General features: G+C 71.5%; 40 protein-coding genes (2 of these 40 only partly in view). 12 read left to right on the forward strand and 28 right to left on the reverse strand.

Features of this window, described 5'->3' with window-relative positions:
• From LTT61_RS15305 to mftF, 4 genes are all read right to left on the reverse strand, one after another.
• A protein-coding gene (locus LTT61_RS15305) for a non-ribosomal peptide synthase/polyketide synthase (protein ID WP_233020630.1) crosses the window boundary here: on the reverse strand, positions 1 to 15,619 show its 5' portion. 2,171 nt of this gene lie to the left of the window's left edge; 15,619 of the gene's 17,790 nt are visible here — the first part of the coding sequence; the start codon lies at positions 15,617 to 15,619; its stop codon lies beyond the left edge, outside the window.
• 440 nt (positions 15,620 to 16,059) lie between these two features.
• Positions 16,060 to 17,460: a GAF domain-containing protein gene (locus LTT61_RS15310; protein WP_233020631.1), complete on the reverse strand. Its 1,401-nt coding sequence runs from the start codon at positions 17,458 to 17,460 to the stop codon at positions 16,060 to 16,062.
• A gap of 124 nt (positions 17,461 to 17,584) precedes the next feature.
• Positions 17,585 to 19,021: a mycofactocin system GMC family oxidoreductase MftG gene (gene mftG / locus LTT61_RS15315; protein ID WP_233020632.1), complete on the reverse strand. Its 1,437-nt coding sequence runs from the start codon at positions 19,019 to 19,021 to the stop codon at positions 17,585 to 17,587.
• 3 nt (positions 19,022 to 19,024) lie between these two features.
• The gene (gene mftF / locus LTT61_RS15320) at positions 19,025 to 20,425 is read right to left on the reverse strand and encodes a mycofactocin biosynthesis glycosyltransferase MftF (protein ID WP_233020633.1); all 1,401 of its coding nucleotides are present in this window, start codon (positions 20,423 to 20,425) and stop codon (positions 19,025 to 19,027) included.
• A gap of 309 nt (positions 20,426 to 20,734) precedes the next feature.
• Here mftF and mftR2 point away from each other — a divergent pair, with 309 nt between their 5' ends.
• Both mftR2 and LTT61_RS15330 read left to right on the forward strand, forming a co-directional pair.
• Positions 20,735 to 21,373 (forward strand): mycofactocin system transcriptional regulator MftR2, encoded by a 639-nt coding sequence (mftR2, locus tag LTT61_RS15325; protein ID WP_233020634.1) that lies wholly within the window; start codon positions 20,735 to 20,737, stop codon positions 21,371 to 21,373.
• 61 nt (positions 21,374 to 21,434) lie between these two features.
• Entirely contained in the window at positions 21,435 to 22,490 is a 1,056-nt protein-coding gene (locus LTT61_RS15330) for a ferredoxin--NADP reductase (protein ID WP_233020635.1), read from the forward strand.
• An 18-nt stretch (positions 22,491 to 22,508) separates the two neighbouring features.
• Here the strand turns inward: LTT61_RS15330 and LTT61_RS15335 are convergent, their stop codons facing one another.
• The 10 genes from LTT61_RS15335 to hppD form a co-directional block, all read right to left on the reverse strand.
• Positions 22,509 to 23,222 (reverse strand): DNA alkylation repair protein, encoded by a 714-nt coding sequence (locus tag LTT61_RS15335; protein WP_233021026.1) that lies wholly within the window; start codon positions 23,220 to 23,222, stop codon positions 22,509 to 22,511.
• A 134-nt stretch (positions 23,223 to 23,356) separates the two neighbouring features.
• Positions 23,357 to 24,121 carry a glutamate racemase gene (locus tag LTT61_RS15340; protein ID WP_233020636.1) on the reverse strand — a complete coding sequence of 255 codons (765 nt, stop codon included), beginning with the start codon at positions 24,119 to 24,121 and terminating at the stop codon, positions 23,357 to 23,359.
• A 50-nt stretch (positions 24,122 to 24,171) separates the two neighbouring features.
• Positions 24,172 to 25,386, reverse strand: coding sequence for an NAD(P)/FAD-dependent oxidoreductase (locus LTT61_RS15345; protein WP_233020637.1), 1,215 nt, complete (start codon positions 25,384 to 25,386; stop codon positions 24,172 to 24,174).
• Positions 25,387 to 25,547: 161 nt separating this feature from the next.
• The gene (gene tuf, locus LTT61_RS15350) at positions 25,548 to 26,738 is read right to left on the reverse strand and encodes an elongation factor Tu (protein WP_233020638.1); all 1,191 of its coding nucleotides are present in this window, start codon (positions 26,736 to 26,738) and stop codon (positions 25,548 to 25,550) included.
• Between the two features lie 102 nt (positions 26,739 to 26,840).
• Positions 26,841 to 28,943, reverse strand: coding sequence for an elongation factor G (gene fusA / locus LTT61_RS15355; protein WP_233020639.1), 2,103 nt, complete (start codon positions 28,941 to 28,943; stop codon positions 26,841 to 26,843).
• A gap of 126 nt (positions 28,944 to 29,069) precedes the next feature.
• Positions 29,070 to 29,540 (reverse strand): 30S ribosomal protein S7, encoded by a 471-nt coding sequence (gene rpsG, locus LTT61_RS15360; RefSeq protein ID WP_233020640.1) that lies wholly within the window; start codon positions 29,538 to 29,540, stop codon positions 29,070 to 29,072.
• Position 29,541: 1 nt separating this feature from the next.
• Entirely contained in the window at positions 29,542 to 29,916 is a 375-nt protein-coding gene (rpsL, locus tag LTT61_RS15365; RefSeq protein ID WP_067653430.1) for a 30S ribosomal protein S12, read from the reverse strand.
• Between the two features lie 291 nt (positions 29,917 to 30,207).
• The gene (locus tag LTT61_RS15370; RefSeq protein WP_233020641.1) at positions 30,208 to 30,759 is read right to left on the reverse strand and encodes a DUF3558 domain-containing protein; all 552 of its coding nucleotides are present in this window, start codon (positions 30,757 to 30,759) and stop codon (positions 30,208 to 30,210) included.
• Positions 30,760 to 30,767: 8 nt separating this feature from the next.
• Positions 30,768 to 31,289 carry a DUF3558 domain-containing protein gene (locus LTT61_RS15375; RefSeq protein ID WP_233020642.1) on the reverse strand — a complete coding sequence of 174 codons (522 nt, stop codon included), beginning with the start codon at positions 31,287 to 31,289 and terminating at the stop codon, positions 30,768 to 30,770.
• 37 nt (positions 31,290 to 31,326) lie between these two features.
• The gene (gene hppD, locus LTT61_RS15380) at positions 31,327 to 32,490 is read right to left on the reverse strand and encodes a 4-hydroxyphenylpyruvate dioxygenase (RefSeq protein WP_233020643.1); all 1,164 of its coding nucleotides are present in this window, start codon (positions 32,488 to 32,490) and stop codon (positions 31,327 to 31,329) included.
• Between the two features lie 111 nt (positions 32,491 to 32,601).
• Between hppD and LTT61_RS15385 the strand changes: the two genes are divergently transcribed.
• Positions 32,602 to 33,120, forward strand: a complete 519-nt coding sequence (locus tag LTT61_RS15385; RefSeq protein ID WP_233020644.1) for an Lrp/AsnC family transcriptional regulator — start codon at positions 32,602 to 32,604, stop codon at positions 33,118 to 33,120.
• 65 nt (positions 33,121 to 33,185) lie between these two features.
• On the opposite strand, the gene LTT61_RS15390 is transcribed toward LTT61_RS15385, so the two are convergent.
• Both LTT61_RS15390 and LTT61_RS15395 read right to left on the reverse strand, forming a co-directional pair.
• Entirely contained in the window at positions 33,186 to 34,292 is a 1,107-nt protein-coding gene (locus LTT61_RS15390) for a winged helix DNA-binding domain-containing protein (RefSeq protein ID WP_233020645.1), read from the reverse strand.
• 34 nt (positions 34,293 to 34,326) lie between these two features.
• Complete coding sequence (locus LTT61_RS15395) at positions 34,327 to 35,301, reverse strand: NADPH:quinone oxidoreductase family protein (protein ID WP_233020646.1); 975 nt, start codon at positions 35,299 to 35,301, stop codon at positions 34,327 to 34,329.
• Between the two features lie 137 nt (positions 35,302 to 35,438).
• Here LTT61_RS15395 and LTT61_RS15400 point away from each other — a divergent pair, with 137 nt between their 5' ends.
• From LTT61_RS15400 to LTT61_RS15410, 3 genes are all read left to right on the forward strand, one after another.
• Positions 35,439 to 35,765 carry a type VII secretion target gene (locus LTT61_RS15400; RefSeq protein ID WP_233020647.1) on the forward strand — a complete coding sequence of 109 codons (327 nt, stop codon included), beginning with the start codon at positions 35,439 to 35,441 and terminating at the stop codon, positions 35,763 to 35,765.
• Entirely contained in the window at positions 35,762 to 36,877 is a 1,116-nt protein-coding gene (locus LTT61_RS15405; RefSeq protein WP_233020648.1) for a transglycosylase SLT domain-containing protein, read from the forward strand. Before LTT61_RS15400 ends, LTT61_RS15405 begins: the two co-directional genes overlap by 4 nt.
• Before the next feature lie 214 nt (positions 36,878 to 37,091).
• Positions 37,092 to 37,865, forward strand: a complete 774-nt coding sequence (locus tag LTT61_RS15410; protein ID WP_233020649.1) for an acyl-[acyl-carrier-protein] thioesterase — start codon at positions 37,092 to 37,094, stop codon at positions 37,863 to 37,865.
• A gap of 18 nt (positions 37,866 to 37,883) precedes the next feature.
• On the opposite strand, the gene LTT61_RS15415 is transcribed toward LTT61_RS15410, so the two are convergent.
• A complete protein-coding gene (locus tag LTT61_RS15415; protein ID WP_233020650.1) occupies positions 37,884 to 39,551 on the reverse strand; it encodes an FAD-dependent oxidoreductase in 1,668 nt (555 codons plus the stop codon).
• Positions 39,552 to 39,698: 147 nt separating this feature from the next.
• Here LTT61_RS15415 and LTT61_RS15420 point away from each other — a divergent pair, with 147 nt between their 5' ends.
• The gene (locus LTT61_RS15420) at positions 39,699 to 40,190 is read left to right on the forward strand and encodes a SixA phosphatase family protein (protein ID WP_233020651.1); all 492 of its coding nucleotides are present in this window, start codon (positions 39,699 to 39,701) and stop codon (positions 40,188 to 40,190) included.
• A gap of 3 nt (positions 40,191 to 40,193) precedes the next feature.
• Here LTT61_RS15420 and LTT61_RS15425 read toward each other — a convergent pair whose 3' ends face one another.
• Entirely contained in the window at positions 40,194 to 40,388 is a 195-nt protein-coding gene (locus LTT61_RS15425; RefSeq protein WP_233020652.1) for a hypothetical protein, read from the reverse strand.
• Positions 40,389 to 40,504: 116 nt separating this feature from the next.
• On the opposite strand from LTT61_RS15425, the gene LTT61_RS15430 reads away from it, so the two are divergent.
• The 4 genes from LTT61_RS15430 to LTT61_RS15445 all read left to right on the forward strand — a co-directional run bounded on the left by LTT61_RS15430 (position 40,505) and on the right by LTT61_RS15445 (position 43,285).
• The gene (locus tag LTT61_RS15430; protein ID WP_233020653.1) at positions 40,505 to 40,912 is read left to right on the forward strand and encodes a MerR family transcriptional regulator; all 408 of its coding nucleotides are present in this window, start codon (positions 40,505 to 40,507) and stop codon (positions 40,910 to 40,912) included.
• Positions 40,909 to 41,922, forward strand: a complete 1,014-nt coding sequence (locus tag LTT61_RS15435) for an aldo/keto reductase (RefSeq protein ID WP_233020654.1) — start codon at positions 40,909 to 40,911, stop codon at positions 41,920 to 41,922. The genes LTT61_RS15430 and LTT61_RS15435 overlap by 4 nt, the downstream gene beginning before the upstream one ends.
• A gap of 71 nt (positions 41,923 to 41,993) precedes the next feature.
• Positions 41,994 to 42,299 (forward strand): GNAT family N-acetyltransferase, encoded by a 306-nt coding sequence (locus tag LTT61_RS15440; RefSeq protein ID WP_233020655.1) that lies wholly within the window; start codon positions 41,994 to 41,996, stop codon positions 42,297 to 42,299.
• Positions 42,296 to 43,285, forward strand: coding sequence for a pirin family protein (locus LTT61_RS15445; protein ID WP_233020656.1), 990 nt, complete (start codon positions 42,296 to 42,298; stop codon positions 43,283 to 43,285). The genes LTT61_RS15440 and LTT61_RS15445 overlap by 4 nt, the downstream gene beginning before the upstream one ends.
• Positions 43,286 to 43,322: 37 nt before the next feature.
• Here LTT61_RS15445 and LTT61_RS15450 read toward each other — a convergent pair whose 3' ends face one another.
• On the reverse strand, positions 43,323 to 43,799 hold the full coding sequence (locus tag LTT61_RS15450; protein ID WP_233020657.1) for an SRPBCC family protein: 477 nt from the start codon (positions 43,797 to 43,799) through the stop codon (positions 43,323 to 43,325).
• Positions 43,796 to 44,131 (reverse strand): ArsR/SmtB family transcription factor, encoded by a 336-nt coding sequence (locus LTT61_RS15455; protein ID WP_233020658.1) that lies wholly within the window; start codon positions 44,129 to 44,131, stop codon positions 43,796 to 43,798. The genes LTT61_RS15450 and LTT61_RS15455 overlap by 4 nt, the downstream gene beginning before the upstream one ends.
• 57 nt (positions 44,132 to 44,188) lie before the next feature.
• Between LTT61_RS15455 and LTT61_RS15460 the strand changes: the two genes are divergently transcribed.
• The gene (locus LTT61_RS15460) at positions 44,189 to 44,656 is read left to right on the forward strand and encodes a MarR family winged helix-turn-helix transcriptional regulator (RefSeq protein ID WP_233020659.1); all 468 of its coding nucleotides are present in this window, start codon (positions 44,189 to 44,191) and stop codon (positions 44,654 to 44,656) included.
• A gap of 15 nt (positions 44,657 to 44,671) precedes the next feature.
• Here the strand turns inward: LTT61_RS15460 and LTT61_RS15465 are convergent, their stop codons facing one another.
• The 8 genes from LTT61_RS15465 to LTT61_RS15500 form a co-directional block, all read right to left on the reverse strand.
• Entirely contained in the window at positions 44,672 to 45,235 is a 564-nt protein-coding gene (locus tag LTT61_RS15465; RefSeq protein WP_233020660.1) for a hypothetical protein, read from the reverse strand.
• 5 nt (positions 45,236 to 45,240) lie between these two features.
• Positions 45,241 to 46,413, reverse strand: coding sequence for an AAA family ATPase (locus tag LTT61_RS15470; protein WP_233020661.1), 1,173 nt, complete (start codon positions 46,411 to 46,413; stop codon positions 45,241 to 45,243).
• Positions 46,414 to 46,516: 103 nt separating this feature from the next.
• Positions 46,517 to 50,470, reverse strand: a complete 3,954-nt coding sequence (locus tag LTT61_RS15475; protein ID WP_233020662.1) for a DNA-directed RNA polymerase subunit beta' — start codon at positions 50,468 to 50,470, stop codon at positions 46,517 to 46,519.
• A 102-nt stretch (positions 50,471 to 50,572) separates the two neighbouring features.
• Positions 50,573 to 54,082: a DNA-directed RNA polymerase subunit beta gene (locus tag LTT61_RS15480; RefSeq protein ID WP_233020663.1), complete on the reverse strand. Its 3,510-nt coding sequence runs from the start codon at positions 54,080 to 54,082 to the stop codon at positions 50,573 to 50,575.
• A 419-nt stretch (positions 54,083 to 54,501) separates the two neighbouring features.
• Positions 54,502 to 55,518, reverse strand: a complete 1,017-nt coding sequence (locus LTT61_RS15485) for a hypothetical protein (RefSeq protein WP_233020664.1) — start codon at positions 55,516 to 55,518, stop codon at positions 54,502 to 54,504.
• A 10-nt stretch (positions 55,519 to 55,528) separates the two neighbouring features.
• Positions 55,529 to 56,209 carry a hypothetical protein gene (locus tag LTT61_RS15490; protein WP_233020665.1) on the reverse strand — a complete coding sequence of 227 codons (681 nt, stop codon included), beginning with the start codon at positions 56,207 to 56,209 and terminating at the stop codon, positions 55,529 to 55,531.
• 31 nt (positions 56,210 to 56,240) lie between these two features.
• Complete coding sequence (locus LTT61_RS15495) at positions 56,241 to 57,482, reverse strand: MCE family protein (RefSeq protein ID WP_233020666.1); 1,242 nt, start codon at positions 57,480 to 57,482, stop codon at positions 56,241 to 56,243.
• On the reverse strand, positions 57,479 to 57,671 hold the 3' end of the coding sequence (locus tag LTT61_RS15500) for an MCE family protein (RefSeq protein ID WP_233020667.1). Its footprint extends 1,052 nt past the window's final position; the window shows 193 of its 1,245 coding nt (coding positions 1,053-1,245); its start codon lies off the right edge, out of view; it ends in the stop codon at positions 57,479 to 57,481. Before LTT61_RS15500 ends, LTT61_RS15495 begins: the two co-directional genes overlap by 4 nt.

Below are 57,671 nucleotides of genomic sequence, written 5' to 3' on the forward strand. Positions count from 1 at the left end.
TGAGCTCGGTCGCCAGTGCGGCGTCTTCCGAGGGCGCGGCAACGTAGGCGACGAGCCGGGTGCCGCCCGCGCTCTCGCGGGCGACGGCGACGGCGCCGGTCACGGCGGGGTGCCGGAGCAGGGCGCTCTCGACCTCGCCGAGTTCGATGCGGAAGCCGCCGATCTGCACCTGGAAGTCGGCCCGCTCCAGGTACTCGAGGGCGCCGTCGGCCCGGCGGCGGACGATGTCGCCGGTGCGGTACATGCGGGTGCCGGTGCTGTAGGGGTCGGCGACGAAGCGGTCCGCGGTGCGGGCGGGGTCGCGCTGGTAGCCGCGGGCCAGCTGGGCGCCGGTGAGGTACAGCTCGCCGGGGACGCCGGGTGGGACCGGGTGCAGCCGGGCGTCCAGGACGCGGACGCCGCTGTTCCAGCAGGGGGTTCCGATCGGGACCGTGTGGTCGGGGGCGTCGGTCACCTCGTGCGCGGTGATCGAGACCGCGGCCTCCGTTGGGCCGTACAGGTTCCACAGCGCCACGTCGGGGTTCGTGCGGCGGAGGGCTGATGCGGTCGCTGCCGGGAGTGCCTCGCCGATGGCGAGTACTCGGCGGAGGGTTCGGGGGAGGCCGGTTTCCAGGAGCATGCCGAGCAGGGAGGGGACGGCGTACAGGGTGGTGACGCCGGAGTTCTCCGCGAGGTCGCGCAGCTGCTCCGGGTCGCGTTCCGTGCCGGGTTCGGTGACCACCAGTGTGCCGCCGGTGGTGAGGTGGGACCAGAATTCCCAGACCGAGAGGTCGAAGGTCGCCGGGGTCTTCAGCAGGGTCGCGTCGTTCGCGCCGAGGTCGAATCGGTCTGCGAGCCAGCTGATCTGGTTGACCGCGGCGGCGTGCGGGATCGCCACGCCCTTGGGCACGCCGGTCGAGCCGGAGGTGAAGATGATGTAGGCGGGGTGCTCCGGGCGGAGGGGTTCCCGGCGTTCCGCGTCGGTGATCGGTGCGGTGCCGGTTCCGTCGGCGGCATCCGGCCGTACACCGTCGACCACCAGTACCGGGCGGTCGGTGGCGATCGAGGGGCTGTCGGTGGTGGTGAGGATGCAGCGGGGGGCGGCGGTGTCGAGGATGTGGGCGATTCGGTCGGCGGGGTGGTCGGGGTCGATGGGGACGTAGGCGCCGCCGGCCCGGGCTACCGCGTACATGGCGATGACCAGTTCGACGGAGCGGCGCATGGCGAGGGCGACGGTGCGTTCGGGGCCGACGCCGTTGGACAGCAGGATTCGGGCCAGGTGGGTGACCCTGGCGTCGAGCTCGCGGTAGCGGAGGGTGCTGCCGGTGGCGGCGTCGACCAGGGCGGGGGCGTCGGGGGTGCGGGCGACCTGGGCGGTGAAGAGGTCGTCCAGGGTGGCCGGGGCGAGGGTGGTGGGCGGGGTGGGGGCGAGCAGGGCGGCGCGCTCGGGTGCGGCGAGCAGGTCGAGGTCGCCGACCGGGTGGGACGGGTCGGCGGCCACGCGGTGCAGGACCCTGGCCAGGCGGGCGGCGATGGCGTCGGCGGTGGCGGGGTCGAAGAGGTCGGTGGCGTAGCCGAGCGTCAGCTCGAGCCCGGCCGGGGTGCCGTCGGCGGCGTAGTGGTCCTGCACGAAGAGGTGCAGGTCGAACTGGGCGACGCCGTCCTCGAACTCGACCGGCTCGACCGCGAGCCCGGGCAGCTCCAGCACCCCGCGCTCGTGGTTCTGGAACGAGTAGCCGACCTGGAAGAGCGGGTGCCGCGCGGTGGAGCGAGCCGGGTTCAGCACCTCGACCAGCCGCTCGAACGGGACGTCGGCATTGCTGAGCGCCGCGACGTCGGCCCGCCTGGCGCGGTCGAGCAGCCCGGTGAAGCTCTCCGCGCCGCGCACCTCGGTGCGCAGCACGATGGTGTTCACGAACATGCCGATGACGTCGTCGAGCTCGGCCGCACCGCGACCCGCGATCGGCGTGCCGACGGCGATGTCGGCGGTGCCGGAGAGCCGCGCCAGCAGCGCGGCGAAGGCGGCGTGCACGACCATGAACAGGGTGGCGCCGCGGCCGCGGCCGAGCGCGGTCAGCGCCGCGTGCGCCGCGGCGTCCAGGTCGACGGCGACGCGCGCGCCGCGCAGGCTCTGGCGGGGCGGGCGCGGGTGGTCGGTTGGCAGCGCGAGCTGGTCCGGCAGCCCGGCCAGGGCGCCGGTCCAGAACGAGAGTTGTTCGGCGGCGAGTGATTCCGGGTCGGCGTCGGCGCCGAGCAGCGCGTGCTGCCACAGCGCGTAGTCCGCGTACTGCACCGGGAGCGGCGCGAAGGCCGGTGCGGTGCCCGCGGTCCGCGCGGCGTAGGCGGTCATCAGGTCGCGGGCGAAGGGCACCAGCGAGGAGCCGTCGGCGGCGATGTGGTGCAGGGCGGCGGCGAGCACGTGCTCGCGCTCGCCGAGCCGGAAGAGGCGGAGCCGGAGCGGGACCTCGGCGGTGACGTCGAAGGTGGTGGCGGCCAGGGTGGCGATCCGGTCGGGTACCTCCTCCCGGGAACTCCGCACCGGGTGCAGCGATTTCCGAACGACGTCACCCACCGGGAGGATCTCCTGCACCGGCTCGCCGTCGACCACCGGGTAGCGGGTGCGCAGCGCCTCGTGCCTGGCGAGCACGTCGGTAATGGCCGCGGCCAGCGCCCCGGTGTCGAGTTCGCCGGTGAGCCGGAGCGCGAACGGGATGTTGTAGGCGGTCGCGGCGGTGCCGAAGCGGTTCAGGAACCACATGCGCTGCTGCGCGGGCGAGAGCGGAATCCGCGCGGGGCGCTCCCCCGCGACGAGCGCGGGGCGCCGCTCCTCGGCACCGGCCACGACGGCCCGCGCGAGGTCGGCGACGCGCGGCGCCTCGAAGAGCGTGCGCACCCCGACCGCCCGGTCCAGCGCGGCCCCGACCCTGGCCGCCACCTTGGCGGCCAGCAGTGAGCTGCCGCCGAGCGCGAAGAAGTCGTCGTCCGCGCCCGCCCGCTCCAGCCCCAGCACCTCGGCGTACACCGCGGCCACGATCTGCTCCGCGTGCCCGCTCGGCGCCCGGTACCCGGCCGCCTCGAACACCGGCGCGGGCAGCGCCGCCCGATCCAGCTTCCCGTTGACGGTCAACGGAATCCGCTCGACCTCGACCAGCGCCGCCGGAACCATGTGCTCCGGGAGCACCGAGGCCAGCCCCTGCCGCAGCGCACCCAGATCCAGCGCGACCTCCCGAGCGGCCTCCGGCACGACGTAACCGACAACGGCACCCTCGTCGGCCAGATCCTGCCGCACGATCACCGCGGCCTCGCGCACCCCGGGTGCGCGCACCAGCTGCGCCTCGATCTCCCCGAGCTCGATCCGGAATCCCCGCAGGTTGACCTGCTGATCCGCCCGCCCGAGGTACTCCAGGTCACCGGTGGCGGTCCACCGCGCCAGGTCACCGGAGCGGTACGCCCTTGTACCGTCACCCGCGTACGGGTCGGCGACGAAGCGGCTCGCCGTGAGCCCGCCCCGGTTCAGGTACCCGCGCGAGAGCTGCAGGCCGGAGACGTAGATCTCCCCCGGCACCCCGGCGGGCACCGGTCGCAGCCGCTCGTCCAGCAGCCGCACGGTCAACCCGGGCACGGCGCTGCCGATCACACCGGTCGCCCCCGGCTCCAGGACGCGGTGCGTGACGTGCACCGTCGTCTCGGTGATGCCGTACATGTTCACCAGCGCCGGCTGCTCCGGATACCGCCCCTGCCACTCGCGCAGCCGCGACGGCTCCAGCGCCTCGCCGCCGAAGATGACCGCGCGCAGCGCGTTCGGCGCGGGCGGTTCGGCCAGGTCGGCGGCGATCAGCTGGTAGAAGGCGGACGGGGTCTGGTTCAGCACCGTCACCCCTTCGGCGCGCAGCAGCTCGCGGAACTGCTGCGGGGAGCGGGCCACGAAGTGGTCGACCACCACGACGCGTCCGCCGTGCAGGAGCGCGCCCCAGATCTCCCAGACCGAGAAGTCGAAGGCGTACGAGTGGAACATCGTCCAGACGTCGGACGGCCCGAAGTCGAACAGCTCCCCGGTGTTGTCGAGGAGCCGCAGCACCGCCCGATGCGGAACCACGACGCCCTTGGGCCTGCCGGTCGACCCCGATGTGTAGATGACGTACGCCGGATGTTCCGGGCGCAGCGGCGCCCGCCGCTCCGCGTCGGTGATCGGACCGGTGCCGGTCCGGTCGGCGCCGGACAGCGGGGCGCCGGTGACCTCGATGACCGGCCCGGAGAACCAGTCCGCGGGCAGCCCCGCCTCCGGCGACGTGACCGCGCAGATGGGGGCGGCGTCGTCGAGGACATAGGCGATGCGATCGGCGGGGTACCCGGGATCGACCGGGAGATAGGCGGCACCGGCTTCGAGAACCGCGAGCAGCGCGACGATCAGCTCCGCCGAACGCGGAAGCGCGACCGCGACCAGCGTCTCCGGCCCCGCCCCTGCGGCGATCAACCGCCGGGCGAGCTGCCGCGCCCGCGCCGCCAGCTCCCCGAAACTCAATTCCGCCGACCCGTGCCGCACAGCCACCGCGTCGGCAGCCGGAGCCGCCCCCGCGAACCGGGAGACGAGGGTATCGCTCGCGACCTCGGCAACCGGCGCGGAAACAGCCCACGCGCGCAGCGCGAGCTCCTGCTCCTCGGCACTGAGCAACTGGATATCCCCGACCACAACGGTCGGATCCGCCGCCGCGGCCGCCAGCACCTGCGCGAACCGCCGCCCGAGCACCTGCACCGTCCCGGCGTCGAAAAGGTCGGTGGCGTAGACGATCTCCACATCCATCCCGCCCGCACGACCATCCGCGTCGTACGCCTCGACCACGGTGAACTGCAGATCGAACTTCGCCGCCGCGGGCGCGACCGGGTACGGCGCGACGGTGAGCCCGGGCAACTCCAGCACCGGCGCCGTGAAGTTCTGGAAGCTCAGCGCCACCTGGAAGAGCGGGTGCCGATCCGCGGTCCGCGCCGGCGCCAGCCGCTCCACCAGCTCCTCGAAGGCGGCGTCCGGCCGGGAGAGATCGTCCAGATCGCCGGTGCGCACGGCGTCGAGCACCGCCTCGAACCGGTCGCGCACGTCGACCGTGCTCCGCAGCACCAGCGTGTTCACGAACATGCCGACCATGGGGTCGAGCGCGGCATCGCCGCGACCGGCCACCGGCGTGCCGACGGCGATATCGGCGCTCCCGGAGAGCCGGGCGAGCAGCACTGCGAGCGCCGCGTGCACCGTCCCGAAGAGCGTGCTCTCCCGCTTCCGAGCCAGCTCACCGAGCTCGCCGTGCAGGTCGGAGTCGATGTACAGGTGGTGCACCGCACCACGGTGCGAGGCGGCGGGTGGCCGCGGCCGGTCCGCGGGCAGCTCGAGCTGCTCGGGCAGCGCGGCCAGCCGCTGCTGCCAGTAGTCGAGCTGCCGTTCGGTCTCCGGGTGCGCCCGCTGCGCCTCCTGCCAGAGCGCGTAGTCGGCGTACTGCACCGGAAGCGGCGCGAGCCCCGGCTCCCGTCCGGCAGCCCTGGCGGCGTACGCACTGGTCAGGTCGGCGGCCAGCGGTGCGAGGGAGAATCCGTCGCACGCGATGTGATGCACGATCACCAGCAGGACGTGCTCGTCCGGCGCGGTCTGCACCAGCGCCGCCCGCACCGGCAGATCGGTGGTCAGATCGAACGCGGCCGCGGCGACGAGAGCCGAGATCCCGGAGTCCGGCGCCCCGCTCACCGCGAGTTCGGCGCCCTGGGACTCGATCCCCGTGCCGCGCGCGTCATCCGCCGCGCGCACGACTCGCAGCGCGATCCGGGCATCCGGCAGCACGCACTGCTCGGGCCCATCCGGCCCGTCCGGGTAAACGGTCCGCAGCACCTCGTGCCGCTCGACCACATCCCCGAGCGCCGCCTCCAGCGCACCCCGGTCGACGGCACCGCGCAGGTGCAGCGCCAGCGGCACCGTATTGAGCGTGTCCGCCCCGTCGAGATACCGGTTCACGAACCACATGCGCCGCTGCGCCGCGGTCAGCGGAATCCGCCCCGGCCGCGCGACCCGGACCACCGGCGGCCGCGCCCCCTCCCCGCGATGCCGCGCAGCCCGCGCGGCCAGCCCCGCCACGGTCGGCGCCTCGAAGAGCATGCGCACCGGCAGCGTCGCGTCGAGCGCGGCCCCGAGCCGGGCCACGACCCGGGTGGCGCTCAGCGAGTTCCCGCCGAGCGCGAAGAAATCGTCGTCCGCCCCGACCGACCCCAGCCCGAGCACCTCGGTGAAGGCAGCCGCGGCCGCCTCCTCCGCGACCCCGCGCGGCGCCCGGTACCCGGCCGCCCCGCCGAACTCCGGGTCGGGCAGCGCCCGCCGATCCAGCTTCCCGGAACCGCTGAGCGGCAGCGCGTCCAGCACGACGACGGCGGCCGGAACCAGCGCGGCCGGTAGTCGCTCGGCGACCGAGGCCCGCACGGCGACCGGGTCGAGGTGCCCGTTCCGGCCCGGCACCGCGTACGCCACCAGGTGCTCCCCGCGCAGCAGCACGGCGGCCTGCGCCACCGCGGCGTCCGCCCGCAGCACGGCCTCGATCTCGCCCAGCTCGATCCGCTGCCCGCGCAGCTTGACCTGGAAATCCGTGCGCCCCAGGTACTCCAGCGCACCGTCGCCGCGCCAGGCGGCCAGATCACCGGTGCGGTACATCCGCGCCCCCGGCCCGCCGAACGGGTCGGCGACGAACCGCTCCGCCGTCAGCTCACCGCGCCCCACGTACCCCCGCGCCAGCTGCGCACCCGCCAGGTACAGCTCGCCGGGCACGCCGACCGGCACCGGCCGCAGCCGCGCGTCCAGCACGTACACGCGGGTGTTGAAGACCGGCGAGCCGATCGGAACGGCAGCCGCATCCGCCTCGGTGACCTCGTGGTACGTCACGTCCACCGCGGCCTCGGTCGGCCCGTACAGGTTGTGCAGCCAGGCACTGGTCGAGTCGAGCAGCTTCCGCGCCACCGGCGCGGGCAGCACCTCCCCGGAGGAGAACACATTGCGCAGGTCGGAGAAGTCCCCGAGCCGATCCTCGGCCACGAAGACCGCGAGCATGGACGGCACGAAGTGCACCGTCGTCACCTGCTCTGCGGCGATGACCTCGGCCAGATACTGCGGGTCGCGATGCCCGTCCGGCTTCGCGACCACCAGCCGCGCCCCGGTCTGCAGCGGCCAGAAGAACTCCCACACCGACACGTCGAAGGTGGCGGGCGTCTTCTGCAGGACCACGTCGAAGCGGTCCAGCCCGTACTCCTCCTGCATCCACACCAGGCGGTTCACGATCGCGGCATGCGAGACCGCGACGCCCTTCGGGCGGCCGGTGGAGCCGGAGGTGAAGATGACGTAGGCGGTGTTCGCCGGGCGCAGCCCCACGTCGCCGAGCGGTGCGTCCGAGTAGGACCCGAGGTCGAGCGAGCCCACATCGAGCAGGCGCGTGCCGAGCGAACCGAAGGGCAACCCACCCCGGGCGAGCACGAACTTCGCCCGCGCCGTCCCCAGCACACCGGCGATCCGCTCCGCCGGATGCTCCGGATCGATCGGCAGGTACGCCCCGCCCGCGGCGAGCACCGCGTACAGCGCGACCACCAGGTCGACCCCGCGCGGCAGCGCGATCCCGACCACGACCTCCGGCCCGACCCCGTGCGCGACCAGCGCCCGCGCCGTCCGGTGCACCCGTCCGGCGAACTCCGCGTAACTCAGCGTCTCGCCCTCGAAGGTGACCGCGGGCGCCGCGGGCGTCGCCGCCGCCTGCGCCTCGAACATCGAGACCAGGGTGGCGTCCGGATCCACCGGGAAGTCCGTGTCGTTCCAGGTGCGCAGCACGCGCTCGGTCTCGCCCGCGGTCAGCAGCGGCAGATCGCCGACCGCCCGCTCCGGCTCGGCGACCAGGGCGCGCAGCAGCAGGGTCAGCCGCGCCGCGAGGGCACCGACCGTCCCCTCGTCGTACAGGTCGGTGGCGTATTCGAGCACGGCGGGCAGCGGGCCGTCCGCCCGCTCGGTGACCGTCAACTGGAGGTCGAATTTCGCGGTGGCGGTGTCGATGTCGAGCGGCTCGACCGCGAGCCCGGGCAGCGCGGGCACGGCGGGCGGCTCCTGGCGCAGGTCGAGCATGACCTGGAAGAGCGGGTGCCGCGCGGTGGTTCGCTCCGGGCTCAGCGCCTCGACCAGCCGCTCGAACGGGATGTCGGCGTGCGCGAAGGCGCGCAGGTCACCGTCGCGGACCGCGGCGAGCAGGGCGGTGAAGCCCGCCGCCGGGTCGACCGCGGTGCGCAGCACCAGGGTGTTCACGAACATGCCGACCACGTCGTCCAGCGCCGCGTCGGCCCGCCCCGCCACCGGCGTGCCGAGCGCGATGTCGGTGCTGCCGGTGAGCCGGGCCAGCAGCGCCGCGAAAGCCGCCTGCAGCGCCATGAAGAGCGTGGTCCCGGTGGCCGCGGCCAGCTCGCGCAGCGCGCCCGCGGTCGCCGCGTCCACGGTGAAGGCGTGCCTGGCGCCGCGGCCGGAGGCGACCGCGGGGCGCGGCCGGTCGGTGCGCAGCCCGAGCTCGTCCGGGAGCCCGGCGAGTTCGCCGCGCCAGAACCGGAGCTGCTCCGCGAGCGGCGATTCCGGGTCGTCGGCGCTGCCGAGCACGGTGTGCTGCCAGACCGTGAAGTCGGCGTACTGCAGCGGCAGCGGGGTGAACCCGGGCTCGCCGCCGCCGACCCGGGCGGCGTACGCCTGCAACAGATCCCGGGTGAGCGGCGCGATCGACCAGCCGTCCGCCGCGATGTGGTGCAGCGCGACGACCAGCACCGCCCGCTGCCCGCCGATCCGCAGGACCGCGAACCGCACCGGCGCCTCGCGGTCCAGCGCGAACGGCTCGGCGGCCAGCGCCCGCACCCGCCGCCGCACCGCGTTGCTCTCCACCTGCTCGACCGTCACCGGCACCCGGGCCGGGTCCGGCGGCAGGATCTGCTGGCAGCCGACGCCGTCCACCGCCGGGTAGCGGGTGCGCAGCGCCTCGTGCCTGGCCAGCAGGTCGCCGACGGCGGCGCGCAGCGCGGCCTCGTCCAGCTCGCCGTCCAGCCGGAAGGCGGCGACCAGGGTGTTCGCCACCGACTCGCTGTCGAACCGGTCCAGGAACCACAGCCGCTGCTGCGCGTAGGAGAGCGGCAGCGGCTCCGGCCGCAGCACGGCGACGGGGGCGGGCAGCCGCCGCACCGCGCCGCGCTCGGCCAGCCCGCGGGCCAGCGCGCCGACCGTAGGCAGGTCGAAGAGCGCGCGCACCGGGACGTCGAGTTCGAGGCGGGTCGCGATCCGGGCCGCGATCCTGGTCGCGACCAGCGAGTTGCCGCCGAGCGCGAAGAGGTCGTCGTCCAGCCCGACCCGCTCCAGCCCGAGCACCTCGCCGAAGACCGCGGCCACGGTGCGCTCGATCGCGGTCTCCGGCGCGCGGAAGGCGGCGACGGTGAGCTCCGGCTCCGGCAGCGCGCGCCGGTCGAGCTTGCCCGCGGCGGAGAGCGGGAGCGCCTCCAGCAGGACGAAGGCGCCGGGCACCATGTACGAGGGAAGCAGCTCGCGCAGCCGCTGCTCCAGCACCGCGGCGGGGTCGGGGACCGCGGACACCACCCAGGCGACCAGCAGCTCACCGGCGGCATGCGTGTACACCCCGACGGCGGCCGCGCGCACCTCGGGCTGCGCGGCCAGCGCGGCCTCGACCTCGCCGAGCTCCAGCCGCTGCCCGCGCAGCTTCACCTGGAAGTCGGCGCGGCCGAGGTACTCCAGCTCGCCGGAGCGGTTGCGCCGCACCAGGTCACCGGTCCGGTAGAGCCGTGCCCCGGCGGGACCGGCGACGAACCGCTCCGCGGTGAGCGCGGCCCGGCGGTGGTAGCCGCGGGCCAGCTGCGCGCCGCTCAGGTACAGCTCGCCGACCACGTTGTCCGGCACCGGGCGCAGCCGCCGGTCCAGCACCAGCGCGGTGCTGCCCGGGACCGGGCGCCCGATCGGCACCGGCCCGGTCGCGGCGGCGGGCACCGGCGCGAAGGTGGCGTGCACGGTGAACTCGGTGGGGCCGTAGAGGTTGTGCAGCGCGGCGGTGCTCACCGCGCCGAAGGCGGCGGCCGCCGCCGCGGTCATGGCCTCGCCTGCGACCAGCACCAGCCGCAGCGAGCCGAGCGTCCCGGCCGGGGCCGCCTCGGCGAAGGCGGTGAGCATGGACGGCACGAACGACGTCGCGGTGACGCCGTGCTCGGCGATGACCGCGGCCAGGTACCCGGTGTCCCGGTGCCCGTCGTGCGCCGCGACGACAACGCGCGCACCGGTGGTGAGCGGGGCGAACAGCTCCCACACCGAGACGTCGAAGGTGGCCGGGGTCTTGAAGAGCACGGTGTCGGCGGCTTCCAGCGCGTACTCGGCGGCGATCCAGGCGATCTGGGCGGCCAGCCCGGCGTGCGTCACGGTGACGCCCTTGGGCCGCCCGGTGGAGCCGGAGGTGAAGATCAGGTAGGCGGCGTGCTCCGGTCGCAGCGGCCGCAGCCGGTCGGCGTCGGTCACCGGGGTGTCGGTGTAGGCGGCGTGCCCGGGGTCGTCGACGATGAGCACCGGCAGCTCGCCGGGGCGAGCCCAGCCGTCCGCCGCCCTGGTCAGCACACAGATCGGCGCGGCTTCGGCGAGCACCGTGGCCAGCCGCGCGGCGGGCTGATCCGGATCGATGGGGACATACGCGCCACCGGCCACCAGCACGGCGTGCGCGGCCAGCACGAACTCCAGCGAGCGGCGCATGCCGAGCACCACCCTGGTCTCCGGCCCGACCCCGGCCGCGATCAGCGCGCGGGCCAGCCGGGCGGTCTCGGCGGCGAAGTCCGCGTAGCTCAGGGTGCGCGCGCCATCGGTGACGGCGGGGGCGCCCGGGGTGCGCAGCGCCTGCGCGGCGAGCGGCTCCAGCACAGTGGCGGGGGCGGCGAGCGCGGGAGCCGTGCCGAGCGCGGCGATCCGGCCGCGCTCGGCGGCATCGAGCACCGGCAGGTCGCCGACGGGAACCGCCGGGTCGGCGAGCACGGCGCGCAGCAGCATGATCAGCGCCCCGGCCAGCCCCTCGATCGTCGCGCGGTCGAAGAGCTCCGTCGCGTACGAGATTTCGGCTGCTACCTCGGTCGGTGCCGAACCTTCCCCGAGCTCGGCACCGACCGGGCGCTCCCTCCGGCTCGCCGAGATGGTGAGCTGGAGGTCGAATTTGGTGACTCCGGTGTCCAGGGTACTGGCGCGCACCTGCGCGCCGGGCAGTTCCAGTGTGATTGCCGTCGCGTTGTCGAAGGCGAGCAGCACCTGGAAGAGCGGGTGCCGCGCCTGCGACCGCGGCGGGTCGATGACCTCGACGAGCTGCTCGAACGGCACGTCGGCGTGGCCGAAGGCGGCGAGGTCGGTATCGCGCACCGTGCGGAGCAGCTCGGCGAAGGACCTGCCCGGGTCGACCGCGGTGCGCAGCACCAGGGTGTTCACGAACATGCCGACCAGGTCGTCCAGCGCGCGGTGGCCGCGCCCGGCGACGGGGGTGCCGATGGCGATGTCGTCGGCCCCGGCGAACCGGGCGAGCAGCACGGCGAGCGCGGCGTGCCACACCATGAAGGTGGAGACCCCGTGCGCCGCGGCGAATTCGCCGATGGCGGCGGCCAGCCCGGCGGACACCGGCAGCCGGTGCGTGCCGCCGCGGCCGGAGGCGATCGCGGGGCGCGGGCGGTCGGTGGGCAGCGCGAGCGCGTCGGGCAGCCCGGCCAGCTGATCGGTCCAGTAGGCCAGCTGCCCGCCGCGGTCGAGTTCGTGCTGCCAGAGGCTGTAGTCGGCGTACTGCACCGCGAGCGGCGGCGCGGCCGATGCGGCGCCGGTCAGCCGAGCGCTGTAGGCGTGCGCGAGGTCGCGGGCGAGGACCCGCAGCGAGAGGCCGTCGGCGGCGATGTGGTGCAGCACGACGAGCAGCGCGAACGAATCGTCGTCGACGGCGAAGAGCGTTGCCCGGAAGGGGATCTCGCGGGTCAGGTCGAAGCCGGTCGCGGCCGCGGCGGCGAGCCTGCCGTCCAGCTCGTCGGCGGTCAACGGCACCGGCGCACCGAGCATGGGCGCCGGGTCGAGCACCAGCTGGTGGGCAGGCGACGGCTCCTCGGCGGCCGGGAAGACGGTGCGCAGCACCTCGTGCCTGGTGACCAGGTCGGTCACCGCGGCGCGCAGCGCGTCCGGCTCGACCGTGCCGGTGAGCCGCAGCGCGAAGGGCATGTTGTACCCCGCGCCGCCGCGCTCGAACCGGTTCAGGAACCAGATGCGCCGCTGCGCGGGGGACAACGGAACCAGCGGCGGCCGTTGCCGCGCCCGCAGCTGCGCGACACCGGGCGCGCCGCCGGATCCGCCCGCCCGCTCGACCAGCTCCGCGAGCCCGCGCACCGTCGTCGCGGTGAACAGGTCGCGGACGCCGAGCAGGCAGTCCAGGTCGGCGGAGAGCCTGGCGGCCACCTGGGTGGCCGCGAGGCTGTTCCCGCCGAGGGTGAAGAAGTCGTCGTCGCGCCCGACCCGCGCGCAGCCGAGCACCTCCGCGAAGACCCCGGCCACGATCTCCTCGATCGGGCCGACCGGCGCGGTGTGCACCGCCGCGGTGCGGACCGGTGCGGGCAGCGCCGACCGATCCAGTTTGCCCGACGCCGTCACCGGAAGCGCGTCGAGGACCACGAAAGCCGCCGGGACCATGTACGACGGCAGCGCCGCGAGCGCCGCCGCACGCAGTTGCCCGAGCTCGGGCGGGGCCGCCCCGGCAGGCACCGCGTAGGCGACGAGCTGCTCGCCCGCCCCCGCGTCGTCGCGCACCAGCACGACCGCGCGGGCAACGCCGGGCACCGCCGCCAGCACCGCCTCGATCTCGCCGAGCTCGATCCGCAGCCCGCGCAGCTTGACCTGGAAGTCGGTGCGGCCCAGGTACTCCAGCTCGCCGGTGGCGGTCCAGCGCACCAGGTCGCCGGTGCGGTAGAGCCGAGCGCCCGGGTCCGCGATGCCCTCCGGCCCGCCGAACGGGTCGGCGACGAAGCGCGCCGCGGTCAGCCCCGGCCTGGCGATGTACCCGCGGGCGAGCTGTACCCCCGACAGATACAGCTCGCCCGGAGCCCCGACCGGTACCGGCCGCAGCCGTGAATCGAGCACGTGCAGCCGGGTGTTGAACACCGGAGCACCGATCGGTACCGAGCGGGAGTCGTTGTCGGTCACCTCGTGGAAGGTGACGTCGACCGCCGCCTCCGTTGGACCGTAGAGGTTGTGCAGCCTGGCCCCGGTGCGCCGCCGGAGCCGCTGCGCGGTGGCGGCGGGCAGCGCCTCGCCGGAGGCGAAGACCTGCCGCAGGGTGCTGCGCGTGGGGAAGTCCCGGTACCCGAGGAAGGCGTCGAGCACGGAGGGAACGAAGTGCGCGACCGTCACGCCGTGCGCGGCGATAGCGGCGTGCAGGTGCGCGGGGTCGCGGTGCCCGTCCGGGCCCGCGAGGACCAGGGTGGCCCCGACCTGCAGCGGCCAGAAGAACTCCCACACCGACACGTCGAAGGTGGCCGGGGTCTTCTGCAGGACGACGTCGTCCGTGGCGAGCCGGTACTGCTCCTGCATCCACACCAGCCGGTTCACGATGGCGGCGTGCGGCACCGTCACGCCCTTCGGGAGCCCGGTGGAGCCGGAGGTGAACAGCACGTACGCCGGATGCTCCGGCCGCACGGCGGGCAGCGCGATGCCATCGGGGGCGGAGGCGATGGCCTCGGCCAGGTCGAGCACCGGGATCGCCGCCCCCGCGGCGACCGGCACGGCGGCGGAACTCGGCGCATCGAGCGGTGTCGCCGCGGCAGGATTCAGCGCGCCGGGCGCGGGCCGCAGCTCGGAAGCGGGCAGCGAGCCCGCGCCCGTCGTCAGCACGCACGCCGGTACCGCGGTGCGCAGGATGTGCGCGGTCCGCTCGGCCGGGTGATCCGGGTCGAGCGGCAGGTACGCCGCCCCCGCCGCCTGGATCCCGTACAGCGCCACCACCAGGTCGAGCGAGCGCCGCAGGTGCACCGCGACCACGGTCTCCGGCCCGGCCCCGCGCGCCACCAGCGCCCGCGCCAGCCGCGCACTGCGCTCGGCCAGCTCGCGATAGGTCAGCGCGGCACCGTCGGCCGCGCGCACCGCGACGGCGTCGGGGCTGCGCCGCACCTGCGCCAGGAACAGCTCCGGCAGCGTGGTCTCCGGCACCGCGAACCCGGTCTCGTTCCAGATCCGCGTGCTCACCTCGAGCTCCAGCTCGGTGGCGACCGGAACGACCTCCAGCCGCTGCTCGGGCGGTACCGCGGCCAGCCGCTCCAGGAACCCGGCGAACCGGGCGTGGTGCCGCGCGACCTCCTCCGGGGTGTAGAGGTTCGGGTTCGCCTCCAGGTCGACGTGCACCAGGTCCCGGTCGCCGTAGTACACGTTCAGGCTCAGGTCCTCCACCGCGCCGGTGGAGACCACGTGGTTGCGGCCGGTGGTCGAGCCGAGCGTCAGATCGGTGCCGAACAGCATGATGTTGGCGAGCGGGCCGAAGAGCGCGCGGCGCGCAGGCGCACCCTCGCGCTCGCCCGCGCCGCGGATGTCCTCGTGCCGGAAGCGCTGGTGCCGCAGCGCCCCCGTCACCTCGACCCTGGTGTCGCGCAGCAGCTCACCCCAGGTGCCGTCCACCCGCAGCCGGAGCGGGACCACGTTGGAGAGCATGCCGCCCGAGCGCCGCATCACGGCGGTGGTCCGCGCGGTCACCGGCAGGCTCAGCACCACCTGATCGCGGTCGGTGAGCCTGCCGAGGTAGCAGGCGAAGCCGCCCAGCAGCACGACGGCGAGCGTGGAGTCGTGCGCGGCGGCGAGCGCGGTCAGCCGCTCGGTCAGCCGCTCCGGCAGCACCGCGCCCGCGACGAGGTTGCTCGCCGATCGCGGGGCCGTGCGCCCGGCCAGGCTGGTCACCTCGTCGAGCCCGGCCACCCGCGCGGCCCAGTGCTCCCGGTCGGCGGCGAAGCGGCTGCTCTCCCGGTAGCGCAGCTCGGCGGCGGCGAGCTCGGTCAGCGACCCCGTCCGCGCCGGGGCGGGCTCGGTGCCGGAGACCCGCGCGGTGTACAGCTCGGCGATCCGGGTCGCGCTGGCGAGCGCGCCGAATCCGTCGAGCACGATGTGATGCACCCGCATGTACCAGAACCAGCGCCGCGCGCCGACCCGCAGCGCGGCGCCGGCGAAGAGCCGGTCGGCGAGCAGGTCGACCGGGCGGGCCGCGTCGGCCCGCATCCAGGCCTGCCCGGCGGCGACCGGGTCGGCGTGCCCGCGCAGATCGATGACGGGGATGTCGACGTTCAGCGTGGGATCGACGAGCTGGAACGGCACCCCGTCCCGCTCCCCGAGCCGGACCAGCGCCGATTCGTACTCCGCGGCGGCGACCCGCGTGACCTCCTGCAGCAGCTCCGGATCGAGCTCGCCCTCGACGTCGACGTACTGGGCGACATTGATCGGGACCTCGGGCTCGAGCAGCTGGGCGTACCAGACACCCAGCTGCGCCGGGGCCAGCGCGAACGGTTCGGTGCCCTGGGTTCCGCCGTCGTTCCGCACGCCGGCCCCACCCGTCTCCGTACCCTGCACCAGAGCCTCCAAGCTATCCGATTCCGTTGTCGCCGAACGGTTTCCGGGCAGCACAAAGAGACCTGCGCTACCGCGGGGTGTTGACTGCGCGACCTGCCGTTACGGCTCGCGCGGATCCTCGAATGTGAACGAAGCGGTGGCCGCCGGCTCCCGGTGGCCACCAGTCCTCGGCGGTGTCCGCCCGCCGGGGCCGGTTCAGCTGTCCTGACTCCTCACCATTCCGCCGCGGGTGTCGTCACCGCGACCTGTTGCCTACCTCACACGGATTCGGTCCGCGCATTGGACACTATGTCCTGCGTTAAAAAAACGGAACTTTTTCATCCAAAAAACCTGGGCGATTGACCAGAAGTTGCCGGGTGGCCCGGACAATCCGGGCACGAAGGTGTCACGGACCACATTCAGCGGCTGAATGTGACCTGTGGCACCGATGCCGGCCGAGACTATGGGGCGAAACGTTGCATCCGCGTTGCATCGGCGCCGAGCCTGCGGTCGAGAACCCGGATCTTGGCCTCTATCTGCGCATACAGCGGGGATTCGCGATCGACGGTGGCGCGATATGCCACCCAGGCGTCGGCGTCGTCCCGCCCCTCGGGGCCCGCGGTCCACCTGCGCAGCACGGCGGAGTCGCCGGAGTTCAGTACCGCCGCGCGCAGCCGCACCCGCAGTTCGTCGCGGATGTCGAGGATGCCGGGGGCGTTCGAGCGCGGCAGCACCGGCCCGGCGTAGAGCCGGAGCGCGGCGTCGACGTCGCCGGAGTCGAGCGCACCGCGCAGCGCGTCGACGTCGGTAGCCACGTGGGTGCGCAGCCGGTACGGCCGGGAGCCGAAGACGGCGGGGCCGACGACCGCGCGCAGCCGGGACATGGCGGCCCTGATGGTGCCGTTGTCCAGGTCGGTGTCGTCGAGCAGCAGCGCGAGGTGGTCGGCGCCGAGCCCCTCGGGGTGCTCGGTGAGCAGCAGCAGGATCTCGGCGTGGCGCTGGGAGAGCAGCACCCGGCCGGTCGGCGTGGAGAGCTGTGGCTGGCCGAGGCCGAGCACGTCGAGCGCGAGCCTGCCGATCGGCGGGGCCGGATCGTCAGGGGAGCCGTGCCGCTCGGCCCGCATGGCGCGCAGCAGCAGGTCCATCTCTGCGGCGGTGGCCGCGGCCTTGACCAGGGCGAGGATCTCCGGCCGCGCCACCCGGACGCCACCCGCGATCATCAGCACCCCGACCAGCCTGCCGTCGGGCGCGTGCACGGGGGCGGCCGCGCCGGTGAGCTGGTGCATGCGGTGCAGGAAGTGCTCGGGACCGTGGATCCAGGCCGCGCGGCCGGTGCGGACGACGAGCCCGACGGCGCCGGTGCCGACCCGCCGCTCGCTCAGGTCGTCGCCCGCGCGCAGCCCGATCTCGGCGACCGCGCTCACCAGATCCTCGTTGCCGTGCACGGTGAGCACCCGGCCGAACTGGTCGGCGACCACCACGATGAGCCCGCCGCGCGCGGCGTCCTGCACGAGGAGTTTGTCGATGAGCGGCATCAGCACGGCGATCGGGTGCGCGTCCCGGTAGCGCTGCAGATCGGCGCCGCGCAGCCCGCGGCCGTCCACCGGGTCGAGCGGATCGATGCCACCGCGCACGCTCCGCAACCACGATTCGAGGACCAGGGGGCGCAGCAGACCGGCGAGCTGCGACAGCTGCTCGCCACCCGCGCCGAGGTACCCGTGGGCCTGCGCGGCATAGGCCTCCAGCGCACCGAGCTCGGAGCCGTGCTCCGCAGCAGGGGCCGCCGTAATACCTTCGCGCGGTCTGGTAGCGGCGTCTTCTTGCTGCCCTCGAGGCCGCCCACCCGCAAGATTGCTGACCATTAGCCTTTCTTTCCCCCCCAAACTGTACCGGCGCGTAGGTTCTCGGCGGGGCGGATGGCTCCTTTGTCCTTCACCTCACAATGGCGACCGCGGCGGCGAAATTGTGACCTATTAGTCCTTCAGATTATCCGCGCAGGCCGGCCGCGATCAGCTCCGCGAGCGCGACGACCATCGCCTGCGGCCCGCGGGACAGCGGGACCGGCACGATCGACAGGTCCGCGATCCACAGGTCGTCCAGGCCGTACAGCCGTCCCATCCGGTCCACCACCGCATGGTTGTCATCCTGCCTCCCCATGCGACAGGAGCCGGCCAAATGTTGCGAAGTGGTGAGAATCGCGGGCAGTCCGGCCGCCGCGGGCGGCTGCGCCGACGCCCGCGCGCCCGCCATCCCGGACAGCAGTTCGGCCGCGCCGCCGAGGCCGTCGCGCATCGCCCGCCGATCGGCCGCGGCGGCCAGGTGGTTGTGTTCGATCACAGGAGGCACGCGGGGGTCGGCGGCGCGCAGCCGGAGCGTTCCGGTGGTAGCCGGGCGCATGAGCGCGACCCCGATCCGGCGCACCCCCGGCGCGAACTCCAGCGCGTACGGCCGCACCTCGACGCCGTCCAGCTCCAGCACCGTCTCCAGCGCCACCGCGCCGGGGCGGCGCACAGCGGCGCGGTAGTCGAGCCCGATCTCCGGGTGGTCGGCGCAGTGCAGCCCGACCGGCGCCGCCAGCATCGGCTCGATCCCGGCGGCGCGCAGCTCGTCCGGCGGGCCGATACCGGAGCGCAGCAGCAGCGCCGCCGACTCGATGGCGCCGGCGCAGAGCACCACCCGGCCCGCGCGCATGGTCTCGGTCTCCGTGCGCACCCCGGCCACCCGGCCGCGCTCGATGAGCAGCCCGGTGACCTGGGTTCCGCCGCGCAGCGCGAGGTTCGGCCTGCTCAGCGCGGGCAGCAGGTAGCGGGAGCCGGTGTCGGCGCGCAGCGGGCCGTCCAGCGAGCAGGGCACCGGGCCGACGCCGGTGGCGGGGGCATCAGGGGCATTCCAGTCCGGCACCGTGGGGAAGCCCGCGGCCAGCGCGGCGGCGGTGAAGGGGTCGTCCGGCGCGGCGGGGCGGCGCACCGGGATGGGGCCGTCGGTGCCGTGGTAGGGCGCGGAGCCGAAGTCCAGGTCGCGCTCGATCGCCGCGAAGACCGGCGCCAGCGCGGCAGCGCTCCAGCTGTCGTCGCCGACCTGCGCGGACCAGGCGGCAAGGTCGGCGGCGGGCGGGCGGATGAAGTAGGCCCCGTTGACCGCGCCGGAGCCGCCGAGCGCCGCCCCGCGCACCAGGGTGGCCGCGACCGGGACGCCGTCGGCGTACCCGAGCACGGCGGGGTAGTGCCGCAGCCACGGCGCGGCCGGGTCGAGCGGCAGCGTCGCGGCGTCGAGCAGGCCGGGCGGAGCCAGCGCGGGGGTCGCCCAGACCGGGCCGGCCTCCAGGACCAGCACGGTGTGCGCGGGGTCGGCGCTCAACCGGGCGGCGACCACGCAGCCTGCGGTACCGGCGCCGACGACCAGCGTGTCCGGCTCCGGCCGCACGGCTCAGCCCATCCGGAAGCGGAGCACCGGGGTGAGCGCGGCCGCGCTGCGCGCCCGGTACGCCCCGAGCCACAGCCCGGAGCCGTAGGCGATGTCGTCCAGCCGCTTGAAGCCCAGGTACCGCACCGGGTCGAGGCCGTCGCGCTGGTAGTGCGTGTACCAGTCGACCAGCCCCTCGCCGACCGCGAGCAGCAGCGCCACCCGCCGGATCCGGCGCGAGGCCAGCACCGCGAGCAGCGTCACCGGCCAGTAGTGCCTGCAGGCCGCGGAGGCGATCCGCCACAGCCCGCCGGCGAAGCCCCTGGTGACGTAGATCGCCGCGATCCGATTCGGGTTGTCCAGCCCGGCGAGCGCCCGGCGCAGCCGCAGCCCGGCCGCGAACAGCGTGCCGATCCCGCCCGCCGCGCCGAGCTTGGTGCCGGTGCCGAAGAGCACGGCGGCGAGCAGGGTCCAGGCGGGCAGCGTGAGCGGGGAGACCAGCTCCGCGTGCCGCTCCGCCAGCGGGGCGGCGCCGGTGCCGTAGTACCGCCTGCGCGCGAACCAGGAGCGGAAGGTCACCCGGTGGTCGTGCGCCACCCTGGCGGCCGGCTCGTACCGCAGCCGCCAGCCCGCGCGCTCCAGCCGCCAGCACAGGTCGACGTCCTCCGCGACCCGCATGTCCTCGTCGAAGCCGCCCGCGTCCAGCAGCGCCTGCCTGCGCACCAGCAGCGCAGCGCTCGGCACGTAGCTGACCACGGTGTTCGAGCGCACCGCGGCCTCGCGCCGCCCCAGGTCCAGCGACGAACGCGAATGCTCGTAGCGGGCAAGGGCATTGGCGCGCGGGTCGAGCGCGACGATGCGCGGCGCGACCAGCGCCACCTCGGGGTCGCTGAAGTGCCCGAGCATGACCTCCAGCCACCCGGTGCGCGGGACCACGTCGCTGTCGAGGAAGGCAACGTAGTCGGTCGTCGCGGCGCGCAGCCCGGCATTGCGCGCGGCCGACGGGCCGAGCGCCCGGTCGTGCCGCAGCACGGTGACCGCCGCCCGCCGCAGCGGGTCGCGCACCGGCTCGGTCGAGCCGTCGTCCACCACGATCACCCGGTGGTGCTCGGAGATTCCGGCCAGCAACCGGTCGAGCCCGGCGGCGTTGTCGCGCAGCGGCACCACCACCGTCACCTGCTCCGGCGACGGCAGCAGCCGCGGGCGCGGATTGCCGACCCCCGAGTCGAGCAGCCGCCGCGCCACCGTGGCCGAGCGCTGATCGGTGACCTCCAGGTAGCCGTCGCCGATCATGGCGGCGGCCTCCGGCGCGAGCCGCAGCAGCCGGGCGGGCGAGCCGCCGATCAGGATCCGGCCGCCCGAGAACGCGCGCACCCGCGGATCGATCCGCACCCCGAAACCGTCGGGCAGGCGATCGTGGCGCATTCCTGCGATGCTATGCCGAATCGGCGGCGCGGGCATCATCGGCCGCCGCCACCTGCGGCGTTGGGGCGAGCCGCCGCGCGAGGTCCGGCATACCGGGGGCAACCTCGCGGAGCGGCCGGAAAAACCGCAACACGTTACAGTGCCCCCGCGCGCGGGGCGGCACGGTGAACCAGGCATCGCCCCGCACCCCCGGTTGACCGGGCGCGCCGCGCGCGGAACCGGCCCGCCCGCGCGGGTTCTAGACTTCGGTGGGAAACGCAGGTGAACGGCGAGTGACGGGTGGCACACACCCGCGGCGGTAGAGGTGGCATGGGAGTCGGACGCACGCAGGCCGGCGGGGCGGGCAACTCGCTCTCGGAGGCCGAGATCGTCGAGGCCGCACTGCGGGTGGTCCGCCAGGACGGCGTGGCGAAGCTCTCCATGCGGCGACTATCCCGCGAACTCGGCGTCTCGCCGATGGCCCCCTACTACTACGTGGCCGACAAGCGCGAGCTGCTCGACCTGGTCGCCACCGCCGCGCTCACCGGACTCCGCACGCCACCGCCGGATTCCGGGCCGTGGCAGCTGCGGCTGCGCGACCTGATCGACCAGATCGACGAGAAGCTGCGCAAGCACCCCGGGCTCGGCGACATCCTGCTCGAACAGATGCTCGGCAAACAGCTCGACCTGATCACCGCCATCATGGAGATCCTGGTCGACGCCGGCTTCGACGACCGCAACGTGCTCGCCGCCTACGCCACGATCCACACCTACCTCTTCGGCCGCAGCCGGGTGCAGCCGCGCGACCGCTACTCGCCCCCGGACGTCACCCTGCCGGAGCCGGTGGCCCGGGCCAGCCGATACATGGCGGACCTGCGCGGCCGCTACTCCTACGACTTCGGCATGGAGGTGCTCGTCGCCGGGCTGGAGGCCCAGCTTGTCCGCCGGCCGCGCGCCGACGTAGGATAAAACTGCAACACGTTCTAGTTCTCGCGTCGCTCCCGGTGCCGCCGGGTCCGGAAAGGACGACATGACCACCGTCGAGGTCCCCCATGGTTCGCGTTCGGCCGTGCTGCGCGTCGCCGCGGTCGTCGCGGAGACGGCCGACGCCTGCTCGCTCGTCTTCGAGGTGCCGGACGCGTTGCGCGAGCGGTTCCAGTACAAGCCGGGCCAGTTCCTGACCCTGCGCATTCCCAGCGACCGCACCGGCTCGGTGGCGCGCTGCTACTCCCTGGCCAGCTCGCCGCATACCGACGACGCGCCCAAGGTGACGGTGAAGCGCACCGACGGCGGCTACGGCTCCAACTGGGTCTGCGACAACGTCAAGGCAGGTGACGAGCTAGAGGTGCTCCCGCCCTCCGGCGTCTTCACCCCCAAGGATCTCGGCGCCGACCTGCTGCTCTTCGGCGCGGGCAGCGGCATCACGCCGGTCATGTCCATCCTGAAGTCCGCGCTGGATCAGGGCTCCGGCCGGATCGTGCTGGTCTATGCCAACCGGGACGCCGCCTCGGTGATCTTCGCCGACGAGCTGCGCGAGCTGGCCAAGCGCCACCCCGGCAGGCTCACCGTGCTGCACTGGCTGGAGAGCCTGCAGGGGCTGCCGAGCACCGAGCAGCTGGCCGGGCTGGTGGCGCCCTACACCGAGCACCACGCCTTCATGTGCGGCCCCAAGGCGTTCATGGACCGGGTGCACGACGCGCTCGGCACGCTCGGCGTCCCGCGCGACCGCACGCACGCCGAGGTCTTCAACTCGCTGGCGGGCGACCCGTTCGCCGAGCACGTCGCCGCCGAGGTGAGCGACGCGGACGCCGCCGACGCCGCCACCGTCGAGGTGGAGCTGGACGGCGAGACGCACGAGCTGCGCTGGCCGCGCAAGCAGACACTGGTCGACATCATGCTCGACAGGGGCATCGACGTGCCCTACTCCTGCCAGGAGGGCGAGTGCGGCTCCTGCGCCTGCACCGTGCTCGAGGGCAAGGTCGAGATGGACAACGCCGAGATCCTCGACCCCGAGGACATCGAGAACGGGTACATCCTCGGCTGCCAGGCCCGCCCGATCACCGACCGGCTGCGCATCCAGTTCTGAGCGCTCAGCTCTGAGCGCTCAGCGCAGGGCGCGGTAGCGGGCGCGCTCGGCCGGATCGAGGTGCTCGGTGGCGTAGCTGAGCGCGGTACGGCCCATGGCCGCCGCGTGCTGGTCGAGGAAGCCGGTCAGCACCGCGCGGTCGACCCGCTTGCCGACCTCGCGGAGCATCCACCCGGACGCCTTCTGCAGCAGGTCGCGGCGGTCCGGCAGCAGCAGTTCGACCAGCTCCAGCGTGGTGCCCGGATCACCGGCCTTGATGAAGGCGAAGGTGCTGAGCAGCGCGACCCGGCGCTCCCAGAGCGAATCGGCGGCGGCGAGCTCGACGAGCAGGTCGCGCGGGCGGTCGAGCAGCCAGCGGCCGACGATGTGCTCGGCGGAGGCGTCCACCAGGTCCCAGTTGTTCACTCGCCCGCCGCGCACCGCACGCAGGTACAGCTCGACGATCGCGCGCTGCGTCTCCTCGTCACGGCTGCGCGGGCGGGCGGCGAGTTCGGAGCGGCGGTTCAGGATGAAGAGCGCCGCCAGCCGCTCCTCGTGCACCGGGCTCGCCAGCAGCTCGTCGACCTGATCCAGCGGCAGTTCGGCAAAGCGCGCGGCGACCTTCCTGGTGGCGGGCACCCGGACCCCGATGAAGACATCGCCCTCGCCGTACTCGCCCGGCCCGGTCTTGAAGAAGCGCCGCAACCCCGCGGCGTCGACGGGATCGGCCTGCGCCGCCAGCGCGGCCCGCAGCGCAACGGCGGTATCCGAGCCGACCGCCGAACTCCGTGCTTCCGTGCCTGCCGACCGCCGTCCCCCGGCACCGGCCGCGCTGCCTGCGGTTCCGACCTGCCACCTTGGCTCGCGGACCCGATCGACGCCAGGGGTCACGGCAGCCCGGCGCCGAGCAGCCGCCCCGACTCGAACGCCCCCGCGCTCGGCGGCAGCGGCCCGGGGCGCCCGCTGGTGCGCACCAGGATGGTGCCGTTTCCGGTGCTCGGCCGCCCCAGCTCCGCCATCCGGCGCACCGTCTGCGCGGCCACCGCGGGCGCGCTGTCGAAGAGCCGGACCCCGGCGGGCAGCGCGGCCAGGATCTCGTCGGCCATGAGCGGGTAGTGCGTGCAGCCGAGCACGACACCCTCGACGCCATCGGGCGTGCGCTCGGCGGCCGAGGCGATGGCCCGGCGGGCGGCCGCGAGCTCGCCGCGGTCGATGGAGTCGGCGAGGCCGTGGCAGGCGATCCCGACCACCTCGGCGGCACCGCCGAAGCGGGCGATCAGGTCCGCCTGGTACCGGCTGGCGGTGGTGGCCGCGGTCGCCCAGACCGCCACCGAGCGGCACTCCGCCGCGGCGGGCTTGATGGCGGGCACGGTGCCGACCACCGGCACCTGCGGCCCCACCATGGCCCGCAGCTGCGCCAGCGCGGTGACGCTGGCGGTATTGCACGGCAGCACGATCACCTCGGCGCCGAGCCGCAGCGAATCCGCGGCGGTGTCGAGCACCCGCTGCACCGTCCACGCCTCCGGCTTCGGCCCCCAGGGCGCGCCGTCCGGGTCGAGCTGGAGCAGCAGGTCCACGTCCGGGCGCAGTTTGCGCAGCCAGGCCGCCGTCGGCAGCAGGCCGAGCCCCGAATCGATGAGCGCCACGATCACACCGCTCACCGTATTACAGGGCCGGGACACCCCTGCCCGCCGAGCCGCGCTCAGGCGGGCGCGAGCACGTCCGCGACCCGCGCGCCCGCGGCGATCTTGCCCCGCGCCTTCATCACCTTCCCGGCCATACCCGCGCCGACCACGGCGGTGAGGATCCCGTCCCGCGAGTAGTAGGCGATGAAGGCGTGCCCGTTCCCCGGCTCCACGTGCAGGTCGTCGGCCGGGCTCGGCTTGCCGAGCGCCTGCAGCTTGAGCTCGTACTGGTCGCTCCAGAAGTACGGCACCTGCGCGGGCACGGCGGGCACCTCGGTGCCTGGCACCAGCTCGGCCAGGATGTGCAGCGCGACCACCCGCGCCTGCTCGCCCGCGCTGGTCCAGTGCTCCATCCGCCGGTGCGCACCGGCCGCGGTGCGCCAGGCCGCCACATCGCCCGCCGCCCAGACCCCGGCCGCGGAGGTGCGGCCGTTCTCGTCGGCGAGGACGCCGCCACCGGCCCCGGCGGGCGCCAGCTCGACCCCGGACTCGGCCAACCACTCCACCTCGGGCCGCGAGCCGACGCCGAACACCACCAGATCGGCCGCCACCTCGCTGCCGTCGCTGAGCTCGGCCCCGCGCACCGCCCCGTTCTCGTCGGCGTGCAGCAGCGAGACGCCGAGCCCGCAGCGCACGTCGACGCCCTTGGCCCGGTGCATCTCGGCGACCCGCTCGCCGACCTGCTCGCCGAGCACACCGGCCAGCGGCGCGGCCTGCGGCTCCACCAGCACCACGTCCAGCCCCTCGGCCCGGAACGATGCCGCCACCTCGCAGCCGATGAACCCGGCCCCGATCACCAGCGCGCTGCGCGCCGAGCCAACCGCGGCACGCAGGGCGACAGCGTCACTGTGCGAACGCAGCACGTGGATCCCGGCCAGCTCGGGCAGCCCGGTGAGCCTGCGCGGGCGCAGCCCGGTGGCGATCACCAGGTGCGCGTACTCCAGCTCACCGCCGTCCGCGAGCAGCAGCCTGCGGTGCGCGATGTCGACCCCGGCCGCCGCCACGCCGAGCCGCAGCTCGATCTGCTTCTCGGCGAAGAACTCGGGCGGCCGCAGCGCCGTGTCCTCGACCTCGCCGCGCACGAACTGCTTGGACAGCGGCGGGCGGTCGTACGGCGGCCGGTCCTCGTCGCCGACCAGGACGAGGCCGCCCTCGTACCCGGCCCGCCGCAGCTCCTCTGCGGTTCGCAGCCCGGCAAGGCCTGCGCCGACGATCACGATCGGTGCGGTCATCGCGTTCTCCATTCTCGAGAATGCCGTTATCATACCTGGAACGAGGTAGCTATCACCCTAGCAAGTGCTTGTTTGGTCGTCAGCACCGTCGTTCGCCCCCGAAACGCCGAGCGGCGCCGCCCCCGCAGGGGCGACGCCGCTCGAACCGCGATGTCAGGACATCACTTCAGGATCTTGATCACGCGACCGGCACCGACGGTGCGGCCACCCTCACGGATCGCGAAGCGCAGGCCCTCTTCCATGGCGATCGGCTGGATCAGCTTGACCAGCATCTCCGTGTTGTCGCCGGGCATGACCATCTCGGTGCCCTCGGGGAGGGTGACGACACCGGTCACGTCGGTGGTGCGGAAGTAGAACTGCGGGCGGTAGTTGTTGAAGAACGGGGTGTGGCGGCCACCCTCGTCCTTCGACAGGATGTACGCCTGGCCCTCGAACTCGGTGTGCGGGGTCGTGGTGCCCGGCTTGACGACGACCTGGCCGCGCTCCACGTCCTCGCGCTTGATGCCGCGGACCAGCAGGCCGACGTTGTCGCCCGCCTGACCCTGGTCGAGCAGCTTGCGGAACATCTCGATGCCGGTGATCGTGGTCTTGGTCGTCTTCTCCTTGATCCCGACGATCTCGACCTCTTCGTTCACGTTCACGATGCCGCGCTCGACGCGACCGGTGACGACGGTGCCACGGCCGGTGATCGTGAAGACGTCCTCGATCGGCATCAGGAACGGCTTCTCGGTCTCGCGCACCGGGTCCGGGATGGACTCGTCGACCGCGTCCATGAGCTCGACGACGGAGGCGACCCACTTCTCGTCACCCTCGAGCGCCTTCAGGCCGGAGACGCGAACGACGGGGGCATCCTCGTCGAACTCCTGGGCGGCCAGCAGCTCGCGGACCTCCATCTCGACGAGCTCGAGGATCTCCTCGTCGTCGACCATGTCCGACTTGTTCAGCGCGACCAGGATGTAGGGCACGCCGACCTGGCGGGCGAGCAGCACGTGCTCGCGGGTCTGCGGCATCGGGCCGTCGGTGGCCGCCACGACCAGGATCGCGCCGTCCATCTGCGCCGCACCGGTGATCATGTTCTTGATGTAGTCGGCGTGGCCCGGGGCGTCGACGTGGGCGTAGTGCCGCTTCTCCGTCTGGTACTCGACGTGGGAGATGTTGATCGTGATACCACGAGCCTTCTCCTCCGGCGCCTTGTCGATCTGGTCGAACGCGAACGCCGCGTTCAGGGTCGGGTACTTGTCGGCCAGCACCTTGGTGATCGCCGCGGTCAGCGTGGTCTTGCCGTGGTCGACGTGACCGATGGTGCCGATGTTGACGTGCGGCTTCGTCCGCTCGAACTTCGCCTTCGCCACTTTGTGTCCTCCTGGACTGTCTTGGTGCGTGCAGTTGCAGCAGTGCGGTGGTCTCCCCCGCACTTACACGGGGAAAGGGTATTGCGTACGCCCGGGAGCGTGTTACTCGCCGGTCGCCTTGGCGATGATCTCCTTCGACACGTTGGCCGGAACCTCCGCGTACGAGTCGAACACCATGGAGTAGTTCGCCCGGCCCTGGGTCTTCGACCGCAGGTCACCGATGTAGCCGAACATCTCCGAGAGCGGAACCAGCGCCTTGACGACACGGGCACCACTGCGTTCCTCCATGGCCTGGATCTGGCCACGGCGGGAGTTCAGGTCGCCGATCACATCGCCCATGTAGTCCTCGGGCGTGATCACCTCGACCGCCATCAGCGGCTCGAGGATGACCGGACCGGCCTTGCGGGCCGCTTCCTTCAGGGCCTGCGCGCCGGCGATCTTGAACGCCATCTCCGAGGAGTCGACGTCGTGGTAGGCGCCGTCGAGCAGCTTCGCCTTGATGTTGACCAGCGGGTACCCGGCCAGCACGCCGTACTGCATGGCGTCCTGGATGCCCGCGTCGACCGAGGGGATGTACTCGCGCGGCACGCGGCCACCGGTGACCTTGTTCTCGAACTCGTAGGTCGCGCCGTCCTCGCCGACGAACGGCTCGAGGGCGATGATGACCTTCGCGAACTGGCCGGAGCCACCGGTCTGCTTCTTGTGCGTGTACTCGTGCTTCTCGACCGCCTTGGTCAGCGTCTCGCGGTAGGCCACCTGCGGCTTGCCGACGTTCGCCTCGACCTTGAACTCGCGCCGCATCCGGTCGACCAGGATGTCCAGGTGCAGCTCGCCCATGCCGCCGATGACGGTCTGGCCGGTCTCCTGGTCCAGCTTGACCGAGAAGGTCGGGTCCTCTTCCGAGAGCCGCTGGATCGCGGTGCCCAGCTTCTCCTGGTCGGACTTGGTCTTGGGCTCGATCGAGACCTCGATGACCGGGTCCGGGAAGGTCATGGACTCCAGCACGATCTGCTTCTGCGGATCGCTCAGGGTGTCACCGGTGGTGGTGTCCTTGAGGCCGATGACCGCGTAGATGTGCCCCGCGGAGGCCGCGCCGACCGGATTCTCCTTGTTGGAGTGCATCTGGAACAGCTTGCCGAGCCGCTCCTTCTTGCCCTTGGTGGAGTTGATCACCTGGGCTCCGGAGTCGACCTTGCCGGAGTACACCCGGACGTAGGTCAGCTTGCCGAAGAAGGGGTGCACCGCGATCTTGAACGCCAGCGCCGCGAACGGCTCGGAGGCGTCCGGCTTGCGGGTCAGCAGCTCCTCTTCCTTGCCGGGGACGTGGCCCGTGGTGTTCTCCACGTCCAGCGGCGAGGGGAGGTAGTCGATGACCGCGTCCAGCATGGGCTGCACGCCCTTGTTCTTGAACGCGGAGCCGCAGAGCACCGGGTAGAGCTCGGAGTTCACCGTCAGCTTGCGGATGGCGCCCTTGATCTCCTCGATCGAGAGCTCCTCGCCGCCGAAGAACTTCTCCAGCAGCGCCTCGTCGGACTCGGCGACGGTCTCCAGCAGCGCGGTGCGGTACTCCTCGGCGCGCTCCTTCAGATCGTCCGGGATCTCGACGACCTCGTACTCCTCGCCGAGCTTGGTCTCGCCGCGCCAGACCTTGGCGTTGTTCTCGACCAGGTCGACGATGCCCTCGAAGGTGTCCTCGGCGCCGATCGGCAACTGAAGCACCAGCGGCTTGGCGCCGAGGCGCTCCTGGATGGTGCGCACGGTGAAGTAGAAATCCGCACCGAGCTTGTCCATCTTGTTGACGAAGCAGATCCGCGGCACGTCGTACTTGTCGGCCTGACGCCACACCTGCTCGGACTGGGGCTCGACGCCCTCCTTGCCGTCGAACACGGCCACGGCGCCATCGAGCACCCGCAGCGACCGCTCCACCTCGACGGTGAAGTCGACGTGCCCGGGGGTGTCGATGATGTTGATCTGGTTGTCTTTCCAGAAGCACGTGGTCGCGGCGGAGGTGATGGTGATACCACGCTCCTGCTCCTGCTCCATCCAGTCCATCGTGGCCGCGCCGTCGTGGACCTCACCGATCTTGTACGTGATGCCGGTGTAGAAGAGGATGCGTTCGGTAGTGGTGGTCTTACCGGCATCGATGTGGGCCATGATGCCGATGTTTCGGACCTTGTTCAGGTCGGTGAGCACGTCCTGTGCCACGGAAATCTTCCCCGCTCTGCTCTCTGGGATGCGTCTTCGGTTGTCAACGCCGGAACGGGCACCGAGATGCCCGGTTCTCGACCGTGAGCCCGCCGGCCCCGACAGCGATGACGGGCCGGGCGGGAATCACCAGCGGTAGTGCGCGAAGGCCCGGTTGGACTCGGCCATCTTGTGCGTGTCCTCGCGGCGCTTGACCGAGGCGCCGAGGCCGTTGCTGGCGTCGAGCAACTCGTTGGCCAGCCGCTCCACCATGGTCTTCTCGCGGCGTGCCCGCGAGTAGTTGACCAGCCAGCGCAGCGCCAGGGTGTTGGAGCGGCCCGGGCGGACCTCGATCGGCACCTGGTAGGTGGCGCCACCGACGCGGCGCGGCTTGACCTCGAGGGCGGGCTTGACGTTGTCCAGCGCGCGCTTGAGGGTGACGACCGGATCGGTGCCGGTCTTCTCCCGCGCCTGCTCCAGCGCGCCGTAGACGATGCGCTCGGCGGTGGACTTCTTACCGTCCATCAGGATCTTGTTGACCAGCTGGGTGACCAGCGGCGACCCGTAGACCGGGTCATTGATCAACGGACGCTTGGGAGCGGGACCCTTGCGCGGCATATCAGCTCTTCTCCTTCTTGGCGCCGTAGCGGCTGCGGGCCTGCTTGCGGTTCTTCACGCCCTGGGTGTCGAGCGAGCCGCGGATGATCTTGTAGCGCACACCGGGGAGGTCCTTCACACGACCGCCGCGGACGAGCACCATCGAGTGCTCCTGCAGGTTGTGGCCTTCGCCGGGGATGTACGCCGTGACCTCGATCGCGCTGGTCAGGCGAACACGCGCAACCTTGCGGAGCGCGGAGTTCGGCTTCTTGGGGGTCGTGGTGTACACCCGGGTGCACACGCCACGGCGCTGCGGGCTGCCCTTGAGCGCCGCGGTCTTGGTCTTGGCGACCTTGTCACGGCGACCCTTGCGGACCAGCTGGTTGATGGTTGGCATAGACCGGCTTTCCTCAGTTGTTATCGCGGTACGGGAACTTCATGGCTCAGCTGCACGTCCGACCCCATTTCTCGCGTCCCGAGGTCGGGCGTGTCGCGCGCGGTACGGAACCCCGGATTCCAGGCACACCTGAGGGGGTCGGCCGCTCTCGCTGGCCTACGTCTGCACACGAACCTGCCCGCTACGTTCCGGGCACAGCCGTCCACGATACCCGTGACCTCGAGAAAGGTCGAAACGGGGTGGTCAGCGGGCGGCTGGGCGGGGATATCACCGCGTGGCTGGGCGGGGATATCACCGCGCCAGGTTCAGCGTCAGCGCCATGAGTTTGCGGACCGACTCGCACGGGTCCGGGTGGCTGGAGCCGGCCCGGTAGTTGAGCCACCACCCGATCACGCCGTTGTCCGGCGCACTCGCCGCCATGCCGCACGAGTCCGGATCGCCGGGCCTGCGGATCTGCAGGACCAGCGCGCTGTCGACGGTGACGTTCTCCGTCTGGTACCCGAGCTTGTTGTTCGTCTGCTTCTCGTTGCCGAGCGAGCCGTTCTCGTACCAGTTCAGAGTAGCCATTCCATCGCCGCCGGGTGCGCCGATCAGATCCCACATGCAGACCGCGCCGAAGAAGGAGTCCTCGGGGGTGACGCCCTCGCCGATCGCCTCGCCGATCTGCTCGTGGCTCAGGATGTCGCACTCGCGGAGCAGCTTGTCCAGCCTGGTGTCGACCGGCTGGCTCTCGCCGACCCCGAGCGGCGTGCCCTGGATCTCCCGGCCGCAGCCGCTCACCGCCGCGGTCACGGCGAGCGCGGCGGCGAGCGCCGCCCCGCCCCTGCGCAGTCCGTTTCGCATGCCGCTCCTCACCGGATCCGCTGGAGCGTCAGCTCGGCCAGCGCCCGGCTGCGGTCGCAGGGGTTGCCGGTGCCGAACGGCCCGAGGTTGGTCGACCACTCGAAGAAGTCGTCGCCGAGCTGGATGGCCAGGTCGCAGATCGAGCCGCCGGGGTCGAGCGCGGCGAAGCCGGGCTTGCCCGCCACCTCGATCTGCTCGGGCGCGCGGCCGTTCACCGTCACCCAGGCCCGCTCGCGCTCGATCGGGCTGCCCCGGTAGGAGGCGAAGGTGATGCTGGCCCCGCCGAAGCCGCCGGCCTGCCAGTTGCAGCCGACCGCGTTCCGGAAAACCCTGGTGGCCTGGCCGATCCCGCCGGCATCGCGGATCTCGTCATCGGTGACGTTGCCGCACTCGCCGACGAAGGGCCCGAGCGCGACGACCTTCGGCGCGGGCCGGGAGGGACCTGGCTGCTCGGAGCCGTCGCCGGAGCCGCAGCCCGAGAGCACGAGCGCCGAGGCTGCCACCGCGACCGCCGCCCACTTGATCCGCATGCCTCGAACTGTACCGAGTGCCGGGCAGCGCACCGGCTCACAGATTCCCCCTCGCCTCCTGCTCCCGCTCGATCGCCTCGAAGAGCGCACGGAAGTTGCCCTTGCCGAAGCCGAGTGAGCCGTGCCGCTCGATCAGTTCGAAGAAGACGGTGGGGCGGTCGCCGAGCGGGCGGGTGAAGATCTGCAGCAGGTAGCCGTCCTCGTCCCGGTCGACCAGGATGCCGCGGCGCTCCAGCTCCGCGACCGGCGCCCGGACGTGCCCGATCCGCGCCCGCAGCTCGGGGTCGCGGTAGTAGGCGGCCGGGGTGTCGAGGAACTCGATGCCCTGCGCGCGCAGGATGTCGACGGCGCCGATGATGTCGGCGGTGGCGAGTGCGACGTGCTGCACCCCGGGCCCGCGGTAGAACTCCAGGAACTCGTCGATCTGCGAGCGCTTGCGGCCGGGCGCGGGCTCGTTCAGCGGGAACTTCACCCGGTGGTTGCCGTTCGCCACCACCTTGCTCATCAGCGCCGAGTACTCGGTGGCGATGTCGTCGCCGATGAACTCGGCCAGATCGGTGAACCCCATGACGTCGCGGTAGAAGCCGGCCCAGCGGTCCATCCGGCCCAGCTCGACATTGCCGACCACGTGGTCGACGGCGAGGAAGACCGGTGCGCCGGTGCGGCCGCCGGTGCGCGCGACGAAGCCGGGGCGGTACGGCCCGTCGTAGCGGGAGCGGTCGATCAGGGTGTGCCTGGTGTCGCCGTAGGCGGCGAGCGCGGCCACCCGGACGGTGCCGAACTCGTCGGTCTCGTCGTGCGGTTCGGTCAGCACGGTGGCGCCGCGGGCGCGGGCGGTGCGTACGCAGCGGTCCACGTCCGGCACCTCGAGCGCGATGTCGGCGATGCCGTCGCCGTGCTCGCGGTGGTGCGCGGCCAGCGGGCTGGCCGGGTCGACCGCGCCCGCCACGACGAACCGCGCCGCCCCCGCGCGCAGCACGAAGGCCTTGTGGTCGCGGTTGCCGGTCTCCGGGCCGGAGTAGGCCACCTGCCGCATGCCGAAGGCGCTGCGCAGGAAGTGCGCGGCCTGGGTGGCGTTGCCGACGACCCAGACCAGGGCGTCCCAGCCGATCACCGGGAAGGGGTCGGCGCCGGTGTCGTGATCGACCAGCCCGACGAGGGTGCGCAGTTCCTGCTCGCTCGGAATCGGTTCCACCGTCATCGCCCTACGAGACCGCGCGCCGCCCGTGCCGGGCAAGCTCGCGAGAAAATCGTGGGCATGCCGGTACATCCGGCCAGCGGATACCGGGTTTTCCTTGGCAGAATGAACAGTATGACCAAGAGCCAGGTGCGGCTGGACGAACTCGATCTGGCCATCCTCGCCGCCATGCACGAGTACCAGAAGGCAGGCATCCTCGAGCTCTCCCGGCGGACCAGGGTGGCCCGCGCGACGGTGCAGGCGCGGATCGGCCGGATGGAGCAGGCCGGGGTGATCGCCTCCTACGACCCGCACATCGACGTCACCGCGGCCGGGTTCGACGTGCAGGCGTTCGTGACGCTGGAGATCGCGCAGGGCGCGCTGGACAGCGTCGCCGCGGAGCTGGCCGCCATCCCGGGCGTGCTGGAGGCCTACGCCACCACCGGCTCCGGCGATGTGCTCTGCCGGATCGCCGCCGATTCGCACGCCGGGTTGCAGGCGGTGCTGCTCAGCATCGACCGGACCGGGTCGGTGGTGCGCTCGCACAGCGTCATCGTGCTCTCCACCGTGGTGCCGCGCCGCACGCTTCCGCTGCTGCGCACGCTCGCGCCCGCGGGGACGAGCAAGGCTCCGGCCTACCGCGACACCAGGTAGGGGCGGCTCCCGCCATCGGCCTCGGCCGGCGGCCGGAACGCGTGGGCACGCCCGCGGCGGCGGAGTCAGCCGCGGATGTCCGCGTCCTGGTCGAGGACGAGCACCTCGGGCTCGCGCTCCGGCTCCAGGAAGCCGAGCAGGGCGTGCGCCTCCGCCTCGACCTCGGCGCGCTCGGCCGCGCTCCACGGCCGGGCAGGCACGATCCGCGCGGTACCCCCGGTGATCCTGTAGTGCCCGGCGACGAAGCCGTCCACCAGCACCGGCGAGACCATCACCGGGAAGGCCCGCTGTGCGGATAGCGGCAGGATCCTCGCCCGGTACCGGTGCGCGAGCGTCGCGTTGTCGTACCAGCCGAGCAAGCGGACCGGCGCGGGCACGTCCGGGGCGGTGAGCTCGGCGTCGGCGAGGTCGTAGAGCACCTTGCCGCGCTCGTCGGTGTAGGTGCGCACCCGATCGCCGAGCGAATCGATGGCCTGCTTGGCGCCGGGCAGCTTGGACCAGGTCTGCATGTCCGCGGTGCTCGCCGGGCCGAAGGCGGCGAGGTAGCGGGCGAGCAGCTCGGCGAGCGGGTAGCCGCGGTCGAGCGGGGCGCCGAGCCAGGGCTCGATCCGCGCCCAGACCGGCTTGCTGTTGTCCCGCCAGCGTCCGCGCGGCGGCACCTGCAGCACCGGGAGCTGGTAGAGCCAGGCCTGCACCACGTGCCCGGGCTGCCGGTCCGGGTAGTGCGCGAGCGCCGCGGCGCGCAGCTCGGCCGCGGAGATCGGGTCGGCGCCGACCGCCGACTCACCGCGGGCCCGCACCTCCTCCGGGTCCAGCCCGACCATGGCGCCGAAATTGAAACCCCTGCGGAACGGCACCTTCTCCAGCTCCGGCTGGATGTGCGGCGCGATGCGCAGCGCGTCGGCGGCGGTGACCAGGTGGATGGTGCCGCGCATCAGCGTGATCCGGACCAGCGAGCGGTCCTCCAGCCCGCTATCCACCGTGCTCCGGTCGAAGCCGGCGATCCGGCTCCACGCGCCGACGAAGGGCGGCGGGACGTCCTGCGCCTGCAGCCCGATCAGGTGCTCGCAGAGCGCGGCGATGCCGAGCGGCTCGCGCGCCAGCAGGTGCTGGCGCGCGAGCAGCGTGCGATTCAGGGTGCGGTCCGAGAGCCTGTCCCCCGCGGCGGTCATGGCGAGCACCGTACCGGCGCCCGCCGACAGCCGGTCAGCGGACGGTGACGACCACCTTGCCGGTCGCGCTGCGCTGCTCCAGCGAGGCGACCGCCTCGGCCGTGCGCTCCAGCGGGTACGGCACCACCTGCGGCGGGGCGATCGTGCCGTCGGCCAGCAGCGGCTCCACCTCGGCCCACTGCTCGGCCAGGTAGCCGGGGTGCTTCAGCACCCAGGCCCCCCAGCCCGCGCCGATTACCTCGACGTTGTTGAGCAGCAGCCGGTTCACCTTGACCTGCGGGATGTCGCCCGCGGTGAAGCCGACCACGAGCAGCCTGCCCGCCGGGGCCAGCGAGCGCAGGCTGTCGGTGAAGCGGTCCCCGCCGACCGGGTCGAGCACGATGTCGACGCCGCGGCCGCCGGTCAGCTCCTTGACCCGGGCGGCCCAGTCCTCGGTGAGCACCACGTCGGTGGCGCCGTTGGCCCGCGCCACCGCGGCCTTCTCCTCGGTGCTGACCACGCCGATCACCCGGCCGGCGCCGAGCGCGCCTGCCAGCCGCAGCGTCGAGGTGCCGATGCCGCCCGCCGCGCCGTGCACGAGCACGGTCTCGCCCTTGGCCAGCCTGCCGCGGGTGCGCAGGCAGAAGTGCACGGTCAGGTCGTTGAAGAGGATGCCTGCCCCCGCCTCCAGCGAGACCGCGTCCGGCAGCGCGAACACCGTGTCGGCGGGCACCACCGCGGTCTCCGCGACGGCGTTGCCGAGCATGGTCAGCGCCAGCACCCGGTCGCCCGCCCGCACGTGCGCGCCCTCCGGCGCCGCGCGCACGATCCCGGAGATCTCGCCGCCGACGGTGAACGGCAGCTCCGGCTTCATCTGGTACAACCCGCGCGACATCAGCACATCCGGGAAGGCGATGCCCGCGGCATGCACGTCGATCACGACGCCGCCCGGGAACGCCACCGGCTCCGCGATCTCCGCGATCTCGATCGAATCCGGTCCCTCTAGGGTGCTGATCCTGGCTGCGCGCATGGGCCGACCTCTCTCTCCGCGCGGCGTCGACCGGGTGGGACGCCGCGTCCAGCCCAACCTAACCGCCCCGCGCGCGGCCCGGTCGGAGCATCCCGTTTTGCTATGCTGACCGCGACTTACGGGGAGGGGGAGTTCTCATGGTCGAATCAACGGGGAATCCGAGCGCGGCGATCCGGGTGGATCCGGACGTCCTGCGCACGTTCGCCCAGCGCCTCGGCGCCGAGGCGGAGGCGGTCACCGGGCTGGCGGCGGGCGAGCCGTTCGCGCCCGCGGTCAACGCGCTGCCCGGCACCGGGCTCGGGGCCGCCGCCGCGGCCGCCGGGGCCGCGCTGGACGGCTCGCTGCAGCGGATCGGCGCCCGGCTCACCACCGTCGCCGACAATCTGCGCACCGCCGCGGGCGGCTACGACCTCGACGAGGCCGAGTTCGCGCACCGGCTCGGCACCATCGGGCTGCCGTCATGACGCTCACCGTCGACGACGTCGCCGCCTGGCAGCCCGACCAGCTCACCGCGGCGGGCGACGCCGCGGCCAGGATCCAGGCGGAGCTGGACGCCGCGCTCGGCGCCGCGGTCACCGACACCGCCGCGCTCACCTGGTCCGGCGCCACCGCCACCGCGGCGACGGCACGGGTGGAGACCGAGAAGACCCGCGGCTCCGCGGTCAGCGCCGCGCTGCTCGAGCTGCGCACCGCCTTCACCCAGCAGGTGACGAACCTGGCGGAGGCGAAGGCGAAGGTGCTCGCGCTGCGCGACGACGCGCTGAACCAGCCCGCCCCGATGGGGCCGTACGGCGTCGCCCCGGACGGCACCGTCGACGCCGCCGCCCGCATCGCCTACCTGCGCGGCCGGGCGCACCTGGTCGACGTGGACGGCCTGGTCTTCCAGGAGGCGCTGCAGGCCGCCTCGCGCAGCTGGAACCTGACCCAGGCGCTGCGCACCGCGGAAGCCACCGCGACCACCGCGCAGACCGCCGTCGACCGGGCCACCGGCACGCTGCGCGCGGCCTACGACGGCCTCGGCGAACCGGCGCTGAACGTCCCGGCGGCCACCACCCCGGCCGCCCCGACCGCGCCCGCGAGCACCACCGCGGCCCCCGTCTCGTACAGCAGCGGCAAGTCCCCGTCGAACGGCAGCGGAACACCGACCGGCACCGACAGCGGGAGCGGCACCCCGCAGTACACCGCCACCGGCTCACTGCCGACCGGGCCCATGCCGACCGGAGACAGGGCCGAGTGGATCCGGCAGGCGATCGAGGTGCTGCGGGCGCAGGGGTACGACGTCAAGGACAGCGACGCCGCCGTCATCGCCATGATCATCGACAAGGAGTCGGGTGGAAACCCGCAGGCCATCAACCTGTGGGACAGCAATGCCGCCGCCGGCATCCCGTCCAAGGGGCTCATGCAGACCATCGACCCCACCTTCGACGCCTACAAGGTGGCCGGGCACGACGACATCTGGAACCCGGTCGACAACATCATCGCCGGGTCCCGCTACGCCATCGAACGGTACGGGTCGCTGTCGAATGTGCCCGGCATCGTCGCCATGTCGAGCGGGCAGGGATATCGGGGCTATTGATTCGCGTGCCAGGGCCACGGCGGCCGCGCACGGTGGTAAGTTCTGCGGCGCCGCGCCGGGCTGCTCCCGGCGGCGCAACCGTTCGTCGCCGGGCACGGCAGCAGGGCGGACGTCGCACCGACTCTGCGTGAGGGTGTGACCTACGCCCCGTAAAGTCGTCTCACAACAGCACCGCACGAACACGCAGCACACCGTGCAGCGCGAGGAGCACCAAGTGTCAGTCGAACAGCCACTCGCCCCGCTTCCCGAGGAGGGCACGGGTTTCGATTCGGCGTGGCCCGTCCGGGCGGGGGATGTGGATCCCTACAACCGATTGCGCTTCGACGCCGTCGCCCGCTACCTGCAGGACATCGCCTGGGAGCAGCTCAACGGCACCTTCCTGAACCGGACCGACCCGAACTGGATCGTCCGGCGCACGGTCATCGACGTCATCCGCCCGGTGCTGTGGCCGGACGAGGTGCAGCTGCTGCGCTGGTGCTCGAGCATGTCCACCCGCTGGACGAATATGCGGGTCCGGCTGACCAGTGGCAACGGCGGGCTGATCGAGACCGAGGGCTTCTGGATCAATATCAGCGAGTCCAACAACATGCCCGCCCGGATCAGCGACGAGGGCCTCGCCTACCTGGCGCGCTCCACCGACGAGCACCGGCTGCGCTGGCGCCCGTACCTCACCGACGCCACCCCGCCGGAGTCCGACACCGACCTGCCCTTCCCGCTCCGGGCCACCGATATCGACCAGTACAACCACGTGAACAATGCCTGCTACTGGCAGGCCGTCGAGCAGTTCCTGGCCGAGTACCCCAAGCTGGTCGCGGCGCCGCACCGCGCCGTCATCGAGTACGTGGCGCCGGTGCTCGCGCGCCAGCACATCCAGGTGCGCAGCCGCTACGAGTCGGGGGACCGGTCCGGTGGGCCGGTACTGCGGCTGTGGTTCGTGGTCGGTGGGGCGACCACCACGGTCGTGCGGATCATGCCGCTCCCCGCCTAGCGAGGAGCGGCACGGGCCTCAGCCGCGGGCGGCGTTCAGCAGGTCCTCCCTGGACGCGAACTTCACGCGGGGGCGGCCTGTGGTCTTGCCCGCGGTCTTCTCCGCGGTATCGATCGCTTTCCACCCCGCCCGATCCACCAGGTCCGGCTGGCGCGACTCCACCAGTTCCCGAAGAGCCGCCCGGTCCGCCTTCGGAGCCGCGAGCTTCCCGGCGACGAAGTCGGCGATCAGGTGTTCGACGGTCTCCTCGGAATCGACCCGGTTCGACCCGATCACCCCGCGAGCACCCCGCTTGATCCACCCGCTGACGTACACACCCTGGACCGGTGTGCCGTCCTCGACGACCCGGCCCTGCTCGTTGGGGACCACACCCTTGGCCTCGTCGAAGGGCAACGCCGGAACCGGCTGACCCCGATACCCGATGCTGCGTAGCACCAGCCCGGTTTCGAGGGTCTCGGTCCGGTCGGTCGCCCGCGCGGAGACTTGGCCGTTGTCGTCGAACAGCTCGTTGTGCGCGAACTCCACCCCGGTGACCCTGTCCTCACCCAGGACAGCGGTGGGTGAGGTCAGGAACCGGAACACGATCCGCTTGTGACCGGGGTTACGCGAAGCGTGGGCGTACTCCTCGGCCAGGGTGTACTTCAACCGCACCGACGGCTCCACATCCGGATCATCCAAATGCCCCCGCGACACCTCATCGAGGTCGAGGTCCTCGGCAGCGACCACGACATCGACATTCTTCAGATGCGCCAACGCCAGGAACTCCGGAGAGGTATACGCCGCCTGCAGGGGCCCGCGACGGCCCAGGATCACGACTTCCTTGATGTTGCTGGCCCGCAAAGCGTCCAGGGCGTGGTCGGCGATGTCGGTCTTGGCCAGCTCGTCGGGATCCAGGGTCAGGACCCGGGCGATATCGAGAGCGACGTTACCGTTACCCACGATCACCGCCCGCTCCCCCGACAGGTCATAGGACCGGTCGGCGTAATCGGGGTGCCCGTTGTACCAGGCCACGAACTCCGTCGCCGACACACTCCCCGCCAAATCCTCACCCGGCACACCCAGGCGCCGGTCGGTCGCCGCCCCGACCGCATACACCACCGCGTGATGGTGATCCAGGAGCTCCTCATGGCTGATATGGGTACCGACCTCGACATTGAGGTAGTACTGCAACGTGTCACGGCGGAACGCGGACTCGAACATCGCCGACACCGTCTTGGTCCCCGCATGATCGGGAGCCACCCCCGCCCGTACCAGCCCCCACGGGGTGGGCAGCCGATCGAACAACTCCACCTGCGCATCGGCCCGCCGCAGGATCGCGTCCGCGGCATAACACGCCGCCGGACCCGCCCCCACGATCGCCACCCGCAACGTCCCCAACGACTTCGGCGGACGCGCCGGAGACACCAACGGCTCGATCGTGGACTCCAACGGATGCCGCTGGAAATACGCCGCGTTGATATCCCGATACCGCGACAACGACGCCGTCAGATCGTCCTCGGAGAAGATCGCCTCCACCGGGCACGCATCGACACACGCCCCACAGTCGATACAGGTATCGGGATCGATATGCAGCATCTCCGCCGACGCGAACCCCGGCTGATCCGGAGTCGGACGAATGCAATCGACCGGGCACTCGGAGACACAACTCGCGTCGTTACAGCAACGCTGCGTGATTACATAGGCCATGTGTGCTGATCCTCGGGGTGTGCGTGTGGAGTGGCGCCACCGTGAAGGCGGACACGAGCATTCGCGGCCCCCGGCACTGTGATGCCGCTTTCAGTGTGCCTCGAGTGCGATCCGGGTCTCGCACCGGAGAGCGTCTACGGTGTTCCCATGGCGCGCACCCTCATCCTCCTGCGGCACGGGAAGTCGGCCTACCCGGACGGTGTGGCCGACCACGAGCGCCCGCTCGCGGCCCGTGGCGAACGGGAGGCGGGGCTGGCCGGCGACTGGATTCGCGCCACCCTCCCACCTGTCGACGAGGTGCGCTGCTCCACCGCCCTGCGCACCCGCGCCACCCTGGCGGCCACCGGCATCACCGCGCCCGCGCACTACGAATCCGGCATCTACGACGCGGACGAGGCCGAGCTGATCGAGCTCGTCCGGCTGACCGCGGACGCGGTGCGGACGCTGCTGCTGGTCGGCCACTTCCCCGGCATGCCGGAGACGGCGTGGGAGCTGGCCGCCGACCGGACGGGCGATGCCGCCGTCGCGCTGGCGCGCAAATTCCCGACCTCGGCGCTGGCGGTGCTGGAGTTCGAGCTGCCCTGGTCCGAGATCGGGCCAGGCAGCGGCGAGCTCACGCACTTCCACGTGCCGCGCTGAGCGTCAGCGCAGCTTCACCACGGCGACCACGCCGAAGACGGCGAGCAGCACGAACGCGGCGAAGCCGCCGAACAGCCACCAGACCGCGCCGAGCGCGGCGATGAACGGCGCCACCGCGATCGCGGTGATCACCGGGCTCTCCTTGACCGTGGCGAGGGCGGAACGCGCCCTGACCCGGTCGATGTCCTTACCAGGCATGCCTCCAGGGTAGGTCGGGTTGCGCGCCCGCGCCGAAACCCGGCGAGAATCGTCCTTGCTTGGAGTGCGCTCCAGGTGGCTAACGTCGGAGATGTTCCTCGGAAAGGGCGGCAGCGATGACCGAAGCGACGATCGAACGGCCGCGGTACTCCATCGGCGAGGCGGCGGAGCGGTCCGGGCTGAGCCGGGACACCCTGCGCTGGTACGAGCGGATCGGGCTGCTCAGCTCGGTCGGCCGCGACCACACCGGCAAGCGCCGGTTCACCGAGCGGGACCTGGACTGGCTGCAGCTGATCGGCAGGTTGCGCACCACCGGCATGTCGGTGGCGGACATGGTCCGCTACGCCGAGTTGGTGCGCGCGGGCGAGTCGACGATCCCGGAGCGGCTCGCCATCTTCCGGCGCACCCGTGCCGACGCGATCACCCGAATCTCCGAGCTCAGCCAGACCGTCGCCGTTCTGGACTACAAGATCGAGCTCTACGAGGGCACGGTCGGAACGCACTGTGAAGGGACGACAGTATGACCACCAGCGAAACCATGCCCACCGCCACGCTCGGCGGGATCGAGGTGGGCGTGCAGGGGCTGGGCTGCATGGGGATGAGCGAGTTCTACGGCACCTCCGACCTCACCGAATCGCGCGCCACGCTGGACCGCGCGCTCGAACTCGGCATCACGCTCTTCGACACCGCCGACATCTACGGCTCCGGGCACAACGAGGAGTTCCTCGCCGATTTCGTCCGGGCCAACCGGGACCGGCTGGTGCTCGCCACCAAGTTCGGCATCCGCCGCGACCCCGCCGACCCGGCCTTCCGCGGCATCGACAACTCCCCCGGCTACATCCGCTCCGCCGTGCAGGCCAGCCTGCGCAGGCTCGGCGTCGACACCATCGACCTCTACTACATGCACCGGCGCGACCCGGCGGTCCCGATCGAGGACTCCGTCGGCGCCATGGCCGAGCTGGTCGCGGCGGGCACCGTGCGCGCGATCGGGCTCTCCGAGGTCACCGGCGACGAACTGCGGGCCGCGCACGCGGTGCACCCGATCGCCGCGGTGCAGTCGGAGTGGTCGCTCTTCTCCCGCGACGTGGAGCGCACCGCGGTGCCCGCCGCGGCCGAGCTCGGCGTCGCCTTCGTGCCCTACTCGCCGCTCGGCCGCGGCTTCCTGACCGGCTCCTTCGCCGACGCGGGCACGCTGCCGGACGCCGCGGACTTCCGCCGCGCCATGCCGCGCTTCTCGGGCGAGAACGCGGCGCACAACGCCGCGCTGCTGGCCCCGATCCGGGAGCTCGCCGAGCAGCGCGGAATCACCCCGGCCCAGGTGGCGTTGGCCTGGGTGCACTCCCGTGCCGGTGTGCACGGCCTGCCGGTGGTCCCGATTCCGGGCACCCGCAGCCGCACCCGGCTGGCCGAGAACGCCGCGGCCGCGGTGCTGCCGCTCAGCGACGCCGAACTGGCGACGCTGGAGCCGGTGGCGGCGCAGGTCGCGGGGCCGCGCTACGCGGACATGTCGTTCACCTCGGCCGGGCGGGAGTGACCGGGCGGCCCCGGTCGTAGAACGGACCGCCCGGCATGATGTGGATGTCGGCGCGAGAAGGAGGAACGGCAATGTCGCAGGAGTCCGTCGAGGTCGTGCGCGAGGACGACAAGCAGCGCTACACGGTCCGGTACGAGGGTGCGCAGGCCGGTTTCGCGAAGTACGAGGAGCGCGGGGACGAGACCGTCTTCACGCACACCGAGATCGACGACAAGTTCGGCGGCAAGGGCCTCGGCAAGGCGCTGGCCAAGTTCGCCGTCGAGGACACCATCGCCAGGAACCGGACGATCCGCCCGATCTGCCCGTTCATCAAGGCTTTCCTGGACAAGCACGCGGAGTACGACGCCCACGTGATCGGCAAGGGCGTCCCGCGATGAGCGACCTGGACCCGAACCCAGCCGCCGAGGTCTGCACCCCGGCGGCGGGGCCGGGTCCGCTGGCCGAGCTGTACCCCGAGCGCGAGGTGCCGCTCGGCGGGGTCCGCGGCGTGTTCGTGGAGCGGGTGCTGCCGCAGCGCGACCTGCCGACCGTCGGGGCGTGGTGCTTCCTCGACCGCTTCGGCTCGCCGACGGTGACCACCACCGGCGCCCCGCCGGATATCGAGCCGCACCCGCACATCGGGCTGCAGACCGTCACCTGGCCGCTGGAGGGCGCGATCAGGCACCGGGATTCGGTCGGCTCCGACGTCCGGATCGAGCCGGGCCAGCTGAACCTGATGACCTCGGGGCGCGGCATCGCGCACTCCGAGTACGCCGTGCCCGGCGCGCCCGCAGGCAACGGCCTGCAGCTGTGGATCGCGCTGCCCGGCGCGAGCGCGGGCATCGACCCGCACTTCGAGCAGCACCGGGAGTTGCCCGAGTACGCCGCGCCCGGGGTGCGGGCCACCGTGCTGATCGGCACGCTGGCCGGCGTCACCGCACCAGCCAGGGCCTACACCCCGATCGTCGGCGCCTTCCTGCGGGTCGAGCCCGGCGCCGAGCTCCGGCTGCCGCTGGACCCCGCCTTCGAGCACGCGGTGCTCGGGGTCGATGGCGACGTCACCGTCGCCGGAGTCGAACTCGCACCCGGGCCGCTGCTCTACCTCGGCACCGGCCGGAGCGAGGTGGTGTTGCGCAGCGCGGCGGGCGCCCGGTTCGCGCTGATCGGCGGCGAGCCGTTCGCCGAGGAGCTGGTCATGTGGTGGAACTTCGTCGGCCGCAGCCACGGGGAGATCGAGCTGGCCCGCTCGCAGTGGGAGGCGCGCGACGTCAGCCGCTTCGGCTCGGTGCCTGGACACCCCGCCGACCAGCGCATTCCAGCGCCTCCGCTGCCCGGATTGCGGCTCACGCCGCGCAAGCGCCGAATCGGCACGCCGCACCCCTGAGAAGCCGCGCGGGCGGCGCTCTGCTCGGGGTCCGGACTCACCCCCGGGCGAGCAGCGCGTCCAGCGCGCGATACCCGTCGTTGAGCCCACCCTCCATGCCGGACTGCAACATGCCGTCGCGCTCGTCCGGTGTGTGGAACTGGCTGTGCGTGCGCACCTTCGTGCGCCCGTCGCCGAGGTCGGTGAAGGTGATCTCGTCGATGCAGACGTGCGCGGGCATCCCGTCCCACTCGAAGGACCAGACGATCCGCCGCTCCGGCTCGATCTCCCGGAACCGCCCCTCGAACCCGTGTGCCTCCCCCTCGGCATGCTCGACGAAGCGCCAGTGCCCGCCGCGGCGGAACTCCCAGCGCTCCACGTCGAGCGGATTGCCGCGCCCCCACCACTGCACCAGCTGCTCGATCCGGCTGTGCGCGGCCCAGACCCTGGCGATCGGGGCGTCGAAGACCCGCTCGATATCGATGCCGCGATCGGTGTCGGCGGCGACCAGGGTGTCGTTGGTGGTCGTTGTCATGGCTCCTGCTCCTTCGTTCGTTCCAGAAACGCGTCCAGACGGTCCATGCGCGCCTCGACCACCTCGCGGTAGCGCTGCAACCACGCCACCTCACGGTCGAAGACATCCGTTCCGAGCAGGCACCAGCGCACCCTGCCCCGCTTCTCGGTGGTCACCATGCCCGCCTCCGCCAGCAGCCGGATGTGCTTCTGCACGCCGGTCAGCGTCATGTCGAAGCGCTCGGCCAGCTCGGTGACCGTGGCCGGCCCCGCGCGCAGCCGCTCCAGGATTCCGCGCCTGGTCGGGTCGGCCAGCGCGCCGAAGGAGGCATCCAAGAAGTCATACTGAACCATCTAGTTCAGTATGGCGTGCGACCGCGCCCCGGTCAAGGGCGCACTACCCTGGAGAACATGAGCAGTGCCGTCGCCGATCACGAGAGTTCCGCCGACGGCGGGCCCGCCCTCTTCCGGCTGGTCCGGTTCTGGTCCCGCCGCTGGCTCGACGGCACCGGCCCGCAGCTCCCCGAGGAGCTCAGGCACACCCAGCACATCCAGGTCGTCGAGGCGGTCGCCGCCGGCACCGAGAACGGCGCCGAGGCCACCGTCGGCACCATCGCCCACCTGCTCGGCCTCGACCACTCCGCCGCGGGCCGCATGGTCCGCGACGCCGGCACCGACGGCTACGTCTCCCGCACCGAGTCCACCGTCGACCAGCGCCGCACCGCGCTGCGCCTCACCCCCCGCGGCACCCGCCTGCTGACCGGCGCCCAGCAGTGGCAGCGCCGAATCTTCACCGAACTCACCGCCGACTGGTCCGACGAGGACCGCGACCGCTTCGCCGGCTACCTGCACCGCCTCGGCGCCGAAACGGAGCGCTGAACTCTCGCGCCCCGGCTATGTCAGCCGCCGAATCCTGTCCACTGCTCGGCGCAGGCTGTCACTGTTCGTCGCTGCCTTCCCGACATCCCAGTGCTCGCGCGCGAATTCGTTGACCCGCACGACGTACAGCGGGCCGGTCCGGCCATCAGCCGTCACCATGTCGCTCCGGACGGCGCGGTACCGAGACTTGGCGCAGAGCTGCAGAACGGTCGCTTTGGGATGGGACAGCGACTCGGGAGCACGCGGGACAGCGGCCGCGCGAACACCGAAGTGTTCGGCGAAACCTTCCGCGTCGGCCAGCAACCACCCTTCCGACATCGGATGCACAACTCGCAGCAGGAACGACGGTGACATCGTTCCGATCGCCGCCGTCAGCTTCGCGTGCAGCTCGACCGGACACTGGGTATCGGAGTCGCGCAGGACCACCCATGACGATGTCAGGGCCGCACGGTTGTAGTTGGGGATCAACGGGTCGAGCTTCGTCTTACCGTTCTTCACGACGATCTTCCCGAGCTCGTGCCCGGCAGCACGAACGATGGCGACAGCCACTCCCCTGTCCGATTCACCCTCGACGACCACATTGATCAACTGTGCGGCCCTCGACGCAGCGTCGCCACGTCCAGCAGGCCACCGAGCTCCCCGGCAGGAGCGATCAGGTTGTGCACGATATCCGACGTCGGCAGCTCGGCCTCTACTTCTCCAGCAGCCTCGTCGATGTCGGACAGGAGCGTCGCGCGGGTTCCGTCGGTGGTGACCTCGAGGACCAGGACCTCTTCCGGAAGCACGCCCTCGTCGTCGAGCAGCTCCGGCGCGTGCGTCGACAGCACCACCTGGAGGGCACGGTCCCGCTGCGTCATCGCCAGCACGGCAGGCAATTTCCGCACGATCGCGGCATTGAGCGAGAGCTCCGGCTCCTCGAGCAACAGGATGCCGCCATTGGCAGGCGCACTGACCAGGGTCCAGAGGAGACCGATCAACCGGAGCGTTCCATCGGAGAAGTCCGCTTCGGTGTGGCGCGCGGGGGTGCTTCGCCAATGCCGATAGCCGGCCACCAGATGGGGGCGCCCGGTTGGGTCGACCTCGATCTTCAGCGACTCGAACTCGGGCACCGCATCCTGAAGGGCCTTCTGCATACGGTTCAACCAGGCGTCGCGAGTCTTCTTCGGGACGCCGTTCATCTGGGCGATGAAATCGCCCCCGAAGGGATCGTCGATTCGCACGGCTCGCGCCGGATCACGAATGACCTGCGGAACGAGGTGGAAGTATCTGACCTTCGTGAAGTACTCCGCGATCGGCCGAAAGCTCTGATTGGCGGAGATCTGCTCCAGGTGGGTCTGGGTGAGCCTTTCCGGATCATTGTCGTCTTCGGCGTCCGGCCGGTTCACGAGCACCGTGCCGTTGTGTTCGACCAACTCCTCGTCGACCACGGGGCGATTCCTGCCCTTCGCCTCACCCTTGACGACCAGCCGGTAGCGCCAGGTCTCGTCGCCGTCCGAGAGCCTGACGTCGATGATCAGCCGGCCCTTCTGGTTGTTCCGAGCAAATAGGCTGCGTACCTTCCCGAGCCCGGACCTCCGGTCTAGCGCGGACGCCAGCCCGCCACCGGGACCGGCAATGTCGCCGATGAAGCGGAACAGATCGAGAAGGTTCGACTTTCCGGAAGCGTTCGCGCCCACGATGAACAACCGATTGCGGATCGCGAAGTCGAGATTCTTGAAGTTGCGCCAATTGCTGGCGTTCACATGGGTGATACGCATCCTGTCTCCCGCGTCCGAGTCCAGCCGGCGTGCATGCATCGTAAAGCAGTTCGGCCCCCGATCCTGACGGAACGGGGGCCGAATGCCTTGCTACAGAACAGGACTACCGGTAGTCGCTGAACCCGTAGTCGTCCAGCGGGACCGCGGCACCGGTGCTCTGACCGAACCCGTCCGGGCTGTAGTAGGTGTCGTCGTAGGACGGCACCGCGTACGCCGCGGCACGTGCCTCCTCGGTCGGCTGCACCTGGATGTTCCGGTACCGGTTGATGCCGGTTCCGGCCGGGATCAGCTTGCCGATGATCACGTTCTCCTTGAGCCCGATGAGCTTGTCGGAGCGGCAGTTGATGGCCGCGTCCGTGAGCACCCGGGTGGTCTCCTGGAAGGAGGCCGCGGAGAGCCACGAGTCGGTGGCGAGCGAGGCCTTGGTGATACCCATCAGCACGGGACGGCCTGCCGCGGGCTCGGCGCCCTCGGCGACGACGCGGCGGTTGGCCGCCTCGAACTCGGCGCGCTCGGTGAGCGAGCCGGGCAGGAACTCGGTCGCGCCCGAATCGATGATCGTGACGCGCCGCAGCATCTGCCGCACGATGACCTCGATGTGCTTGTCGTGGATGGACACACCCTGCGAGCGGTAGACCTCCTGGACCTCGTGCACCAGGTGCACCTGGACCTGACGGGGGCCCATGATCCGCAGCACCTCGTGCGGATCCGCCGCGCCCTCCAGCAGCTGCTGGCCGACCTCGACGTGGTCACCGTCGGAGAGCAGCCGCTCGCTGCCGTCGTCGTGCTTGAACACGCGCAGCCGCTGCCGCTTCGACAGCTTGTCGTACACGACCTCTTCGCTCCCGTCGTCCGGGATGATCGTGATCTTGTAGAAGCGGTCGTCGTCCTCCAGCCGAACCCGGCCGGAGGTCTCCGCGATCGGCGCCTTGCCCTTGGGCACGCGCGCCTCGAACAGCTCCTGCACGCGGGGCAGACCACCGGTGATGTCGTCGCCGGCGACGCCACCCTGGTGGAAGGTGCGCATGGTGAGCTGGGTACCCGGCTCACCGATGGACTGCGCGGCCACGATGCCGACGGCCTCGCCGATGTCGACCAGCTTGCCGGTCGCCATCGAGCGGCCGTAGCAGGTGGCGCAGACGCCGGTGCCGGTGGTGCAGGTCAGCACGGAGCGGACCTTCACCTCGGTGATGCCGGCGTCGAGCAGCGCCTCCAGGGCCGGGTCGCCGAGATCGGCGCCCTTGGCCACGACCACGTTGCCCTTGGCGTCCAGCGCGTCGGACGCGAGCGTCCGGGCGTAGGTCGAGGTCTCGACGTGCGCGTCCCGGATCAGCGAGCCGTCCGGCTGCTTCTCCGCGATCGGCACCACGATGCCGCGCTCGGTGCCGCAGTCGTGCTCGCGCACGATGACGTCCTGCGAGACGTCGACCAGACGACGGGTCAGGTAGCCCGAGTCGGCGGTGCGCAGCGCGGTGTCGGCCAGGCCCTTGCGGGCACCGTGCGTGTTGATGAAGTACTCCAGCACGGTCAACCCCTCGCGGAACGAGGACTTGATCGGACGCGGGATGAACTCACCCTTCGGGTTGGTCACCAGGCCCTTCATGCCGGCCAGGGTCCTGGTCTGGGTGAAGTTACCGGTGGCGCCCGAGTCGACGATCGTGATGATCGGGTTGTCGGCCGGGTAGTGCGCGCGCAGCGCCCTACCGACCTCCTCGGTCGCCTCCTGCCAGATCTTCACCAGGGCGTTGTTGCGCTCCTGGTGATCGAGCGCACCGCGCTGGTACTTCTTCTCGATCTGGTCGGACTGCGCCTCGTAGCGCTCCATGATCTCCGGCTTCTCCGGCGGAACGAGAACGTCCGACATGGAGACGGTGACCCCGGAGCGGGTGGCCCAGTAGAAGCCGGTGTCCTTGAGCTTGTCGACGGTCTGCGCGACCACGATCATCGGGTAGCGCTCGGCGAGATCGTTGATGATCGTCGCCTGCCGCTTCTTCGGCATCTGCTCGTTGATGAACGCGTAGTCCGCCGGGAGCAGGTCGTTGAAGATGACCCGGCCCAGCGTGGTCTCCAGCGTCCACGCGTCGCCGCGCTTCCAGCCGTCCGGGAACCGCTCGGCCTCGATCTCGCGCGGCGGCCGCTGGTCGGTGAGCCGCACCTTGATCAGCGAACGCACGGTCAGCTCGCCGCGGTCCACCGCCATCTGCGCCTCGGCGGGCGAGGAGTACACGCCGTACTCCGGCCCGTCGGCGGTGGCCGGCCGGTACTGGCCCTTGGCGTCCTCTTCCAGACGGGTCAGGTAGTACAGGCCGGTCACCATGTCCAGCCGCGGCATGGCGAGCGGGCGGCCCGACGCGGGCGACAGGATGTTGTTCGAGGAGAGCATCAGGATGCGCGCCTCGGCCTGCGCCTCCGCGGAGAGCGGGAGGTGCACGGCCATCTGGTCACCGTCGAAGTCGGCGTTGAACGCCTCACAGACCAGCGGGTGCAGCTGGATGGCCTTGCCCTCCACCAGCTGCGGCTCGAAGGCCTGGATTCCCAGACGGTGCAGCGTCGGCGCGCGGTTCAGCAGCACCGGGTGCTCGGCGATGACCTCTTCGAGGACGTCCCACACCTGCGGCCGCTGCCGCTCCACCATCCGCTTCGCGGACTTGATGTTCTGCGCGTGGTTCAGGTCGACCAGCCGCTTCATCACGAACGGCTTGAACAGCTCCAGCGCCATCAGCTTGGGCAGGCCGCACTGGTGCAGCTTGAGCTGCGGGCCTACGACGATGACGGAGCGACCGGAGTAATCCACGCGCTTGCCGAGCAGGTTCTGGCGGAACCGGCCCTGCTTGCCCTTGAGCAGGTCGGAGAGCGACTTGAGCGGGCGGTTGCCCGGGCCGGTGACCGGCCTGCCGCGACGGCCGTTGTCGAACAGCGCGTCGACCGACTCCTGCAGCATCCGCTTCTCGTTGTTGACGATGATCTCGGGCGCGCCGAGATCGATCAGCCGCTTGAGGCGGTTGTTGCGGTTGATGACGCGGCGGTACAGGTCGTTCAGGTCGGAGGTGGCGAAGCGGCCACCGTCGAGCTGGACCATCGGGCGCAGCTCCGGCGGGATCACCGGCACCGCGTTGAGCACCATGCCCATCGGCGAGTTGCCGTTCATCTGGAACGCCGCGACGACCTTGAGCCGCTTGAGCGCGCGCAGCTTCTTCTGGCCCTTGCCGCTGCGGATGGTCTCCCGCAGGTTCTCGGCCTCGGCCGGAATGTCGAACTTCTCCATCAGCTTCTGGATGGACTCCGCGCCCATCGCGCCGGTGAAGTACTCGCCGTAGCGGTCGGTGATCTCGCGGTAGAGCAGCTCGTCGACGATGAGCTGCTTGACCGAGAGCTTGGTGAAGGTGGTCCAGATCTCGTCCAGCCGGTCCAGCTCGCGCTGGGCCCGGTCGCGGAGCTGGCGCATCTCGCGCTCGCCGCCGTCCTTGACCTTGCGCCGGACGTCGGACTTGGCGCCCTCGGCCTCCAGCTCGGCCAGGTCGGCCTCCAGCTTCTGCGCGCGGGCCTCGAGATCGGCGTCGCGCTGGTCGGCGACGGTCTTCTTCTCGACCTCCATCTCGGCCTCGAGCGTGGAGAGCTCGTTGTGCCTGAGCTCCTCGTCGACTCCGACGATGACGTAGGCGGCGAAGTAGATGATCTTCTCGAGATCCTTCGGCGCCAGGTCGAGCAGGTAGCCGAGGCGCGAAGGAACGCCCTTGAAGTACCAGATGTGGGTGACCGGTGCGGCCAGCTCGATGTGGCCCATCCGCTCGCGGCGCACCTTGGCGCGGGTGACCTCGACGCCACAGCGCTCACAGATGATGCCCTTGAAGCGCACGCGCTTGTACTTGCCGCAGTAGCACTCCCAGTCCCGGGTGGGACCGAAGATCTTCTCGCAGAACAAGCCATCCTTCTCCGGCTTGAGCGTGCGGTAGTTGATGGTCTCCGGCTTCTTCACCTCGCCGTACGACCACTGGCGAATGTCGTCGGCGGAAGCGAGACCGATCCGGAGTTCATCGAAGAAGTTGACGTCTAGCACGTAACTTCCTTTCCCCTGTTCGGGTCGAAATGGAGCAAAGAGTTCACTAGTGATGGAACGCGGGGCCGGGTGCCGACGGCGGTCGACACCCGGCCGGACCGCCTAGTTCGCCAGATCGTCGACCGTGGCCGCTTCGTTCCTGGACAGGTTGATGCCCAGGTTCGCCGCGGCGCGCTCCAGATCCTCGTCCTCGCCCTCGCGCAGCTCGATCGCCGCGCCGTCGGAGGAGAGCACCTCGACGTTCAGGCAGAGCGACTGGAGCTCCTTGAGCAACACCTTGAAGGACTCGGGAATGCCCGGCTCCGGGATGTTCTCGCCCTTGACGATGGCCTCGTAGACCTTCACGCGGCCGACCACGTCGTCGGACTTGATGGTGAGCAGCTCCTGCAGCGTGTACGCCGCACCGTAGGCCTGCATGGCCCAGCACTCCATCTCACCGAAGCGCTGGCCACCGAACTGGGCCTTACCGCCGAGCGGCTGCTGGGTGATCATCGAGTACGGCCCGGTGGAGCGGGCGTGGATCTTGTCGTCCACCAGGTGGTGCAGCTTCAGGATGTACATGTAGCCGACGGCCACCGGGTACGGGAACGGCTCGCCGGAGCGGCCGTCGAAGAGCATCGACTTGCCGTTGTCGTCGACCATGCGGTCGCCGTCGCGGTTCGGCAGCGTCGAGGCCAGCAGACCGGTCAGCTCCTCCTCGCGGGCGCCGTCGAACACCGGGGTGGCGATGTTGGAGTCGCCGGGCGCCTCCCACATCTCCTCCGGCAGCGCCTTGGCCCAGTCGGGGTTGCCCTCGACCTTCCAGCCCGCCTTGCCGACCCAGCCGAGGTGGGTCTCCAGGATCTGCCCGATGTTCATACGACGCGGCACACCGTGCGTGTTCAGGATGATGTCGACCGGGGTGCCGTCCGGCATGAACGGCATGTCCTCGGTCGCCAGGATCTTGCCGATGACGCCCTTGTTGCCGTGCCTGCCTGCGAGCTTGTCGCCGTCCTGGATCTTGCGCTTCTGCGCCACGTACACCCGGACCAGCTCGTTCACGCCGGGGGGCAGGTCGTCGTCGTCCTCGCGGGAGAAGACCCGGATGCCGATGACCTTGCCGGACTCGCCGTGCGGCACCTTGAGCGAGGTGTCGCGCACCTCGCGCGCCTTCTCGCCGAAGATCGCGCGGAGCAGCCGCTCCTCCGGGGTCAGCTCGGTCTCGCCCTTCGGCGTGACCTTGCCGACCAGGATGTCGCCGTCGCGCACCTCGGCACCGATGCGCACGATGCCGCGCTCGTCCAGGTCCGCGAGGACCTCGTCGGAGACGTTCGGGATGTCCCTGGTGATCTCCTCGGCGCCCAGCTTGGTGTCGCGGGCGTCGATCTCGTGCTCTTCGATGTGGATCGAGGTCAGGACGTCCTGCTCCACGAGGCGCTGCGACAGGATGATCGCGTCCTCGTAGTTGTGGCCCTCCCACGGCATGATCGCGACGAGCAGGTTCTTGCCCAGCGCCATCTCGCCGTTCTCGGTGCACGGGCCGTCCGCGAGGACCTGCCCGTACTCGACCCGCTGGCCCTCGTCCACGATCGGCCGCTGGTTCGAGCAGGTGCCCTGGTTCGACCGGTTGAACTTGCGCATCCGGTAGCTCTTGCGGGTGCCGTCGTCGGCCATCACGGTGACGTAATCCGCGGAGACCTCTTCGACAACGCCGGCCTTCTCGTTGACCACGACGTCACCGGCGTCGACCGCGGCGCGCAGCTCCATTCCGGTGCCGACGAGCGGGGCCTCGGAGCGGATCAGCGGCACGGCCTGGCGCTGCATGTTCGCGCCCATCAGCGCGCGGTTGGCGTCGTCGTGCTCCAGGAACGGGATCATCGCGGTCGCGACCGAGACCATCTGGCGCGGCGAGACGTCGAGGTAGGTCACGTCGGCGGGGGCGACGTACTCCATCTCCTCGTTGCCGCGCCGGGCGAGCACGCGGTTCTCCAGGAAGTTGCCGTCGAGGTCGATCGGCGAGTTCGCCTGGCCGCGGACCTCGCGGTCCTCCTCGTCGGCGGTCAGGTACTTGACCTCGTCGGTGACCCGGCCGTCGACGACCCGGCGGTACGGGGTCTCGATGAAGCCGAACGGGTTCACCCGCGCGTAGACCGAGAGCGAACCGATCAGGCCGATGTTCGGGCCCTCCGGGGTCTCGATCGGGCACATCCGGCCGTAGTGCGAGGGGTGCACGTCGCGCACCTCCAGGCCGGCGCGCTCACGGGACAGACCGCCGGGGCCGAGCGCCGAGAGCCGGCGCTTGTGGGTCAGCCCGGAGAGCGGGTTGTTCTGGTCCATGAACTGCGACAGCTGGGAGGTTCCGAAGAACTCCTTGATCGCGGCGACGACCGGGCGGATGTTGATCAGGGTCTGCGGCGTGATCGCCTCGACGTCCTGGGTGGTCATCCGCTCGCGGACCACGCGCTCCATGCGGGAGAGGCCGACCCGGATCTGGTTCTGGATCAGCTCGCCGACGGTGCGCAGGCGACGGTTGCCGAAGTGGTCGATGTCGTCGACCCCGACCGGGACCTCGGCGCCGCCCGGCGCCGTCATCACCCGATCACCCGAGTGCAGCCGCACCAGGTACTCGATGGTGGTGACGATGTCTTCCTTGGTCAGCACCGATGCGGTGATCGGCTCGCCGACGTGGATGCCGAGCTTCTTGTTGATCTTGTAGCGACCGACCCGCGCCAGGTCGTAGCGCTTCTCCTTGAAGAACAGGTTCTCCAGCAGGGTCTGCGCCGACTCCTTGGTCGGCGGCTCGCCCGGGCGCAGCTTGCGGTAGATGTCCAGCAGCGCCTCGTCCTGACCGGCGGTGTTGTCCTTCTCCAGGGTCGACATCATGATCTCGGAGAAACCGAAGCGCTCGGTGATCTCCTCGGTGCTCCAGCCGAGCGCCTTCAGCAGCACGGTGACCGGCTGGCGGCGCTTGCGGTCGATGCGGACGCCGACGGTGTCGCGCTTGTCCACGTCGAACTCGAGCCACGCCCCGCGGCTCGGGATCACGCGCACGCTGTGCAGATCCTTCTCGGTGCCCTTGTCCACGGAGTGGTCGAAGTACACGCCGGGCGAGCGGACCAGCTGGGACACCACGACACGCTCGGTGCCGTTGATGACGAAGGTGCCCTTGTCGGTCATCATCGGGAAATCACCCATGAAGACCGTCTGGCTCTTGATCTCGCCGGTGTTGTTGTTGATGAACTCCGCGGTCACGAAGAGTGGCGCCGCGTAGGTCATGTCCTTGTCTTTGCACTCGTCGATCGAGGCCTTGACCTCTTCGAAGCGAGGATCGGAGAAGGAGAGCGACATGGACCCGGAGAAGTCCTCGATCGGGGAGAGCTCCTCGAGCACCTCCTCGAGTCCACCGGTCAGGCCCCCGTCGCCGCGAGCGGCGGCACGTTCCCGCCATTCCGGGGTACCGACCAGCCAGGCGAATGAATCCGTTTGTAGGTCGAGAAGACCGGGCACCTCGAGGGGCTCTCGGATCTTCGCGAACGACACCCGCCTCGGGGCACCGGGAATGGACCCCGCCAAAGCCTGATTCGAACCGGCGCTTGTCTGGGTGGAGACTGCCAAGATGCGTCCTTCCAGCACCTAACGCGGGCCGCGTGGTGGTCCGCGACCGTCGCTATTGTCTGCTACGAATTCCGCTGGTAGCGCCCCGAACGCGACTCGAACAGGCACCAACGGGAGCAACACCGGAAAGGTGGAACCCACGTGTGCGAATCGAGGTATGGACAGGAGGCAGCCAGCGCAACCTCCAAAGTTACACCCATGAATACGGGGAAGTCAAAGTACCACCCCTGTGATCGTCATCCCACCCGGCGCGCCGATGGCGCCGGGGTTCGACCGCATACCTTCCGGGCCGGCCGCGCTGGCTGCGCGTATGCCGTGACACCCGGTGGGGGGTGGTCAGCTGCCGCTGCTCAATCACTAGGGTGACGGCTGTTTCCGGCCTCGTCAAGTGGGTCCGGATGCCGAGATCGGCTGTCTTCCCCTGGTTCCGGTGCCGGTTACCGGTCCACGATCTCGGCGGCGAGCCAGCGGCCGTCCACCTTGGTCATGCGCAGCACGACCGGGCCCGCGACGCTCTGTTGCGCCGCGCCGTCCTTGGTCGCGCTCACCACGAGGTTCACCAGCAACTCGGCGCGGTCGTCGGTGAGCAGGGTCACGCCGATCGGGTCGGCGGCGGCGGTGGCGCTGGTCTGCGACTGTTTGATCGCCTCGATGGTGGTGGGGGCGAACTGGTCGAGGTCCTTCAGCATGTCGCCGGTCACCACCTGGCGAACGGCGTCCGGGTAGCCGTCGATGGCGGTCACGTCGTAGCCGTAGATGGTCTTCAGCGCGTTGTCGGCGGCGGCGCGGACCTCCTCGGTGGCGCCGGAGTCGACGAAGGCTTTGTCGTTGTCCGGGACGCCCGGACGCAGTGCCGCGACGACGGCGAAACCGGCCAGGACGGCAGCGGCGAGTAGGCATGCGATGGGTACGCCCCAGCCGCGCAGCGCTGTGGTTGGCTTCCGCTCGCCCGCGGGCGCCGCGCTAGCGGGTTCGCCGCCTGCGGCGTCCGCACCCGCCGACGCGGCTCTATTTGTCGCCTCGGCCTTGTCCAGACCGACCTTGCTCGCCGCAGCGGCCTTGCCCGCCGCCGAAGCCTTGCCCGTCGCACCTGCCTTGCCCGTCGCAGCGAACGTGCTCGTCGCAGCGGCCTTGCTCACCGCCGCACTCTTGCTTGTCGCAGCGGCTTCGCTCGCAGTGGCCGGCTCACTCGCCGCAGCCTCGCCCGCAGCGGGCTCGGTGCCAGCGACCTCACTCGCCGCAGCTCCGCCCGCGGCGGGCTTGGTGCTCGCGACCTCGCTCGCGGCGGACTCGCTCACAGCAGCTTCGCTCGGAGCGGGCGTAAGCGCGTCCTCGCTCGCGGCAGATGGGGTCTCGTCGGCGGCGGAGGTGTCCGCGGCGGGTTTGGCGGGCGAATCGGGGGTCGGGCGGCGCTTGGAGGTGACCCGGTTGACCGGGCGCTTCGGGGTGCTCATGCGCGTTCTCCTACGAACCCGGCTGCGGGGCGGGGGCGGGGGCGGGCGTCTCGGCGGGGGCGCCGGGCGCGGCGGGTACACCGCCGCCGTCGAGCAGGACGGGCTGGCCGAGCGCGGCCACCTGCTCCACCTTCCACACGCCGTCCACCTGCGTCATGTCCAGGGTCCAGGTGTAGCGGAACTGCGCCGCGGTGCTGTCCTTGCGCTGCTCGCCGACCTGCAGCACGACCAGCGCCGTCGCCTTGTCCTCCTCGCTGTTCAGCGCGGTGAGCGAGGCCCCGAGCACCTTGGCCTCCATCCGGACCCCGGCCTGGCTCGCCAGCTGCTCGGCCTGCTGCTGGTTCTTGGTGGCCGAATCGAGAATCGCGCCGGTCATCGAGGAGCGCGCGGTGGCCAGCGAGCCGGGCACGTCGTCGATGTTCATGGTCGTCATGTTGAGCGCGGCCTGCCGCGCGCCATCCAGCGCGGAGTCCCGCGCCTCGGCGCGCGGGCCGTCGGTGAAGAACGCGGCCCGCGCCCAGCCGACCCCGAACCACAGCGCCGCGCCGAGCGACACCACCAGCAGCACGGCCGCGACCGTGCCGACGACGGTGCGCAGCCGGGAACCGGTGCCTGCGGACTCGGCCTGCGGCGGATCGGCGACGACCTTCTCGGTCGAGACCTTCGGCTGCTCGGCTGGGTCGGGACTCACAGCGACAACACCTCTACCTCGTCGGATGTGGTCACCGCTTCGGGGTGACCCCCAGAAGGGTGGCCATCTGAATGGCGACCGGGCTCAGATCCAGCCGGGCCGGGTCGACCTTCGGATTGGCGTCCCACGGCTGCGGGACGTTCGGGTCGGCATACGCGGAGCGCGCGCCGCCGCGCACGTTGGTCGGATTGCCGAACGGCACGGTGCACTTGGCGTCGGTGTTGAACGGGAAATCGTCGCGGGTGTCGTCGAAGTCCGGGTTCTGCGCCTTCATCTGCTCGAGGATGCGCTGCGTGCCCTCGTACCCGACGGTACAGGCAGGCGGGTTGTTGGTCTCCAGCACCAGCCCGAAGTGCGTGGTCCCGTCGCCGGGCGCGGTGGCCGAGCCGCCGATCGAGAGCCCGGGCAGCATCGCCAGGATCGGCTGCAGCACGTAGTTCTTCGGCGAGAGCGTCCGCAGCAGCAGCCGCAGGTTGGTCAGGTCGGTGGTCAGGTCCGGCCCGCTCTCCTGGATCAGCGCGCCGAGCTGCTCGCCCGCGTCGGTGCCGGTGCCGATCAGCCTGCGCACGTCCGGGTCGCTGGAGCGCAGCTGCGCGGTGAGCTGCTCCAGGCCGTCGCTGAAGGCGAGGATGCTGTCCGACTGCTCGGCCTGGGTGCCGAGCACGGTCTTGCCGTCCTCGATCAGCTGCAGCGTCTGCGGCATGGTCTCGTGGAAGGTGGTGGTGAACTTGTTCAGCGAGTCGACGAGGATCTTGAGGTCGTCGCCCTTGCCGTCGAATGCCTTGCCGAGCTCGCTGACGGTGGTGTTCAGCGCCTGCAGGTCGACCGTGCGGGTGAACTCGTCCACGCTGCTCACCAGCTGCTCGACCGAGACCGGGGTGGTCGCCCCCGCGATCACCGAGCCCTCCTTCAGGAAGGGCCCGCCCGCGCTCTCCGGCTGCAGGTCGACGTACTGCTCGCCGATCGCCGAGCGGTTCGAGACGACGGCCTTGGCCGAGGCCGGGATGTCCGGCGCGGAGCTGTCGATGTCGAGCCGCATGGTGACGCCGGAGTCGGCGAGATCGATCGCGCCGACCCGGCCGACCGGGACGCCGCGGTAGGTCACCTCGGAGCCGGGGTAGGCCCCGCCGGTCTGCTCGGAGGTGACCTTCACCTCGTACTTGCCGAAGCCGAACATCTGGTCGAGCCGGATGTAGGTGGCGCCGACGTAGACGACGCCGACCACCGCGATCACCACGAAGGCGATCAGCTGGTAGCGAACCAGACGGGTCATCGCGGAACCCCCACTCCGAATTGTTCGAGGAACGAGCCGAGCGGGGTCGGGGCGCCCGGCGCGGCGGCCGCGCCGGGCAGCGGCACCGCGGCGAGGGTGGGCGGCAGCGGGATCAGCGAGACCGTCGGCCAGCCGGGGCGCGGCCCGTTGCCGTTGTAGTACGGGTTGCTCGGGTCGACGGTGATCGCG

This window comes from Nocardia asteroides (assembly GCF_021183625.1).
GTDB classification, from domain to species: Bacteria; Actinomycetota; Actinomycetes; order Mycobacteriales; family Mycobacteriaceae; genus Nocardia; species Nocardia asteroides_A.

Coding starts and splice junctions, on each gene's coding strand:
- LTT61_RS15345 (WP_233020637.1), bottom strand. CDS start 25,386: ATGACCGCACCGATCGTGATCGTCGGCGCAGGCCTTGCCGGGCTGCGA.
- LTT61_RS15395 (WP_233020646.1), bottom strand. CDS start 35,301: ATGCGCGCAGCCAGGATCAGCACCCTAGAGGGACCGGATTCGATCGAG.
- LTT61_RS15485 (WP_233020664.1), bottom strand. CDS start 55,518: ATGAGCACCCCGAAGCGCCCGGTCAACCGGGTCACCTCCAAGCGCCGC.
- LTT61_RS15405 (WP_233020648.1), top strand. CDS start 35,762: ATGACGCTCACCGTCGACGACGTCGCCGCCTGGCAGCCCGACCAGCTC.
- LTT61_RS15455 (WP_233020658.1), bottom strand. CDS start 44,131: ATGGTTCAGTATGACTTCTTGGATGCCTCCTTCGGCGCGCTGGCCGAC.
- LTT61_RS15420 (WP_233020651.1), top strand. CDS start 39,699: ATGGCGCGCACCCTCATCCTCCTGCGGCACGGGAAGTCGGCCTACCCG.
- LTT61_RS15460 (WP_233020659.1), top strand. CDS start 44,189: ATGAGCAGTGCCGTCGCCGATCACGAGAGTTCCGCCGACGGCGGGCCC.
- LTT61_RS15430 (WP_233020653.1), top strand. CDS start 40,505: ATGACCGAAGCGACGATCGAACGGCCGCGGTACTCCATCGGCGAGGCG.
- LTT61_RS15450 (WP_233020657.1), bottom strand. CDS start 43,799: ATGACAACGACCACCAACGACACCCTGGTCGCCGCCGACACCGATCGC.
- LTT61_RS15310 (WP_233020631.1), bottom strand. CDS start 17,460: ATGGTCAGCAATCTTGCGGGTGGGCGGCCTCGAGGGCAGCAAGAAGAC.
- rpsL (WP_067653430.1), bottom strand. CDS start 29,916: ATGCCAACCATCAACCAGCTGGTCCGCAAGGGTCGCCGTGACAAGGTC.
- rpsG (WP_233020640.1), bottom strand. CDS start 29,540: ATGCCGCGCAAGGGTCCCGCTCCCAAGCGTCCGTTGATCAATGACCCG.
- hppD (WP_233020643.1), bottom strand. CDS start 32,490: ATGACGGTGGAACCGATTCCGAGCGAGCAGGAACTGCGCACCCTCGTC.
- LTT61_RS15435 (WP_233020654.1), top strand. CDS start 40,909: ATGACCACCAGCGAAACCATGCCCACCGCCACGCTCGGCGGGATCGAG.
- LTT61_RS15445 (WP_233020656.1), top strand. CDS start 42,296: ATGAGCGACCTGGACCCGAACCCAGCCGCCGAGGTCTGCACCCCGGCG.
- LTT61_RS15385 (WP_233020644.1), top strand. CDS start 32,602: ATGACCAAGAGCCAGGTGCGGCTGGACGAACTCGATCTGGCCATCCTC.
- LTT61_RS15495 (WP_233020666.1), bottom strand. CDS start 57,482: ATGACCCGTCTGGTTCGCTACCAGCTGATCGCCTTCGTGGTGATCGCG.
- mftF (WP_233020633.1), bottom strand. CDS start 20,425: ATGCGCCACGATCGCCTGCCCGACGGTTTCGGGGTGCGGATCGATCCG.
- LTT61_RS15470 (WP_233020661.1), bottom strand. CDS start 46,413: ATGCGTATCACCCATGTGAACGCCAGCAATTGGCGCAACTTCAAGAAT.
- LTT61_RS15370 (WP_233020641.1), bottom strand. CDS start 30,759: ATGCGAAACGGACTGCGCAGGGGCGGGGCGGCGCTCGCCGCCGCGCTC.
- LTT61_RS15425 (WP_233020652.1), bottom strand. CDS start 40,388: ATGCCTGGTAAGGACATCGACCGGGTCAGGGCGCGTTCCGCCCTCGCC.
- LTT61_RS15400 (WP_233020647.1), top strand. CDS start 35,439: ATGGTCGAATCAACGGGGAATCCGAGCGCGGCGATCCGGGTGGATCCG.
- LTT61_RS15415 (WP_233020650.1), bottom strand. CDS start 39,551: ATGGCCTATGTAATCACGCAGCGTTGCTGTAACGACGCGAGTTGTGTC.
- LTT61_RS15440 (WP_233020655.1), top strand. CDS start 41,994: ATGTCGCAGGAGTCCGTCGAGGTCGTGCGCGAGGACGACAAGCAGCGC.
- LTT61_RS15330 (WP_233020635.1), top strand. CDS start 21,435: ATGACCACCGTCGAGGTCCCCCATGGTTCGCGTTCGGCCGTGCTGCGC.
- mftR2 (WP_233020634.1), top strand. CDS start 20,735: ATGGGAGTCGGACGCACGCAGGCCGGCGGGGCGGGCAACTCGCTCTCG.
- LTT61_RS15375 (WP_233020642.1), bottom strand. CDS start 31,289: ATGCGGATCAAGTGGGCGGCGGTCGCGGTGGCAGCCTCGGCGCTCGTG.
- LTT61_RS15390 (WP_233020645.1), bottom strand. CDS start 34,292: ATGACCGCCGCGGGGGACAGGCTCTCGGACCGCACCCTGAATCGCACG.